Raw genomic sequence first — 57671 nt, 5'->3', positions numbered from 1 at the left:
CCCGGTGAAAATGACCGTGGAATTAGGCCGCACCAAAATGACGATCAAAGAGTTATTGCGATTAAGCCCAGGCTCCATTGTTTCTCTGGATGGCCTCGCGGGCGAGCCGCTTGATATTTTGATCAATGGTTATTTAATCGCGCAGGGCGAGGTCGTGGTGGTTTCCGATAAATTCGGCATCCGTATTACCGACATTATTACCCCGTCTGAGCGCATGCATCGTTTGAGCAGATAATGAATACGTCGTCGCTTAATGCTGTTCAGCCCGTCTCCGCAGCGCCAGCAATGGCGCCTGTTGGCACCGGCAATATTATCGGCGCACTGGCGCTGGTGATCCTGTTAATGGCGGCTATCGCCTGGATCGCCCGCCGCAGTGGCGTCGCTACGCGAATGGTAAAGGGACATAACATTCTTTGTGTGAAACACACCCAGTCAATCGGTGCGCGCGAGCGCCTGGTGGTGGTCGAAGTGGACGACAAATGGCTGCTGCTGGGCGTGACGCAGGACAATATCACTAACCTGATGACCATGGAGAAACGGGCAGACGTAGAAGACGTTAAAGCAGCGTCGTTCCTGCCGACTTTCCAGAGCGCGTTAGTGAACTGCATTGCCCGGCGCAAAGGTGAGAGCAAATAAGATGAAACGTAACGCTCGCCTGCTGATGCCCCTCTGCGGCCTTGGCCTGGCGCTCGCCGGATGGCTGCTCCCGGCCCAGATGGCGCTGGCGGCCAACAATGACATTCTGCTCTCGCACTCCGCGAACGGCGAGAGCTGGTCGCTGCCGGTTCAGACCCTGGTGCTGCTGACATCGCTCACCTTTTTGCCCGCCATCCTGCTGATGATGACCGGCTTTACCCGCATCGTGATTGTGCTGGGGCTGCTGCGCAGCGCGCTCGGTACCGCAAGCACGCCGCCCAACCAGGTGCTGCTCGGGCTGGCGCTCTTTTTGACCTTCTTCGTGATGTCGCCGGTGCTGAACCGGGTCTATGACGACGCCTGGGTACCGCTGTCGCAGGACAAGATCTCTATGGAAGTCGCCATAGAGAAGGGCTCGCAGCCGCTGCGCGCCTTCATGCTGAAGCAGACCCGTGAAGGGGATCTGGCGCTCTTCTCCCGCATTGCGAACGCTGGCGACTTCGCTAACGCCGACGCGGTGCCGATGAGCATCCTGGTGCCTGCGTTTGTCACCAGTGAGCTGAAAACCGGCTTCCAGATAGGCTTCACGCTGTTTATTCCGTTTCTCATCATTGACCTTGTGGTCGCCAGCATTCTGATGGCGCTGGGGATGATGATGGTGCCGCCGGCGACGATTTCGCTGCCCTTTAAGCTGATGCTGTTTGTGCTGGTCGATGGCTGGCAGCTGATTATTGGTTCCCTCGCGCAGAGCTTCTTTTAGCAAGAGAGTAAAAAATGACACCTGAAAGTGTAATGTCGCTGGGGTTCCAGGCCACCAAAGTGGGGCTGATGATCGCCACCCCGCTGCTGTTAGCCGCACTGGCGGCCGGCCTGCTGGTCAGCATTCTGCAGGCTTCAACACAGATCAACGAAATGACCCTGTCGTTTATTCCCAAGATCCTGACGCTGGTGGTGGTACTTATCGCCTGCGGCCCGTGGATGTTAACCACGCTGGTTGACTACATGCGCGGGCTCTTTACCAGCTTGCCGTACCTTATTCGCTAACTATGTTTACGCTCTCGCTGGTTCACCTCTATGACAACGTAAACCAGTACTTCTGGCCCTGCCTGCGCATGCTGGCGCTGTTCGGCGCCGCGCCGATTTTCAGCGAGAAGCCGCTCAGCGCCCGCTTCAAAGTAGCGCTGGGGCTGTTAACCGCTTTTCTTATTGCGCCGCAGCTGCCCGCCAGCAACATTGCCATCGCCTCGCTGGATGGCTTCTGGGCCTGCTGCCAGCAGCTGATTATCGGCATCGCCATTGGCCTTTCCGTGCAGCTGATTTTTGTCGCCGTGCGCCACGCGGGCGAGATTATCGGTATGCAGATGGGGCTCTCCTTTGCCATGGTTTACGATCCTGCCGGCGGCCCGAGTATGCCGGTGGTCGCGCGCCTGTTAAACCTTTTTGTCACGCTGCTGTTTCTCACTTTTGATGGCCATCTCTATATGCTGGAAGTGCTGGCCAGCAGTTTCACCGCGTTTCCGATCAACGCCGCACCGTTGGGTGCAAACGGCTTTATGGCGATGGTCAGCGCCGGGGAGATGATCTTCCGTTACGGCATGATGCTCGGCCTGCCGGTTATCACTCTGCTGCTGTGTCTCAACCTGACCATGGGGCTGCTCAACCGCCTCTCGCCGCAGCTCTCCATCTTCGTCATTGGTTTTCCGATTTCGTTAACCGTCGGCATGGTCGCCATGTCGCTGGTGATGTTCACGCTGGCTCCCTTCTTCGAAAATATGATGGGCGGCATTTTTGACCGCCTGTTCGTGATCCTTACGGGGTTCAGATAGCCATGAAGGGATGCTGCTATTTACCGTGCTGTTATTCACTTTTCGTCACCGGAGGTGACGTTTGCCAGGGAAGGGGTTATGAGCCTGAAATCCTCCGTCAGTAACGCTAATGTTTTGATTTACAGCGAAGATCACTTTTCCGCGATGGGGCTGATCACGCTGATAAAGCTCTATCGCCCCAATTTACGCGTCAGCTATATCAGCAGCCTTGAGGAGGCGAGCCGGGCGACCGGGAGTAAGCTGCGTATTCTGGTGGCGGTGGCCACTCAGGCCACTAATTTGATGTCGTTGATGCAGACCACCCACCATTTGCGGGAGCTGAAAGAGGAGTTGCCCTGCCTGTTGCTGTGCGAGGATTTCGATCCCGTGCTGCCCGCGCTGCTGCCGGATATGCTGCGGCTCAGCCTTAATGCGCCGATCCGCACGGTATTTGAGTCGATTACCGGCCTGATGTCGAAAAAGCGCGCGAAACCGCAGGAACTTTCGGTTCTGCCGCTGCTGACTCACCGCCAGCGCGAAGTGTTATGCCTGCTGGCGTCCGGCTCCAGCGCGCAGGAGGTCTCCTCTACGCTCGGCATCAGCCTGAAAACCGCCTACGTTCACCGGCGCGATATTCTCACGCGTCTTAACATCGGCCCGAGCTACTACCGCGGCGTCTTTACCGGCCGCCTGGCCTGATGTCGTCGGTTCAGAAACATAAAAGCCCCGGCGGGCCGCACTATGGCTGACCCGTCGGGGCTTTCATTGATAACCCGCTGTAACGCCTGTTATTGCAGGGTTGTCATGGTGCCGGCAGCGAAATCGAGCTGCGGGCTTCTTTTCATCGCCCGTGAAGGCGGTACACAGAGACTACAGGTAAAACCGTTAAACATATGCTCTGGTGTGCTGACAAAATTGCCGCCGCAGCAGTCGCACTGGGTCTGCTTCAGCATGCCGCCCTCCATAAAACGCAACAGCGTCCACGCGCGGGTCAGCCCCAGTACCGGCTCCTCGTCCGCCTGCGCCAGGCCGTGTTCCAGATAGATACGGTAGGCTTTAATCATCAGCTCTACAGAGCGACCTTTTTCCGCTCTCTGCAAATAGCGGTAAATATTGTAGAAAATTGATGAGTGAATATTCTGCTCCCACGACATATACCAGTCAGCGGAGAACGGCAGCATACCTTTCGGCGGCGAATCGCCTTTCAACTCTTTATAGAGTTTTAACAGACGACGGCGGCTTAAATTAGTTTCACTCTCCAGAACCTGCATCCTCGCGCCGAAATTAATTAACTCCATCGCGATTTGCGCGTCTTTAATTTCAGACATGATGCTTTTTTCGTGCAGCATTATCTCGCTCATTACGCTGCCTCGTCGCCGTTATTATCAACCGTGTTGAGCAGGTTGCTCGACAGAATAATCCCGGTGTGCAGACGTTGCAGTGCATCGATACGGGACTCTTTTGTCAGGCAGTTAATCACCACATCATCATCGATACGCAGGCGGCTGATCAGCTGCCCGGTAGAGGCGAGTTTAATCAGTTGCGGCAGCGATAAGTGGCTTAGCGTCTCCAGCGTGGCATCGTTCAGGCCAAGGCGGAAACCGGCGGCAATCTTATCTTCACGGATCAAACGCTGCGCCAGTAATAAATAGGAGAGGTTCAGATCCTGAATAGACTGCATTTGTTCTTCAAAATTGTGTTCGTTCATAAGTTGCTCCCGTAACACCACACCAGATGCGGAATTACTATTATTTAACAATAAATATGCGAGCAACCACTTTATTTCGATAAGAATAAACTAACTAATAAATGAAACTTAACACTCTTATTGTGCAGGCGATGTTTTTTATTCCTGCATCTGTTTGTCTTTAAGTTGTTCCCTAAGACGGAAATAAGATTACACATTTGACTTAATTCAAACAATCGCCTAAATGCGGAAAAAAGCGGATCATTGCATTTCCACTTTTATTGTTTCTGATTGATGCCTTTATTTTCAATATGTTGCCTTCACATTGCCTGTTCGTTTACTTTAATTACATAATCGAAGCCGTTGAAATGAAAAAGATTCTCTTTTTCAGAAAGTTGTTATCTTATTGAATTATCTGATCTACAGAAAATATATTATGTAACGGCACCGTCATTCACGAAGAGCGAAAAAGTATGGTGGTAACGCATTAAATAAACACCTTTGTTGGGGTTTTTACCGGTGCAGACAACGTTTTTCCCGGTAAAGCGAGGATACTCTCTCACCCGGCGGTAATGACAATTCACGTTTGTAAACCAGGAGCGTCAGGAATGCGTGCAGCGATCGCGTTAGCCATGTTGTTGTCAGGCGCTTTGCCCGCCTGGGCAGATAATTCCCCTGCGGCGGAAAACCAACAGATTGCGGGCCTGATCCGCACGCCGCTGATGCTGCCGGTGACGCTTGCGAACGGCCAGCCTGCGCTGCTGGAGGCGTTTGTCACCCGCCCGGCGAACAACGACCCTGCGCCAGTTGCACTTATTACCAACGGCACGGCGGACACCGCCAGCTTTGACCGCTTTGTGATGAACCCCAACCGCTATGCCTCGACGGCAATTGCTTTCGCCCGCCACGGCTATGCGGCGGTGGTTGTGCTGCGACAGGGGTATGGGCAGTCCAGCGGGGCGGCGGAGTATGCAGGCGGATCGTGCGCGCAGCCGCATCATCAACTGGCGGGTGAGCGCGACCGCGACACTTTGCTGGCAGCGCTGAAGGCGATTCGTCAGCAGCCGTGGGCGTCGCCAAAGCAGGCAGTGCTGGTGGGGATGTCCTCCGGCGGTTTCGCCATGCTGGCGACCGGCGCGGCCAACCCGCCCGGCGTGCAGGCAATAATTAACTTTGACGGCGGGCGCGGCGCGCTGGATGGCAAATCCTTCTGCGACCAGCCCGGTTTGCTGAAGGCGCTTAGTGATTACGGTAAGAGAACCACGATTCCGTCGCTGTGGCTCTACGCCGCCAACGACCGTGCCTTTCCCCCGGTGGCGGCGAAAGCGATGTTCAGCGCATACCAGAAAGACGGTGCGCCCGCGACGTTCGTCGCGATGCCGGCATTTGGGGAGAATGGCCATACCTTTATGGACTCGGCTCCCGAGGCGTTCTGGTGGAAGCCGGTCGCAAACTTCTTACAGCAGCAGACGCTGCCTTATCAACCCATTGCCGAACTGCCGCAGACGCAACTTCCTTTGCCGTCGGTACTGAATGACGAAGGGCGCAAGGCGTTTCAGGAATATGCTGCATCACAACGTTATGAAAAGGCGTTCGCCATCGACGCGCAGGGGGACTGGGGTGTTTCTTACTGGGCGAGAACGCGCGACGAGGCGGCGGAAAGCGCGCTCGGCTACTGCGCAAAGCAGCAGGAAGCTGGCAAGGCGGGATGCCACCTCTACACTATTAATAATGAGGTTGTACCTGAACAGACCGTGCAACGTTAGTGAAAATCAGGAGGAACGATGAGACCACCGATGACCGATGACGAAATCACGTTACTGAAAGCGGACCTCGATAAGCTGGGGGAGAGCCAGTTGGTGGGGATTGAGGCCTATGAGGCGCTGCATCTTTTGGAGATCCGCAGGATGACGGCGAAGCTCGAGCACATTAAGCGGCTGCTGGGGAGCGAAGAGAACGAAGTGTAACGCCGGGCGGGTTCCCTGAAGTTTTGCGAGAAGGGTTCCAGTTTCGAAACGACGCGCTACTATAGAGCGGTTTTCCCTTGCCGATTGTAGGGTTTTCTTTTTATTGTTTTGGCGCCCCTGCCACAGCAGGCGTCGGGATTGACCTCCTGAAAACCCTCATCGGCAACAGAGCTGTTCTGTTGTGCGTTCGGTTACCTCTCAATGGTGGGCCGGGCGGGGGCGTCGCGAGACGCGCCGGTATCCGATGGGCCGGTAAGGTCAACCCCGTTCAGCCCGCCTCCCATGAGTTTGACCTCTCTGGTGGCGGAGATCATGACTGCCATTGGAGAATGTCTTATGACGAAAACCCTTACCAAAACCCAGCGCCACTGTATTGTCGGCTACCGCCCGAACCGCGGCGACACCAGCACACCCGCCCTGCAACTGAAAGGCAAATGGCTGCGCGAAGCAGGCTTTGAAACCGGCGTGCATGTCACAGTGCAGATATCTAAAGGCTGCATTGTGCTGATTCCCGATAATGACACCGTGCATGAACTGCGTGTGCAACTGGAACAGGCCAGGGCAGTGATTGATTGCGTCAGGGAAGGGGTGAGGGGGGTTTAGAGTTGGGGTTATTCTGTTTAATGGTTTTGAAGGCTTAATTGACGGTAGCCTGGTGATTCGAACCATTCAAAAGGGGCGGTAAGCGCCCCTGAGTAGATTCTGATTTATACGCTAACAGATGGTATGAGATTAATTGCGCAGGCTCTCATCATATACATCGATTTTGCTGTAATTAGGATCTTTGCGGTAATAGATGATGGGGACTTCTTTAGCAACTTGATCTTTAATTAGATCCAGGGTGTTAATAGTTAAGCTTTGCTTTTCCTTGGTATAAATTTTGCTTCCGGCCATAAAAGAATAAGTTATTGCAATATCTACTTTTCCCATATCATTAGGTTTTCCGGGAACGTAGCTAACAATTTTAGCTTTAGTATAGACCGGATCTTTTTTGATCGTACTGTGCAAAATACAACCTTTTATGATGAATAAAATAATAAAGCCGAATATAACGCAAGGCCCTATCATTGCGATGATTCCTGAGAAACTGGACATTGATGCCTCATATATAAATGTCTTTAAAACGGAAGGTTTTTTCTGATTTTATCACGGTTTTTTCATTGAATCAGCTGCTTTTAATCAGGGGGTATTTCTGAGTGCATTTTTATTGCATTCAGTCTCATGGTTTATCCTTATCAAGGAAATGCTTAATCTCTTAATGTCTATAAACTGTTAGAACGTGGAGTATTAGATCTGACGCACTGCAAAAGATCTACGAATTTGGGGGATGAGTTTGGAAAAGATTAGCCAATCCCTAGCCTTTCATCTTGAAAAGCTGTTATAACCTTGCCTTATGTATAATTACTTTCACCTAATAAAGTGCAAAAGGATTCAAGTTGAAATCAGATAAACCCTCTCTCGCTAAATTTTTTAAATTTAAAGGGATTCAGTCTGCCAGTCTGGTTGAAGAAGTAGCAACCTGCCTTTTTTTTTGCTGCTTTTGGTAGCCTGTTTATTTTGATGGCTGGCTGAAAATGGCTAGGTTTGTATGGTTCTTTATCCTCGCCTATCTGATCTCATGGTTGATGGATGTTATGACAGGCAAAGCATAAAAGCATCAAGATCTCAGGGTGATACAGTGTTAACAAGGGTAGTTTCAGATGTAATATTTTCTGCTGACTAATTGGACATAAAGTGATAATGGGTAACAAAGCTGGTGGGGTCTGGATTTTTCAATAAGCAGCTGAATTTGATTTATTTCGATAAATTCAACTTTCAGGTGTCCACCTAAGTTCTATCAACCGCTACGTTTAAATGCCCACTCTTTGATGCAGTGGCTCGCGGAGTAGCTTTATTATCTCCTTCTTTTTCTTGAACGTGTATTGGCTTTTTTGGATTCTTTTATTTGTGTTTTTGAGTAAAAAACTTCAATTGGCAAGGTTTTTACTATTGTTGCTTTGAAAATTTCAGCAACGGAGTATCCTGCTCTTGCTACACAAATAACGCTAAGCAAAGTAATGGTTAATGTGAAAATTTCAAGATTATTTGCTGACCATTCTGCAAATGGTAATTTGATTTGTTGCGGGGTGTTAGAATACTCTAGAACTATATACATACTATAGAGAAATGTTGCGGCTGTTTCTATATTCCATAGAGAATTGAGAATGTTTTTATAAATCTCAAATTTACCCATTCTTATAAGTAATGCACCCTGGATTATAGAGAGTGTAAGAATGGTGCATATGTAACTTATTAAATCTTTAGTATCTGTTGAGTCTGCGTTCATCCAAATATAAGTGGCAACTAATAGAAGAGCCAAGATGGAAATGTAAATCCCCCAAGGTAGATTTAAGCCGAATTTAAATTTCATTGAACCTCTCTTTTTTAATTGTGTGATCTACTAAACAGCGATCTAAACATGCCCGATTTTTCTTAAGCTGGCAAATTAAAAAGATGAATGCGCAACTTACCAAAACCATGCACCTTATCACTAACCTGATCTGCATAGACACAGTTACCGAAGTGGGCAGCGAAAAATGGCTGACACTTCGAGCCGGGGGCAGCCTACCTGCCTGACCAGCATACCAGCGGCGCTCTCTGATAGGTACCGTCATCTATACAGGCGAAGTAATCACGATTTATCTGTACATCAACGAAACTATTATTTGTGGTGCTGCCGCTTAAGAGAGTTGAGTAGACAATGTTATTAACACTATGAGAATAAACCCATGAGCGTAAAGTCTTATACCCTGATGACGGAAATTGGTGCTGCGAAACTGGGAAGCGCGGCAGCGCTTGGTTCCCGTTGAAAATCACTTACATGGTTGTTGGCGATGGCGCTCTGATTGCCGTCGGTAACTGCCCTGAGAGTTATAAGCCGTTGCTCACAGAGAATGAGCGCTTTTTTATACTCTCGCGCCAGACGCAACACAACGCGCTTGAGTGCATGGCGCATCATCTCGCCGTTACGCAACCCCATTAAACGATCACGCCAGCACCGTTACGCTGGCGCAGCCACACGCTGGCAAAATAAATGTGTCGTAGACAAAAACAGCACTACACCGCACCCGCCTGCGTTTTTGGATCGATAAAAATTTTTCAGTTTTTTTTCAACAAACCGTACCGCCAGGGGGCATAAGTGCTGGCGAGTTGCGGGATAGCAAGAACTGAAAAGTTTAGAAAGAGATTCAGCGTCTTTCAGTTTTCAGGAGCTGAAAAGGAATGCTCCTAATTATTAATACTATGTTTTAAATAGGTTTCCTGTTTTTTGTCGGTGTGCATGAAACTTACGTGAAAGGGAAAGAGGAACAGTCAGCAAACTTCCATATCAGAAAAGTCAAAGCTTGTGGCAGAGTTAACAAATTTTGTAGATCTGAAAAATTCTCATTGGAAAATAGAGTATAGATTGATTACTCTTTGTCCAACAAATCGTTAATGGTGTGTTCCCGCTAGTGTTTCTAGGCACGTGGACATAAGCTGAACACCCACTGCGATCGCCGAAAGATATATTATTCCTTCGGCTTAGGTTCGGCTTAGACCTAATACGGCAATTTTACTGTGTTAGAATTCGATAAAAGAAACATAGCATAATGATGGTTTGAGCAATGCGGGATAGATCAGTGCGGTTTGATGTTCTAAAATATTGAATACTATACGCATTAGAGGCGTGAAGTATAATCAATTGTCACGATTAAATTATTAGGGCGATTTCATGGCTGAAACAAAAAATATCGATACAATGGCCGCGATCATTTCTGATGATATATTTAACGAAATGAAGTGGGTTTTGCACGAAAAAAGAGATGTAAATTGGGAGTGCCGTATACCAGAACATAAAAAAGCTACACATCCAACGGATGTTGTTTTTTCATACAAAGACCCTTATACCGCAAGAAGTATATATATCCAGACAGATCTTAAATCTTATAATAAAAATTCATTAGCATTGACAAAGAAAATAAATGAGGCAATTGAAAGTCTCGCTCTTCAGGTGGAATGTGCTCGTTCGAATAAAGAATGGAGTACGCTTTTTAAATGTGTTATGCATAATGCCGATTTAAACGGTATGTTGTTTTTGTATAATAATGATGATGAGTATGATAAAGATTTATTATCTAATTTAGGAAATACAGCGTCAAAAGAATTTTCAATACAATCGTCGAGTAAACTCTTCATCTTTTCACCCAAGATAATAAAGTTTCTTATGTCATGTGTAGAGAATATCAATGAGCGAAGAACAATTAACTCATCTTCATCTACTGAAAAAGTATGGGAAAAAATTCCGATAAGAGAGCAATGTGGTTTCTTCTATCCTGACAAACAAAATAAAATCGCAGATCAGGAACCTGATCATCCAGCAACTCTGGAAATGATTACCTCTGGGATGTTACTCTTTAGTTATAAGCATCCAGATTATGAGGCAAAAGTTCTTAATATTTTTTGGGATGAAGTGCCATCCTCAATTGAAACGTTTATATATTTATTTGAGTTCATGTTTAATTATCAAATGTTAAGCAATTTTGAGAAAATATACTTGGTTCTTCCTTTTAGAGATAATAAAACATATGATCTTTTTGAGTTGGCCAGAACAACGTATGTGAGTAATTATGCAGCAAATGAGGGACAAAAAGAGAAATTAAACAAAATTAATCTGGTCCTTCCTAAGAGATTTGTGACACAAATATATCTTAATGAAGTTGCCGATGGAAGACATATACAATGAAACAATATACTGGTAACATTTTTGCTGATGAAAATGACATTTATATGGCGCTTCATTCGAATAAAAATAAAATAACTGATCTTACTCTAAGGAAAATAGCTTTCGAAAGAGGAATAATTTATTCATCAAGTTTAAATAGAAACGAACTCATTGAGCAAATTTCACAATTGCCATTCGGTTATTCGCAGGTGAAAAAACTAACCGATAAACTCGTTCCGAAAATAAATAGAGACCAATATTCAATAAAAAGAATAAGCAAGAACTTTGATTTAAGAAGTCTAGATAATATTGTTGATGCTGTAGTAGAAAATCGGCCTCAAGGTATTGGTAATGAGGTGATCGTAGGCGAACGAAGTGTCGGTACATACTATGTTGAAATCGACTATGTTGACTTCGACTTTACCAAGGGAAGGTTTCAACAAAAAAAAAGTCACTCCGGATACATTGCTTTCATAGAGTCAACGGGACACATTTCTGTCCATTATACTTATACTGAAAAAATAGATGAAATATTAGGTTCTATTATTGAAATGTATAGAGAGCGAGTCAGTAATACTATTGATGTTCAGGAAATTGATCTTTCATTTATTGCTAGTTCAAGAGAACGCTCTCTGTTTATTGAAAGGGTCATAAAAAATAATGACTCTATTTTTCTGGGTTCAGAAAAAATTCGAGTAAGTAAAACGCTGACAGGTCTAAGTTTACAAAATAACGAAGATGATTCAGACTCGGAACTTGATGATTTAGATTGTGAATTAAATGATCCAGATGAGATTGAGCCCGAGCTAATAAATGAGACTAAGTTATTAAAAGTCATTAATAACGCCTCTTTTGATGGACATAATTTAGATGATATTGATGATATTAATAAATTTTATAACGCTGGCTATTTCCCCTCACGTGTTAAATGGCGGCATAAATCCAAGAGGCTTAAAAACTCTCCAATCGTAATTATTGAATTGGCTTTTAACGAGCGACATCTTGGTAAGGATTTGAAGTTTAGAATACTAGGTAAACATGCAGTTGATGATAAGGGTCAAGAAGGGGCAAGGATGTCTATTAATGGAGCCGAATTCGATGACACTATGTTTTACATGGAAAAAATCCTTTTCGATTCCTACGAAATGATTGACAAAACGGCACCAGCCGAAATTACTCGCCCTATTGAGTCTGATCGTGGAGATGCATAAAATGGTAAGGATAAAATTGTTCACCCTTGATAAAAAGCTTAGTGTACATGATATCTTAAGATGTATAGAAAAATGGAATTCAAGAAATGAATCCAAAGTAATTAATATCGATGATGTTAATGATAATCTTATAATTGAATATAAAGAAAGAGTAGTAAAATCTGAAGAGTATGAGCTTGTTGATGGTTCTATTCAAACTATTGAGTTAGTTAGTTATTTTAATTTTCAAGTTGGTTTTCCCCTTGGAAATGGTAGGGTTGCATATCTAGTTAACCCTCCAAGAGAATCACGATACACCTATGAATTATTAAGGTCTATGCTTTCTGATTATACAAAAATTAGCCCTGCTGCATTTAATCTCAATGCCTTTTTAAGCAAAAAAACAAATTCATCGAAAGTTCTTGGAGTCACTATCTCAAACATTCAATATTCAAATGAAATTCTTGCGAAAACTACATTGCTTAGTAAAACTGATCTGGTTGAATATTATGATACTTGGATTGTGAGATATCCACACAGTGTTGATGTCTTAAAATTATCTATTGATGGTAAAGTTTTTGATATTAATCGTCTCGGAGGAATAAAAGCTAAGGATGCAGATCTTCATAAAATAATTCCTATTATATACAACAACTTTGAATTCATCGCTTAAAAATATAAGTAATCAGGGTAGTTGATTACCCTGATCATTCCATCTATCACTATGTAGAGGTGCTGACCAAAGCGGTCTAGTTCCGTTAACAAAGCTTCTAGTGGTAGACGTAAAGTGAACATGGAAAAAAAGGGGCTACGCTTTTACGTAACCCCTTGTTTTAATTGGTGGAGCTGGCGGGAGTTGAACCCGCGTCCGAAATTCCTACATCCTCGGTACTACATGCTTAGTCCGTCTTTACATTCGCCGGCCAGCTGCGGAAGGACACGCCACTGACAGACTAGCCTGATTAGTTTTAGCACTTCAACCCCAGGCAGGGCATCCGCGCGATCTCTTTTGGGTTTGACCTCTCTTGATCCCCGTCCTAAGAGCGGAGGCTAGGGAGAGAGGGCTCTAAGCAGGTTATTAAGCTGCTAAAGCGTAGTTTTCGTCGTTTGCGACTATTTTTTTGCGGCTTTTTACGAGGCCAACCGCCCCTCGGCATGCACCTTGGGTTTCGCGAATCCCGTCGAATCCAGAATCAGCCCCAAAAGTGTGAAAAGGAGTATAGCAAACTTTCACCGTGACATGCCAGTCCATATCCTCAACGTTTTTACATTCAACCATTTGCCTGTTTTCTAACCAGTTGCTTAAGCAGGATCGTTATATAGAAAAGCAATTATTTCAGACGTAAATAAATATAAATAGAGACCAAAGGTAATATAAATTAGTTTTTTCTAATATATTATACATTGTAAATTTCTTTGCATTTCTCGCGTAATTAATTCAGTTTCTATTAATCCATTTATGCACAAAAGTAAGCGGCGCTTAATTTCAGATATATCTATTAAAATATATTCTGTATCGAAGATAATTGTTATCAATTTGTGATTCAAAACGTTGCCTAAATACAGAAGCTTGTTTATATCTTTCTTAATGTAAAAATTTATTAAATGATGATGGATTAACATAATAAATGAAAAACAACGACTTAGGTATTTTTCATCGCGTATGTCCCACATCTGCTTCCTGTCAATCCTGGTGAACTGGTAAACCGTAATCCTGCGCAAAAACAGATGCTCGCAGGCGCTCTAATATTGCTTTCGCATCCGAGGTGAAAATATGGCCCCGCAAAATAGTCTTCCTGGTTCCGTCGATGTAATAAACCAAAAAACTGGCGATGTTGTTGCGCAATATGCGAAAGGCAGCGACAGGGTAGTAAATTTAACTGACACGAGTATTGTGCGCGTTAATGCGTCGCAGGAGTCAGTAAATTTCTTCGAGCGTGAAGGGAACGACCTGATCGTCCATATGAAAGATGGCTCCACGGTGCGTTACAACAGCTTCTTCACCGTGGATGGCGAGGGCCTGCACAGCGAAATGATTTTTGAAGATGAGCTGGGCACACATCAGGCCGCCTTCCCGTATGCGGCAGCCGCGGGGCCAGCCGCTGCGGAAACCATCGTTCCGGCGTTCAGCGACGTGTCTCTGGGGTCGCTGGTGGGGGCGGGAGCCAGCGGCTTCTCGGCTCTGGCAGCGCTTGGCGGCCTGGCCGCCGTTGGTGGCATTGTCGGTGTGGCTGCTGCGGCAAATAACAGCGGCGGCGGCGGTAGCAATAACAACAATGGCGGCGGCGATAACGGCAATGGCGGTGGCGACAACGGTGGAGGTAATAACGGCGGTGGAGACAATGGCGGCGGTGAAACGCCTGTTACGCCCACCCTCAGGATTAACGCCATTGCCTCCGATAACATCATTAACCTCGCCGAATCTAACGAACCTCAGCTGCTGAGCGGCGTGACGGAAGCGGTGAATGCTGGCAGTACCGTTACCATCAGCGCCAACGGACAGACCTGGACCACCACAGTCCAGGAGGATGGCAGCTGGAACGTCTTACTCATGCCTGAAGATATCAGCGCCTTTGGGCAGGGCTTCCATGTTCTGAGATTTGCTCTGTTCTCGTTCTCGGGTGCCGTTGCCACGGCAGATTCACAAATCATGATCAGTACCACGCCGCCGGTGCTTGAGCTTACCCAGTTCACGCCAGGTGACATTCTCGATCAGGATCAGCACGTGGCGGATAAAATCGTCCGCGGCTATGTCGGTGCAGAGGATGCCGGCAGCACCATTTTTGTCACGCTCAACGATCGCACCTACACGGCGATTGCCAACGCTGAAGGGCAGTGGGAGCTGGTTATTCCCGCTGCGGATATGGCGCTGCTGGAAGACCGGCAGAGTTACACCCTGCTTTATCGCGCGGTCGATATTGCCGGTAACGTCTCCGAAGAGACGCGCGACTTCAGCACCAACTTCAACACCCCGGATATCACCATCAATCCGGTTGCCACCGATAACATTATCAACAGCGCCGAAATCCTCATCACGCAGGTGCTCTCTGGCCAGACCTACAACATCCCGCCGGGCCAGCTGGTGACCATTACTCTCAACGGCAAAACCTACTATGCCGAAGTGATGGGGGACGGCAGCTGGAAAACCTCGATACCGTCGGGCGATCTCGGTTTATTGCCGCAAGGCGATAGTGCACTGACCGTCAGCGTTAACGATGCAGATGGCAATGCGATCGTCAGGACAGTTCCGGTTAACGTCGATACCTCTCTCACCGGTGTCGCCATTGCCATCCTCTCTACCGATGACTATCTCAACGCCAGCGAAGCGGAAAACCCGCTTGAGGTGCGTGGCGTTACCACCGTCTTTGGTGAAGGCGTGACAATTTATGTCACCGTCAACGGTATCAACTACACGGTGACCAGCATTGATGCCTCCGGGCGCTGGAGCGTGACCATTCCGTCGGAAGACTTACTGCGCCTTGAAGATGGGGCAAATGTCATCACCGCTACGGTGGTACTTGACGATCAGAGCGCGCAAGACTCGCGCACGCTCAATGTGCAAGTTCACCGCTTGCCTGATCCGGTCATGGATGCGCCATTTGGCGATGGTTATCTCAATGCGGCCGAGAAAGGGGTGGATCAGGTCCTGAGCGGCAACACCGGCGTAACCAGCATCGGACAGCGCGTCACCGTGCAGGTGGCGGGCAAAACCTACCAGGCAACGGTCGATAACGACGGCACCTGGAAAGTGACCATTCCCGCTGGCGATCTGCAAACTATCCCGGATGGCCTCGTCACCGTAACGGTTAACGCCAGCGATGCGGCTGGGAATACGACGCCGCTCACCGAGACGGCGATTGTCGATACGCAATTCCCGGCGTTGAGCCTGCTGCCGCTGACCAACGACGGCAAACTGAACGGTGCAGAGCTGGGCCAGGATCAGATTTTAAGGGGCGTAAGCGGGGTCAGTGAGCAGGGGCAAACGGTAGAGGTGACGCTGAATGGCAAAACCTACACTACGGTCGTGGGCAGCGACGGTAACTGGCAGCTTCCGCTGCCTGCTGCAGATTTGAGTGCGCTGCAAACCGGTAGCTATCCGTTAAACGTCACGCTGACCGATGCCGCCGGCAACCGCACCACCGTTACGCAGCCAATCAGTGTCAAAACCAGCGGCGTGGAGATCGGCGTGCAGGCGCTGACGGACGGCAACTCTCTTGACGCGGCTGAAATCAAAGTCGACCAGATCCTGCGCGGCACCTCCAATGCGGAGGAGGGAAGTGTGGTTACCGTGATCCTGAACGGCGTGCGCTATGAAGGCGTGACGGATGTTCAGGGTAACTGGCAGGTAACGCTCCCGGCCGTTGAACTGCAAAAGCTGGGCGATGGTGGGCAGACCCTGACCGTCAGCGTGACGGATGGCTTTGGGCAGAGCACCACCATTGAGTCGGGCTTTGGTGTCGATACCACCAGCGATGCGGTGGCGATCAACATTATTGCCAGCGATGACTACCTCAACGCCAGTGAAGCGGCGGATGGTTTAACCATCCGGGGTAACAGCGCAGGCCTGCCTGCGGGCACTATCGTTACCGTCACGCTGAACGGGGTGAACTATGCGGCGACGATCCAGACCGATGGTAGCTGGCAAACGACGGTCGATCCGGCGGCGTTGCAGGCACTGGCGGATGGTACCCAGACCGTGACGGCAACGGTCGCCACCAGCGGCGGCACGCTGCTTGATAGCCATGACTTCACGGTGGCGATCAATACGCTGCCGAACGTCACGGTCGATCCGGCATTTGGCGATAACGTGGTGAACATAGCGGAAGCGGCCCAGAACCAGACGCTGACCGGGAGCACCAATATTAGCGGCGCAGGTCAGACGGTGGTCGCAACCCTCAATGGTCAACGCTTCAGCGGCGTGGTGAACCTCGACGGCAGCTGGTCACTGACTCTGCCGCAGGGTGCGATGGATCTTTTAGCTGAAGGGCCGGGCAGCCTGACGGTGGTCGCCACCGACGTGGCGGGCAACAGCGCCAGCAGCATCGTCAACTTCACGGTCGATAAAACCCCGCCGAGCTTAAGCGTAACGCCGATTAATGGCACCGATGTGCTCAACGGCAGCAATATCGCCAATGGTGTAACGCTCTCCGGCACCACCTCTGGCGATGCGGCTTCGGTGGTTATCACCCTTAACGGTAAAAGCTACCCGGCAACCATCACCAATGGCAGCTGGAGCGTCAATCTTGATAACGCTGCGCTGGGCGGTCTGGCGAACGGTGCAAGCTCGTGGATCGTTACCGCCACTGATAATGCTGGTAACGTCACTACCGCGATCCGCACGGTCAGTGTCGATACCGTCGCACCTAACGTGGTGATGGATCCGGTTGCCCGCGACAACATTATTGATTTGGCGGAGCAGAACGCTGGCTTTAGCCTGACCGGACGCACGGTTCCGGCCGAGCCAGGTGCCACGGTCTCCGTCACGCTGAACGGGCAAACCCTGACCGGCGTGGTCGGTGGGGATGGTTTGTGGACAATCCCGGTCGCCCCTTCGGTCATCAACAGCCTGACCAACGGCACGTACCCCATTTCAGTGACGGTGACGGACAGCGCGGGCAACCCATCACAGCCCGTCTCCAGCACCTTCACCGTCGATACCACCGCCAGTGCGATTGCCATTAACCCGGTCGATGGCGACAACCGTATCAGCGCGGCCGACATTGCCGATGGCCTGACCATCAGCGGCACGTCGGTGCGTATCCCGGAAGGGAATACCGTTACCGTGACCCTGAACGGCGTGCAGTATACCGCCACCGTAACGGCGGGCGGCTCCTGGCAGTTGACGGTACCGAATGCGGATGCCGCTGCGATTGCCGACGGCACCGTTACGCTGACGGTCACCGGGGTGGATGAGAACAACGCGGTTGTCTCTAACGAACTGCCGTTTACCCTGATCACCCATGTGCTGCCGCAGCCGGTGGTAAATGCGCCATTCGGCGATGGCGTGGTTAATGCCCAGGAAGCGGCCGCAGGCGGTAACCTGGCGGGTAACACCGGTGTGGTTGGCGCCGGTCAGAGCGTGACCATCACCCTTGATAACGGCACGCCGCTCACCGCCCAGGTGGATGCGAACGGCAACTGGACGCTGCCGTTAACGCCTGCACAACTCGGTGCTCTCTCCGAGGGGCCCCATACTGTGACGGTAACCGCGACCGATGCGGCAGGTAACACCGTCAGCAGCAGTGCGCCGATGACCGTCGATACGGTTTTACCGACCTTCGCTATCAATGACGTCACCGCCGATAACATTATTAACAGCGCTGAAGCCGCTGGCGCAGTCACCATTAGCGGCACCGGCGACTACGATGCGCAGTCGGCGCAAACCGTTATCTTGCTGGTCAACGGGCAGAACTATGACGCCATCATCCTGCCGGATGGCACCTGGAGCGTGGTACTCCCTGCCGGTGCGCTGGCAGGCGTGCCGGATGGTCCGGTCGCGGTGCGCGTCACCGTTACCGACGCCGCGGGTAACAGCAGCACGCAAACCGAAACCTTTACGCTCGACGCCTCTCCCGCTAACGCGCCACAGGTGCAGATCGATAAAGTCGCCGGGGATGATTTTGTTAACCGTGCGGAAGCGAACGGGCAGAGCGGGGTAACGATCTCCGGCTCTTCACAGAATGTCGAAGCAGGCCAGACGCTGACGGTAACCTTAAACGGCAAAAATTATACGGCGACGGTTAACGCCGAGGGGCGCTGGTCGGTAACGGTACCGCCGGCCGATCTGGCGCAGGTGCCGGATGGTCGTCAGGCCATCTCGGTTACGGTGAACGATGTGGCGGGCAACAGCACTATTTCCAGCCATAACGTCACTTTCGCCGCACAGCCCGCGTCGCAGCCGACCATCACCCTTAATCCGGTGGCGCAGGATGATGTGATTAACGCCCTCGAGCATGGTCAGCCGCTGAACATCAGTGGGTCATCAACGTCGCTGGCAGCAGGGACGGTGATCTCCGTTGTGTTTAACGATAAAACCTACACCGGCAGCGTGAACAGCAGCGGTAACTGGACCATTACCGTGCCGCAGGCCGATATGCAGGCGCTGCAAGAGACAACAAACGGTACGCCATATCCCATCTCGGCGTCGGCGGTCGATGCCGCGCTGAACCCGGCGAGCGCCAGCAGCAGTGTGACGGTCGATCTCAGTGCGCCGACGCTGGCGGTGGATGTTGCAGACTCGTTCCTTGGCGATGGCTACATCAGCATTGCCGAAGCGGCTGTCGATCAGGAGATTGGCGGCACCGGCACCCCTGGTGAGACGGTAACGCTTACCCTTAACGGCACTACGCTCTCGGCACTGGTCAATGAGCAGGGCGAGTGGAGCATGGTGATCCCGGCGGGGAGCTTGCAGGCATTGCCGCAGGGCACATCGCAAATCACCTTCGTCACCACCGATGCCGCAGGCAATAGCAACCCGCAGCCGGTCAACATCAATGTCAAAACCGTCGATGGCCCGACGATGACCCTTGACCCTATGTTCGGCAATAACATTGTCAGCATCAGTGAAGCCGCCAGCGACAGCACGCTCAGCGGGAGTGTGAGCGGTCTTGCCAACGGCACACAGGTTGTGGTGACCATCGATGGCGAAGAGTATACCGGTGAGGTCAACGATGGTGCCTGGTCGGTGGTGATCCCGAGCGGGTCGCTGGACACCAGCGGTCAATACACCGTGACGGTCACCGGGGTGGATGCGTTTGGTAACCCGGCGACGGTCAATGGCAATCTTGATGTGGTGCTGACACGGCCAACGGCCACGATCACCGAACCGCTGTTTGGTGATGACAATATTCTCGGCCAGGCGGAAGCTAACGCCGGTGTGCAGCTGACGGGTTCCACTGGCCAGGCCGGTCCTGGGCAGTCAGTAAGCATCATCCTTGATAACGGTCAGGAGTTTACCGGTGCCGTTGATAACAACGGCAACTGGATCGTCTCCCTGACACCGGCGCAGCTGATTGCCATCACCGACGGGACGCACGATGTGCAGATCTCGGTCACCGATCGCGCGGGTAACACGGCGGTTTCTGACCCGGTAAGCGTTGAAATCCGCACCGATCCGCTGCCTGAGCCGCAATTAGCGCCGCTCTTTACCGACGGCATTCTCAGCGCCACCGAGGCCGCGGGCACACAAACCCTGAGCGGGCAGCTTAACCTCGATCCGTTGCGCGTTGCCTCGGTTACCGTCAGCATTAATAACGGCGCGCCGCTGGCGGCAACCATCAATGCGGATGGCACCTGGACTCTGAATGTCGACAGCGCCACGTTGCAGGCGCTGCCGGACGGCGTGCTGCCGGTCACTGTCACGGTCACCGATACGGCGGGTAACCAGGCGACCGGGCAGGGCAGCTTTGAAGCGATTATCAATGCGCTGCCGCAGGCCAACTATGTGACGCCGTTCGGTGATTTCACCATTAACAGCGCTGAAACCAAGAGCGATCAGCTGATCACCGGTAACACCGGGGTGCCTGGCACCGGGCAAACTGTGTCGGTAGTGCTGGGGACGAAAACCTACACGGGCACGGTCAATGAGAATGGCGACTGGACGGTGACGGTTCCGCAGGCAGATTTAGCGGCGCTGAGCGATAACGACTCGCTGCCGTTTAGTGTCACGGTATCCGATCGCGCGGGCAACACAGCCACCACCGATGCGCAGCAAACTCCGGACGTCACGGTGCACACTGCGCTGCCTGCACCGACAGTCACCGATCCGTTCGGCGATGGCATTGTCAATATTAGCGAAGCGGCAGGTGAGGTAACGCTGGCGGGTCTCACCGGTGCCACCGGGCCGAACCAGTATGTGACGGTGAAGATCGACGTCGATGGTGTGACCTATACCGCTAACGTCGATGCCAGCGGCAACTGGTCGGTGGTGCTCCCGGCCGGGACGCTGCAATCTCTCGCCCCGGGCGAGCATGAGATTTCAATCTATGCCGAAGATCAGTATGGCAACAGCAACACCAGCACCGTTGATTACCAGGTGGCGTTGACGCCGCCGTCGGTCACCATCACCGCGCCGGTCTTCGCTGATGGCTATGTCAGCGCAGCGGAAGCGGCTGCCGGGACAACGCTGAGCGGTACCTTCTCAACCTCTTACCCGGCTAACGCGCAGGTTAAAGTGACCATCGGCGATCGAACCTTTGATGCCACGGTGAACGGCACCCAGTGGACGTTGACGATGGATGCTGATGACTGGAGCACCATTACGGCGCGCGGTCAGCAAAGCGTCACCGTCAGCGTGACGGACGGCGCGCAAAACGTCGGAACAGCCAGCATCACCACCACGCTGCTGCTCGACCCGCCGACGGTAAGCGTAACTGCGCCGTTTGCTGGCGATAACCTGCTCGATTTTGCTGAAAGCCAGACCAGCCAGGCGATTGGCGGCACCTCAACCGGCTTAGCCACCGGCGATACGGTGCGTGTCACCTTTGCAGGTGGAAACGTCTTCGAGACCACCGTACAGGCGGACGGCAGCTGGGAGCTGGTGTTAACGCCAGGCGATCTTGCACAGCTTCAGGCCGGTGCCATTACCGTGGAAGGGATTGATAAAGCGGGCAACGTCGGTACGGCGTCTAACGGCGGCACACTGAGTATTAATCTCACGCCGCCAACCTACTCAGTGAATATGGATCTGGTCGCTGGCGACAACTATGTCAACGCCACCGAGTTCAGTAGCGGAACGCTGCGACTCTCCGGTCAGGCTTTTAATCTTAACGGCACCACGTTGACCATCCTGAATGGGCAAACGACGCTCGGCACGGCGACGGTCAACGCGGATGGCAGCTGGACGCTGGATGTGCCGCGCACTGCGCTGCCGGACGGTAACTACACCCTGACGGTGCAGAGCGATACGCAGGCCAGCGCCACAGCCTCGCAAACGGTGGTGGTTGATACCGTCGCGCCAACGCTGGCGATGACGCAATTCACCAGCGATGACGTGATCAACAGCAGTGAAAAAGCGGTGGCGCAGACCATCAGCGGCACCTCGGATGCCAACGGCAGCCTGGTCACCGTCACGCTGAATGACAAAACCTACACTGCGCTGGTGGCTAACGGCACATGGTCGGTCGACGTGCCGCCATCAGATATGGCGGCGCTGGAGGATGGCAGCTACACCATTACTGCGACTCTGAGCGATGCGGCGGGCAACGCGACGAACGCCACACAGGAGTTCACCGTTGATGCCTCTTCGCCGTTGCTGGAGGTGGATGCGCTCGGCGTTCCGGCGGTGCTGAACAGCGTTAACGCCGTCTCCGGCGTGGTGTTGCAGGGGCAGGGCGAGCCGGGCAACAGCGTGACGATTCAGCTTGGGCCATTGAGCTGGACCGGCACGGTCGATCAACAGGGTAACTGGAGCCACACCTTCCCGCAGCTCGATCTCACTACCCTGACCGACGGGCCGCAGGTGGTCACCATCTCCTCAACGGATGCGGCGGGCAACACCTCCAGCAATAATCTGTCGCTCAACGTTGCGCTGAATAAAGGTCTCGGTGTGGCCATCGACCAGGTGTTTAACGACGGGATCCTTAACGTTGCTGAATCGCTGGTCACACAGCTGCTCACCGGTAAGGTGAGTGGCGATTATCGCGGTGCGAAAGTGTCGCTCACGGTAATCGGCACGGACTTCACCATTAACGATCTGGCGGTAGCGCCGGATGGCTCCTACAGCTTCTCACTGCCGCCTTCTCTCTGGCAGGGATTGATTACCGATACCTTGCAACTGCAAGTTAGTGTCGTTGATGCCAATGGCAATACCCGGTATGAAACGGTGGATGTCGGGCTGGCGCTGACCGACCTGCCGGTGGTTAACGATGTGGTGATCGCGGGCGATAACGTGATTAACCTTGTTGAAAGCACAGTGGCGCAGACCCTTTCCGGCACGGTGAGCAATGTTGCCAATGTCACAAGCGTGGTAGTGAACTTCGGTGGTCGGACGATTAACGCTGCCGTGGATGCGCTGGGTAACTGGAGCGCCGCGCTTCCCGCTGAACTGCTGAGCACACTGCCGGACGGCACGGCAACTGCCAACGTGACGGTGACCGATAAGTTTGGCAACGTTATCAAGAGCGATGCCAGCTTTAATGTCGTCAGCCATAACCTGCCGGCTATCTCTCTCGATCCGCTGTTTGGCGATGGCGTGCTGAGCATTCCTGAACTCGCCAGCGGCCTGCTGAGCGGTACGGCGACCAACCTTGCCGGGCGCGCACTGACCATCAAGATTGGCGATGCCACCGCCTTCACCACCAATGTCGATAATAGCGGGCGCTGGTCGGTGAACCTGCCGGATGCGGTGAAAGCCGCGCTGCAAGGGCTGGGCAGCGGTACGCAAACCGTGACCATTACCGCCACCGATCAGTATGGTAACCAGGCGTCGCAGAGTGCGGGGCTGAAGGTCAACCTGGTAGCGCCGGTACTCAACAATGTGACGCTGTTCGGTGATGGGTTGCTGAACGTGGCCGATTCTCTGGTCAACCAGACCATTAGCGGTGTCGCCAGCAGTGCGCCGATTGGCAGCACCGTTCAGGTGGCGATTGGTGCGAAAGTGTTTAGTGGCGTCGTGAATGCCGACGGCACCTTCGCTATTGCCCTGACGCCGACGGATCTTGCCGGGCTGGCGGATGGCACCTTTACGCCGTCTATTACGCTGCTCACGCCGGACGGTAACAGTTCAACCACGGCCGGGAGCCAGGTGATTATCGGCGTGAAAAATGTGCCGACGGTGGCAATCACCTCCCTGTTTGGCAACGATGGTTTCCTCAACCAGAGCGAAGCGCTGGCGGCGCAGACTATCTCCGGTACTGTTACCGGGCTGACCTCCGGGCAGGTGACGGTGAATGTCGGCGGCACGGCGTATCAGGTGCCGGTCACCGATGGGCGTTGGTCGCTGGCACTCTCTGCCGGTGCGCTGGCTTCAATCGCCGATGGCACTCTGAGCGTGACGGCAACGGTAACCGATGCGGTGGGTAACACCGCGACCGGCAGCCAGCTGGTGAACGCCATTGTGCAGGCGGTGCCGTCGATCGGTATCAACACGCTGTTTGGCAACGGGACGCTGGATCTTAACGATCTGCTCTCCAACCCGATCCTCTCCGGCACCAGCAGCAACCTGGCAGCGGGCACCCAGATCACCGTGAAGGTCGGTCTGCTCTCCTACACCACCACCGTGGGTGCCAATGGCCAGTGGCAGTTGGCGATCCCGGCGGTGTCGCTGCAAAACCTGCAGGATGGCAACAATGCTCTGCAAGTTTCTGCCAGCGCGACGGATGCGGCGGGCAATATCGCCAATGTGGTGCAGAGCGCCAGCGTGGCGATCCAGGCCCTGCCGACGGTGGCGATCACCTCGCTGTTTGGTGATGGCGCCCTGAGCCTTGCGGATATCACTACCGCGCAGGTCATTTCCGGCACCAGCCAGAACGCTGTCGGTTCGCAGCTGACGGTGACGGTTGGCGGTAAAAACTACCTCACCACCGTGGCGTCGAACGGCAGCTGGAGCGTGACGGTACCGAAAGTCGATCTCAGTGCACTGGCTGACGGCACCCAGGCGGTGAGCGTCGCGGTGACCAATGCCGCCGGTAAAGTGGCGAACATTACCAGCCCGCTGGATGTGATTACCCATAATCTGCCGACGATTTCTCTCTCCTCGCTCTTCGGTAATGATGGCTATCTGAACATCAGTGAAGCGGCGAACGGTCAGGTAATCGGCGGCAAAATTGGCGGGGTGGTCAGCGGCTCGAAAGTGGTGGTGACCGTTGGCGGCACGGCAATCAACGCCACCGTCGATGCGAACGGCAACTGGACGGCGACGGTGAATAAAACCCTGTTGCAGGGGCTGAGCAGCGGCGCGGCGAAAGTGGGCATTTCGGTGACCGACCGGGTGGGCAACACCACCGCGACGGAAGCCGATGTGCAGGTGAAACTGACCCAGCCGACGCTCAGCACTAACCCGATTACCAACCTGACCAGTATCCTCGGCAACGTCCTGCTAGGGTTGGTAGGGTCGGCAAAACTGACGATCAGCGGTGCGTCAACTAATCTCAATCAAGGGGCGATTGTTCACGTTAATTTACTCAACGCCGCCATGGCGACGGCGATTGTTGGCGCGGACGGCAAGTGGTCGACGCAGCTTGATGTCGGCCTCGATCTGGCGAAAATCCTCTCGCTCAATACGGTGGTGAACCTCTACACCGCGGATATGGCGGGTAACCTGGCCTATCTCAACGTCGGCCTTAACGGCAGCAACCCGACCACCACACCACCGGCGGGCACCAGTGCTTCGCTGATGGCCGAGGCCAACACCTTCTCACTGCTGGCCGCGAGCGCGAGCGAAGAGTCGGACTCCACCAGCAGTGACAGCCTGAATGCGCAGCATACGGCCACGGTGGAAACGACGCGTCAGCCAGAGACGGAAACGGCGGCTGCTGCCCCGGCAAGCGACGAGAGCTACACCATTGGCGGGCTGAGTATCGATCTTGCCGATGGCACCAGTGAGAGCGGCGAAAGTGTCGAGGGGAGCAGTGGCAACGACACCATTCATCTCTCTTCACTTGGCTTTGTGCAGATCGACGGCGGCGCGGGGACGGATACGCTGGTGCTTGATGGTGCCAACCTGCTGCTGAACCTGATCGAACTGGGGAGCAAAGTCAGCAATATCGAGATAATTGATCTCGGTAAATCGGGCAGCAACAGCGTCACGCTGGATGTCAACGAAGCGCTGAGCATCACCGATAAACCGGAAGATGATCTGCTGATCAAAGGCAGCATCGGGGATGAGATCAACCTCAAGCATGGTGTCAGCGATACCTGGGCTATCAGCGGGCAGCGCGACGTAGATGGCATTCAGTTCGACGTTTATCACAACAGTTCGCAGGCTAATACCCTCAGCGATGTGCTGATCCAGCATGGCCTGCACGTCAATATGGTCTGACGGTCTGCCGCCTCAGGGATGAGGCGCATTAAGGAAGAGGTCATTACGGGCGCACCAGGGGTGGATGAATGAAAAGAGCGGTAGGGTTGTTGTTGTTGGTTATGCCCGTTACGAGTTTATTAGCAGCACCCGGCGAAGAGCAGGATTTTCGCTGGCAGAGGGCGCCGAGCGAACAGCGCGCGGCGCAGCTTACGATCAAAGACGCGATTTTGCGCGCCTTTGCCCGTAATCCAAAAATCGCCCAGGCGGCCGCACAGATCCGCGTGGGCAACGCCAATTTAACCGAAGCGGAGAGCGCCTGGTTCCCGCAGCTCTCTTTGCAGGGCAACCTTGGGCGCTCGCACCGCACCGACTCGTCGGGGTCATTAAATAACAACGGTTCCGGCGGCGTCACCTTACGCCAGTTGCTCTACGATTTTGGCAAAACCGGCGGCAGCATCGATGAGCAGCACAATCTCTCTGATGCGTGGCGCTACGATCTCTACAGCACGCTCAATGAGGTAGGGATGCAGACCCTGCAAGCCTATTTGCAGGTCAAGCGCTACCAAGCGCTGGCTGACGCGGCACGCAACAATATCCACTCGCTGGAGAGCGTGCTGGAGATGGCGACGCTGCGCTCCGAAGCAGGATTAAGCTCGGCTTCCGATGGCCTGCAGGCGCAGTCGCGCATCGCCGGGATGAACGCTACGCTGGCGCAATATGAGGCGCAGATGCGCTCCGCCCAGGCGGCGCTCAGCGTGCTGACCGGCGTGGTTGCCGATAATCTGCCCGACCTGCCTGAAGATCTCCTCAAACAAAATATCACCCTCGATGCGCTGCCCTATGAGCGCAACAACAGCGTGCGCAGCGCGCAGGCAAAACAGCAGGCGGCAGAGCAGCGTATTCGCCAGGCGCAGGCGCAGCACTGGCCGACGCTCTCAGTGCAGGCGGGGCGCACGCGTTATCAAAACGATCAAAGCAGTTACTGGGATGACCAGGTACAACTGGTGGTTGATGCCCCGCTCTATCAGGGCGGGGCGGTGAGCGCCCGCGTCGATGCCGCGCAGGGCGATCGCGCCAATGCGCAGGCGGCGGTGGAGGCCAGCAAGTTGGATGTTAACCAGCGGGCGGCCACGGCGTGGGCCGATTTGACCGGCGCGCAGCTGCGCCAGCAGGCGGGCGAGGCGCAGGCCAACAGCGCCGGGCGCGCGCGCGGCGTCTACCGCGATGAGTACCGGCTGAGCAAGCGCAGCCTGAACGACCTGCTCAGTATTGAACAGGATGTCTTCCAGGCAGATACCGCGTCGATTACCGCGCGCTATGACGCCTGGGATGCCGCCGTGCGCTATGCCGCTGCGGCAGACAACCTGCTCGATATGCTGGGGGTTGAACGTAGTCGTACCGTGGGCGATGACCTGCCCGCGCTGTAAGCGCACAACACAGGAGTGGTAATGCAAGAGCCGGATACCGAAAGCTGGATTAATGTGATGGTGCGCGCGGCAGGGCGCTTTGGCCTGCCCGCCGATGCGCCCGCGGTGCGCCAACAGATGCGCTGGTTTGAAGCGCTGCCGCTTAGCGCAAAGCTGGAACGCCTGAGCGGATTAATGGGGTTGCAGGTGCGCAGTGTGCCACTCGCCCGCATGCGATGGAATGGGCAAAACCTGCCGGTGATTGTGCAACTGGAGAGCGGGGAATTGCTGCTGCTTGAGTCGCTGGATGCCGACGGGCTGGCGACCTACTGGCTCGATAACGGCGGCGATCTGGTGCGCGAAGAGCCGCTGGAAACGCTGCTCACCCGCGTGAAGCCTGAGGTGGTGATGCTGGGCATCGCCGCGCGAGGGCGCGATTCGCGTATCGATGATTTTACCCGCCCGTGGGAGGCGCACTGGTTCTGGAAGCACTTTCGCCATAGCGGACGCAAGCTTACGGAAATTGCCCTCGCCTCGGTGGTCGGCAACGTGCTGGCGCTGGCTGGCATTCTTTTCTCAATGCAGGTTTACGACCGGGTGATCCCGGCCCAGTCCTTACCCACGCTGTGGGTGCTGTTTTTCGGCGTCCTGCTGGCGGCGGCGCTGGAGTTCTTTATCCGCCTCGCGCGTACCCACGTCTCTGACATTATGGGCAAACATATCGACCTCAATGTCTCGTCGCTCTTTTTCGCCCGCGCGATGGCGATCAAAAACGATGCGCGGCCCAAATCGACCGGATCGTTTATCTCCCAGCTACGCGAGCTTGATCAGGTACGCGAACTGCTTACCTCCACCACCGTCGGCGCGGCGATGGATATCCCGTTTGTGCTGCTGTTTCTTGGCATTATGGCGCTGGTCGGCGGCCCGCTGGTGATCATCCCGCTAGTTGCCATTCCGCTGATTATCATCCCCGGGCTGCTGGTGCAGTGGCCGATGGCCAAGCTGGCGAAAGCCGGGATGCGTGAGAGTGCGATCCGCAACGCGGTGCTGGTGGAGTCCATTGAAGGGGTGGAGGACATCAAAGCATTACAGGCGGAGCCCTACTTCCAGCGGCAGTGGGAAAACACACACGCCGTGGGAGCCAATGTTGGCATGAAGCAGCGCGTATGGGGCGCACGGCTGAGCGGCTGGGCCTCGACGGTGCAGCAGATCACCTATGCCGGGATGCTGGTGTTTGGCTGTTTTCTGGTGATAGATGGCGACATTACTACCGGGACGCTGGTGGCCTGTAGCTTGCTCTCGTCACGCACCATTGCGCCGCTGATGCAGCTCACCATGGTCTTCTCCCGCTGGCAGCATGCCAAATCGGCGATGAGCGGCCTCAACGATCTGCTGAAAAAGCCCCTCGATAAAGAGGCAGACAAGAAGATGGCGCACTGCCCGGTGCTGGCTGGCCACTTTCAGTTGCAGCAGATGCAGTACAGCTATGACGAAGAGAAGGGCGATGTGGCGATCAATATTAATGAACTGGAGATCAAACCGGGCGAGCGGGTGGCGATCCTCGGCAAAACCGGCGCCGGAAAATCAACGCTGTTAAAACTGCTCTCCGGCCAGGCGCAGGCCAGCAAAGGGAAAGTGATTATTGATGGCGTCGATATGGCGCATATCGATCCAACCGACGTGCGTCGCCAGGTGGGTTATCTGTCGCAGGATTCGCGCCTCTTCTTCGGTACGCTGCGCCAGAACCTGATGCTTGGGCATCCGCATGCTACCGAGGCGGAGCTTATTCAGGCGCTGCGCATCAGCGGAGCGATCAACCTTGTCCAGCAGGATGCCGCCAGCCTCGATCGGCTGATTAATGAGGGTGGGCGCGGCCTTTCCGGCGGGCAGCGGCAGATGGTGCTACTGAGCCGTTTGATTGTGCGCAATCCGCAAATTGTGCTGCTGGATGAACCAACGGCCTCTATGGATGAGCAACTGGAAGCGTGGGTGATCCGCCAGCTGCAGCAGTGGCTTACCGGGCGCACGCTGGTGCTGGTAACCCATCGCCCGGCGCTGCTCAACTTAGTGGATCGGATTGTGGTGATGGAGAACGGCAAAGTGGTGGCCGATGGGCCGCGCGATACGCTGCTGAAACAGGCGGCGCGCAACAGTAACGTGGCGTCCATCGTCTGAGGAGCGGGAAATGAGTCAACTCTCAATGCAGGATGAGCTGGCGCGTCAGGGGCGCTTCTACTCGTCGGTGATCTGGCTGACGCTGCTTGGCCTGGTGGTGTTTATCGCCTGGGCGACGTTTGCCATTCTTGATGAGGTAACGGTCGGCACCGGCAAAATCACCCCCTCAACTCATGCGCAGGTGATCGAAAGCCTTGATGGCGGGATTGTCAGCGCCCTGATGGTGAAAGAGGGCGATATTGTGGAGCGCGGGCAGATGCTGGCGCGGCTCGATCCGACCCGTTTTCAGTCTAATTATGGCGAAGCGGCGGCGCGGGTGCGGGCACTGCGCGCCTCCAGCGAGCGTCTGCGCTCGGAGCTGACCGGCGAGCCGCTGCGTTTTAGCGCCGAGTCGATGCGCGAACCGGATCTGGTCGCCCGCGAGCGGCAGTTGTATGAGTCGCGGCGGCGCAACCTCAACGAGACGGTGGCGAATCTGCAAAAAACGCATCAGCTGGTAATGTCGGAGCTGCGCATGACGCAGCCGCTGGTGGCAAAGGGCGCAGCGAGCGATGTCGAGGTGATCCGCCTGCAACGCCAGGCGACGGAGCTGAAGGGAAAAATCGACGAGGCGCGTAACCAGTTTGCGGTGCGCGCCCGCGAAGAGCAGGTGAAAAATAATGCCGATCTCGATGCGCAGCTACAGGTGATGGCGGGTAAAGCGGATCAGCTGGATCGCGCGGTGCTTAACTCACCGGTGCGCGGGATTGTTAAAGATGTGCAGATCAACACCGTGGGCGGGGTGGTGCAGCCGGGCGGCAAGCTGATGGAGATTGTACCGCTGGAGGATCAACTGCTGGTGGAGACGCGCATCAACCCGCGCGATATCGCCTATATTCGTCCCGGCTTACCGGCGACGGTGAAGGTGACGGCCTATGACTCTTCCATCTATGGCGATTTGAAAGGGACAGTAGAGGTGGTGTCGCCGGATACGTTGCAGGATGAGGTGCGGCGCGATCAGTTTTACTACCGCGTTTATGTCCGCACGCAGAGCGCGGAGCTGAAGAACCGCAGCGGCAAAAGTTTCCCTATCCTGCCGGGGATGATCGCCAACGTGGAGATTAAAACCGGGCAAAAATCGGTGATGGATTATCTGATTAAACCGTTGAATAAACTTAATGAGGCGCTGCGCGAGCGGTAGGGCGGGGAGTTGGTGCCCTCTCCCGGGGTGAGAGGGCAGCGCGGGCGAGCACTTAGCGGCCCGCGTTTTTCATGATGCGTGCTTTATCGAGCTGCCATTCGCGCTCTTTCACATCGGTACGTTTGTCGTGCTGTTTCTTACCTTTCGCCACGCCGATCTTCACTTTACACCAGGCGTTCTTCCAGTAGAGGGAGAGTGCAACCACGGTGTAACCTTCTCGGTTGATGCGGCCGTAGAGTGAATCCAGCTCGCGCTGGTTCAGCAACAGTTTGCGCGTGCGCGTCGGGTCGCAAACATAGTGGCTGGAGGCGACGGTCAGCGGTGTGAAGTTAGCGCCGAAGAGATAGGCTTCGCCATCTTTAAGGATCACGTAGCTATCACCAATATTGGCTTTACCGGCACGTAAGGATTTTACTTCCCAGCCCTGCAGTGAAAGCCCGGCCTCAAACTCCTCTTCAATGAAGTATTCATGGCGGGCGCGCTTGTTCAGCGCAATGGTGGCTGAACCTGGTTTATATGCTTTTTTCTTCGTCATAGTATCGTGGAGCCATCCGGTAATCTGATATCTGAAACTGACCTCATTGCGTCCTGTGAGGCTGAACGGGTTATCTTAGCATGAGTTAGGGCAACGCGTTTTCCTTTCAACCGGGGGAGATGTTATTATTTAACGATTGTGTGAACGCGGAAAACCTTATGCCTCAGATTAGCCGTACTGCGCTGGTGCCCTATAGCGCTGAGCAGATGTATCAGTTAGTGAACGATGTGGACGCCTACCCGCAGTTTCTGCCGGGGTGTACCGGCAGCCGAATTCTCGACTCCAGCCCGACGGAGATGACGGCGGCCGTGGACGTGTCGAAAGCGGGGATCAGCAAGACCTTTACCACGCGCAACACGCTGGAAGCTAACAAAAGCATTTTGATGCACCTGGTGGATGGCCCGTTTAAGTCGCTGAGCGGCGGCTGGACCTTTTCCCCGCTCAGCTCGAATGCCTGCCGTGTGGAATTTCAGCTCAATTTCGAGTTTACCAATAAGCTGATTGAGCTGGCTTTCGGCCGCATCTTTAAAGAGCTGGCCGCGAACATGGTGCAGGCGTTTACCCATCGCGCGAAAGAGGTTTACCGTGCCGGGTAAAATCGCCGTTGAGGTGGCCTATGCATTGCCGGAGAAGCAGTATCTGCTGCGGGTGAAGCTGGAGGTGGGCGCGACCGTCGAAGAGGCGATTCGCGCGTCCGGGCTGCTGGAGCTGCGCGAAGATATCGACCTAAAGGTGAACAAGGTTGGTATCTACAGCCGGACGGTGAAGCTGCACGACAACGTCAATGACGGCGATCGCGTGGAGATCTACCGCCCGCTGATTGCCGATCCGAAAGAGCTGCGTCGCCAGCGCGCTGAAAAAGCGGCGAACGAGAAAGCGGCAAGCAAGTCATAACTGCTTAGCCTGGTGCGAGATACAAAAAAGGTGCTCACTGAGCACCTTTTTCTTTTACAGGCGGTTAAACCAGCTATTGTTTAACCGCTTTTTACAAACTTAGCGCTGGTTGGTCAGTGCCGGTTTGTTGTCGATATTGGTTAACACGCCGTTGCTGTTGAAGGTCAGAGTCAGCGTCTGCTGAGTCACATCTTCATGGCCTGGCTGCTGACGGAAGATATAGAACCAGGTGTTGGTGCCAAACGGATCGCTCATCATCGGGGTTCCCAGTGCATACGCAACCTGCTGTTGCGTCATACCCACACGGATTTTGGCAACGTCGGTGGGGGTCAGGTAGTTCCCCTGGTTGATATCCGGACGGTAAACCACGCGTTCCAGAGTGGAGCAACCAGCGGTCAACATCAGAAGAACCGCTGCGGCAGCAGTCAGCATTTTACAGCGCATAGTGATTTGATTCCTTTTCGGGCCCGAACAGTACGTGGCTCATATGTAATATGCCGATAATAATAGACCTTTCGCCAGTTTAAAACCTTTGTGGCCGGGTCTGTTGTCGTTTTGTCGAGAAGTCAGACCGTCATATTACCGAAAAGTTTACGCTGCCAGCAGCTCTTTGGCATTCGCCAGCGCGTTACGCGTCACTTCGCTGCCGCCCAGCAGACGGGCCAGCTCCTGCAGACGCGCACGTTTATCCAGCGGCTGCATATGGGTTTCCGTCATTGCGCCATCGGTCTCTTTGCTGACATAGAAGTGGTGATGCCCGCAACCCGCCACCTGCGGCAGGTGCGTCACGCACATAACCTGCGTTGATTCGCCCAGCTGGCGCAGCATCTTACCGACAACGGCGGCAGTCGGGCCGCTGATACCCACGTCCACTTCATCGAAGATCAGCGCCGGGGTTTCCATCTTACGGGCGGTAATCACCTGAATCGCCAGCGCAATACGCGACAGCTCACCGCCGGATGCGACTTTGGCAATCGCCTGCAGCGGCTGTCCTGGGTTGGTGGTGACACGAAACTCAATGCGATCCGCGCCGTCCGCCGTCAGGGTATGGTCATTGAACGCCACATCGATCTCAAACACGCCGTGCGGCATGGAGAGTAAGTGCATACTTTCGGTGATCAGCTGGCTGAGCTCCTGTGCATACTTCACGCGCTGAGCATGCAGCTGCTGAGCGCTCTCCAGCGCCAGCTGGTGATGATGGCTAACGGCCAGCGCCAGCGTCTCCTGCGAATCCGCCTGATCTTCAAGCAGCTGCTGCTCATCCAGCAGAGACTGGTGGAACTGCGGCAGCTCTTCCGGCGCGATATGGTGCTTGCGCGCCAGCGAGATCTGGCGGGAGATACGCTGCTCCAGTTCGTAAAGGCGGTTGGGATCGAGATCTAAACGGTCGCAGTAGTGGCGCAGCTCGTCGCTGGCTTCGCTGATCTGAATCGCGGCCTCTTCCAGCATCTCCAGCACGCTGGAGAGACGTGTATCCATTCCGGTCAGCTCTGTAAGTAGCTGGCGGGCGCTGTAGAGCTGGCTCTGCAGGTTAACGTCTTCGCCATCGGCAAGCACGTTCAGCGCATGCTGGCTGGTGGAGAGCAGCTGTCCGCTGTTAGCGAGACGCTTGTACTCTTCATCGATCTGTTCAAATTCGCCCGGCTGCGGGCTGAACTCGTTAAGCTCTTTCAACTGATAGTGCAGCAGTTCGGCGCGCGCGGCGCGCTCCTGGCTCTGCTGCTGGTGCTGTGCCAGCTCACGACAGCTTTGATGCCAGGCGCGGTAGCGCTCCGCCATTTGCTGAGTGAGCGCATACTCACCGGCATAGCCATCGAGCAGGGTTTTTTGGTGTTCGGATTTAATCAGCAACTGATGCGCATGCTGACCGTGGATCTGGATAAGCAGCTGACCCAGTTCGCGCAACTGGGAAAGGGGAACGGCAGTGCCGTTGATAAAGCCGCGGGAGCGGCCGTCGCTACTGATGACGCGGCGAAGTAAACACTCACGTCCATCTTCAAGCTGATTCTCTTCGAGCCAGCGCTGCGCGGCAGGGGTATCTTTCAGGGCAAAGCGAGCGCAGAGATCGGCGCGCTGTGCGCCGGCGCGTACCATGTCAGCTTCAGCGCGACCGCCAAGGCAGAGCCCGAGCGCGTCAATCGCGATGGATTTACCTGCGCCGGTTTCGCCGGTAATAGCCGTCATCCCGCTATTAAAATCGATCTCAAGCTCACGAACGATAGCAAAATTACTGATGGTGAGTTGTGCCAACATGGTTGCTTTCCTGTATGAAAAACCATAACTGTGTTTTCGTACAGTATAAACTGGAATTATATACAGTAAAGCCCCGCAGCCGCTTTTCAGAACAATTTTTTCGACCAGCCAAGCTTGGAGCTTAACGTGTTGAAATAGCTGTAATCTTTAGGGTGAATGAGATTCAGATGATAGTCACAGCGGCGGATGAGCACATCTTCGCCCTCCTGAATCGGCAGCGCGATCTGGCTGTCACAGCTCACTTCAAGGTCGCTACGGCGGTGGGAAAAACGCAGGCGAATGGTGCTGCTGCTGTTAATCACCAGCGGGCGCGCCGAGAGGGTATGCGGAAACATCGGTACCAGCGTAATAGCGTCCAGCGAAGGGGTGAGGATCGGGCCGCCTGCTGAGAGCGAGTAGGCCGTGGAGCCGGTTGGCGTGGAGATAATCAGGCCATCCGAGCGCTGGGAGAAGGCAAACACTTCATCTATATAGACTTCAAACTCAATCATGTGCGCCACTTTGCCAGGGTGCAGCACCACTTCATTAATGGCAGTGCTGATGCGTTTCTGGCAATCCTGCTGGCACACCTGTACTTCCAGCAAAAACCGTTTCTCGGCGATGTAGTGTCCCTCAAGCACATCGGCCAGCTGCTGCTGCGCATTATCGGGATCGAGATCGGTCAGAAAGCCCAGATTGCCGCGGTTGATGCCAATCACTTTGATGTCGTAACGCGCCAGCGTGCGCGCTGCGCCAAGCATATTGCCATCGCCGCCGACCACCACCGCCAGATCCGCCTGCTGCCCAATGTCCGCCAGCGTACCGGTCCTCACATTCGAGAGTTTCAGCTCATGGGCAATGCGCTGTTCAACCATCACGTCATAGCCTTTGGCATGCAGCCAGCGGTAGAGCATTTCATGTGTGGTGAGCGCGGTAGGGTGGCGCGGGTGCCCGACAATACCAATACACTTGAAATGTTGGGTCATTTTCTGCGGGTCCTTGTGGCGAATGAATGATGACAATCTGACTTGTTCCCTTGAATCCAGGAAACGGATCCCCATAATAATGCAGGTTAGCGAGATGATTGCAAAAAAACGCGGAGAAATTCATGAGTAGTGAAGAACAGAAAACGCCTGACGGGCAGTCCCCGGAAGAAATTATCAAGGAACAGCACGACGACGTTGAGGCGGTAGTTGAGCCTGACGACGCGGCTGAGCAGGTGGATCCGCGCGATGAGAAAATTGCGAATCTGGAAGCGCAGTTAGCAGCAGCGGAAACCCGCGAGCGCGAGACGGTGTTGCGTATCAAAGCGGAGATGGAAAACCTGCGTCGCCGTACCGAACTGGATATCGAGAAAGCGCACAAATTTGCGCTGGAGAAGTTCATCAATGAACTCCTGCCGGTCATCGATAGTCTGGATCGCGCGCTGGAAGTGGCTGACAAAGAGAACGCCGAGATGGCGCCGATGGTCGAAGGTATCGAACTGACCCTGAAAAACATGCTGGATGTGGTGAAGAAATTTGGTGTTGAGGTGATTGCCGACACCAACGTTCCGCTGGATCCAAATGTGCATCAGGCGATTGCGATGGTCGAGTCGGAAGAGGTCAACGCCGGCAACGTGCTGGGTGTGATGCAGAAAGGGTTCACCCTGAATGGTCGCACTATTCGCGCCGCGATGGTTACCGTCGCTAAAGCGAAAGCGTAAAACGAAAGCCCTCTCATCATGAGAGGGTTTTTTTTACTCTGTTACGCTCTCCCGCAGCGCTTTAACCGGGATCACTTTTACCTGCTTAATCATGTTCTCCTGCACATCGAGAATATCGATATCATACTGCTCAATGCGCACGCGCGTTCCTGCCGCCGGAATCTCTTCCAACTCTTCAAGCACCATGCCGTTAATGGTCCGCGCTTCATCTTCCGGTAGTCGCCAGTTAAAGGCTTTGTTCAGCTCGCGCACGCTGGCGCTGCCGTCAATAATCACCGAACCGTCATTCTGCGGCGTCGCTTCATCCGCCAGCGCAGGCGACATAGACGTGGTGAAATCCCCGACAATCTCTTCAAGAATATCTTCGACCGTCACCAGCCCCTGAATGTCGCCATACTCATCTACCACCAGGCCGACTTTCTTCTTATTACGCTGAAACTTCACCAGCTGAACGCTAAGCGGCGTGCCTTCCGGCACATAGTAAATTTCATCGGCGGCGCGCAGCATCACCTCTTTGGTGAACTCCTTTTTCTCGGTCATCAGGCGATAGGCTTCACGCACGCGGAGCATGCTGATGGTGTCATCCAGCGAGTCGCGATAGAGCACAATGCGGCCGTGCGGCGAGTGGGTCAGCTGGCGCACAATCGATTTCCAGTCATCATTGATATCGATACCGACGATCTCATTGCGCGGCACCATGATGTCATCAACGTTGACCTTCTCCAGATCGAGAATCGACAGCAGCATATCCTGATTGCGGCGGGAAATTTTCGAGCGCGACTCGTGAACGATGGTGCGCAGCTCCTCTTTACTGAGCGCGCCGCTGACCACCACATCGGCTTTAATGCCAATCATACGCATCAAAATACGCGTCACGCCGTTCAGCAGCCACACCAGCGGCAGCATGATAATTTGCAGCGGGCCAAGCAGCAGGCTGCTGGGAAAAGCGACCTTTTCCGGATAAAGGGCAGCGATGGTTTTTGGCAGCACTTCAGAAAAGACCAGCACCACGAAGGTCAGCACACCGGTGGCGATGGCAACCCCGGCGTTGCCGTACAGGCGCATACCGACAATCGTCGCCAGCGACGAGGCGAGAATGTTGACCAGGTTGTTGCCGATTAGCACCAGGCTAATCAGGCGATCGGGCTTACGCAGCAGCTTTTCGACGCGTTTGGCCGCACGGTTGCCCTGTTTGGCCATATGGCGCAGGCGATAGCGGTTGAGGGTCATCATGCCGGTTTCTGAACCGGAGAAATAGGCTGAAACCACGACCATGATGATAAGCGTAATAATCAGCGTCGTGGTGGAGATGTGTTCCAGGGGGAACTCCTTTGCTTTAACTTACGAAATGTTGCAGGACGCGGCTGCCGAAATAGGCGAGCGTTAAAATACCGGCTCCTGCGACGTTGAACCAGACGACGCGGCGACCGCGCCAGCCTTCATGATAGTGGCCCCAGAGCAGGACAATATAGACAAACCAGGCGATGATCGAGAGCACCGCTTTGTCGATATTTTCCATGCTGAACAGGTTTTGCATGTAGAACAGGCCGGTGCAGAGCGTCAGCGTCAGCAGCACCACGCCGACCTGGGTGATATGAAACATCTTGCGTTCAATCACCAGCAGCGGCGGCATTTCATTGCTGAAAGCCAGCTTTTTGTTCTTCAGCTGATAATCGATCCACGCCAGCTGGAGCGCATACATGGCCGCGATAATTAAGGTGGCGTAGGCGAACAGCGACAGACCGATATGCACCATCATACCGGGCGTGGTTTCCAGATGCGTGATGAACTCATTCGGCATGAAAATGGCGAAAGCGAGATTGATTAACGCGAACGTATAAACAATCGGCAGCAGCAGCCAGCCGCGGTTTTTCGAGGCGACAATGGTCATCACCGTACAGATCATCAGGCTGACCAGGGAGCCGACGTTCAGCAGGCTGAGATTTTGACCGCCATCGTCAGGAAAGATGCGCTCTTTCAGCGCGAAGCCGTGGAACATAAGCGCAAGCACCGCTGAAAAGATGGCCATTTTGCGCCAGCCGCTGTTTTTTTGTAACAGGCTGGGAACAATCAGCGCGATGCTGGTTGAGTAGGCAACAAGAGCGATCAGGGCAAAAACGGGCATAGGCGTGTCGACAGTTGACTAAGAGAGAAAGAGAAGCAGTATAACGTTACGTGACCCAGCCTCCAACAGTTCCATCACATACAGCCGCGATGTCTTCATGCTATACTGCGGCGAATTTCTGTTATGCGTCGCGCTGGCGGCCAATCGTATCACCTCAGGCGAGAGACAATGTTTGATAATTTAACCGATCGTTTGTCGCGCTCACTGCGCAATATCAGTGGCCGTGGACGCCTCACTGAAGACAACATCAAAGAGACCCTGCGCGAAGTGCGCATGGCGCTGCTGGAAGCTGACGTTGCGCTGCCGGTAGTGCGTGACTTTATCAACCGCGTGAAAGAGAAAGCGGTAGGACACGAAGTCAACAAGAGTCTGACCCCGGGCCAGGAGTTCGTCAAAATTGTGCGCAACGAACTGGTTGCCGCGATGGGCGAAGAGAACCAGAGCCTCAACCTGGCGGCGCAGCCACCGGCAGTAGTGCTGATGGCGGGCCTGCAGGGTGCGGGTAAAACCACCAGCGTTGGTAAGCTCGGTAAGTTCCTGCGCGAGAAGCACAAGAAGAAAGTGATGGTCGTCTCCGCGGACGTTTACCGCCCGGCGGCGATTAAACAGCTGGAGACGCTGGCGCAGCAGGTCGAGGTCGATTTCTTCCCCTCTGACGTCGCGCAAAAGCCGGTCGACATCGTTAACGCGGCGCTGAAAGAGGCGAAGCTGAAGTTTTATGACGTGCTGCTGGTAGATACCGCCGGTCGTCTGCACGTTGATGAAGCGATGATGGAGGAGATCAAACAGGTTCACGCGGCGATTAAGCCCGTTGAGACGCTGTTTGTTGTCGACGCCATGACCGGTCAGGATGCCGCCAACACGGCAAAAGCCTTTAATGAAGCGCTGCCGCTGACCGGTGTCGTGCTGACCAAAGTGGATGGTGATGCCCGCGGCGGTGCGGCGCTCTCTATCCGCCATATCACCGGTAAGCCGATCAAATTCCTCGGCGTCGGTGAGAAAACCGAAGCGCTTGAGCCGTTCCACCCGGATCGTATCGCGTCGCGTATTCTCGGCATGGGCGACGTGCTGTCGCTGATCGAAGATATCGAAAGCAAAGTTGACCGCGCGCAGGCTGAGAAGCTGGCGAACAAGCTGAAAAAAGGCGACGGCTTCGATCTGACCGACTTCCTTGAGCAGCTGCGCCAGATGAAAAACATGGGCGGTATGGCAAGCCTGATGGGCAAGCTGCCAGGCATGGGCCAGATCCCCGATAACGTAAAAGCGCAGATGGATGACAAAGTGCTGGTGCGTATGGAAGCGATCATCAACTCGATGACCTTCAAAGAGCGCGCCAACCCGGACATCATCAAAGGCTCGCGCAAACGCCGCATCGCTGCAGGCTGCGGTATGCAGGTGCAGGATGTAAACCGTCTTCTTAAACAGTTCGACGACATGCAGCGCATGATGAAGAAGATGAAGAAGGGCGGTATGGCGAAGATGATGCGTGGGATGAAAGGGATGATGCCGCCTGGTTTCCCTGGCCGCTGATTCCGGCCTGGCTTATTTGTCATTTTGATACCGGGGTGTGCTCGAAATGCTCACGTACTACGTGTACGCTCCGCTTTCTGCGCGCACGCCGGCACCAAACTGACGGCAACGCCGACGGCCTCGACTCTCACTGAACCGCACGTTCCGATTGCTTTTTAGCAAAAAATGAGTAAAATTTTCGGGCTTTTAATATGACACCAGGCTCCGTTCCTCGATGGGGCCGGGTGTTTTATTCACACAAGAGGATGTTATGGTAACTATTCGTTTAGCTCGTCACGGCGCTAAAAAGCGTCCGTTCTACCAGGTTGTTGTTACTGACAGCCGTAATGCACGCAACGGTCGCTTCATTGAGCGCGTTGGTTTCTTCAACCCGATCGCGTCTGATAAAGAAGAAGGCACTCGCCTGGATCTGGATCGTATCGCACATTGGGTTGGCCAGGGCGCTACCGTTTCCGATCGCGTTTCCGCGCTGATCAAAGAAGCAAAGAAAGCAGCTTAATCTGTCACGGTGGTCATGATGAGCAAGCAACAAACCGCATCGGCCCCTGCTGAGCCAATTATTGTTGGCAAACTGGGATCTTCTTACGGAATTCGTGGTTGGCTCAGAGTGTTTTCCTCCACCGAAGACGCCGAAAGCATTTTTGACTATCAGCCCTGGTTTATCCAGAAGGCGGGTCAGTGGCAGAGCATCGAGCTGGAAAGCTGGCGCTACCACAATCAGGATATCGTCATCAAGCTGAAAGGCGTTGACGATCGCGATGCCGCGAATCTTCTGACGAATTGCGAAATTCTCGTTGATTCCGCGCAGTTGCCGCAACTGGAAGAGGGTGACTACTACTGGAAAGACCTTATGGGCTGCCAGGTAGTGACTACTGAAGGTTACAGCCTCGGTAAAGTCATCGATATGATGGAAACCGGGTCGAATGACGTTCTCGTCATCAAGGCAAACCTGAAAGATGCATTTGGTATCAAGGAGCGGTTGGTTCCGTTCCTCGATGGGCAGGTTATCAAGAAAGTCGATCTCGCTACTCAAACCATTGAAGTAGATTGGGATCCTGGTTTTTAAACCTCCGGATATACGGTAAAAGACGGCGCTATGTGGATTGGCATAATTAGCCTGTTTCCTGAAATGTTCCGCGCGATTACCGACTACGGGGTAACTGGCCGGGCAGTAAAAAAAGGCCTGCTGAGCATTGAGAGCTGGAGTCCACGTGACTTCGCTCATGACCGGCACCGTACCGTGGACGAACGTCCTTACGGCGGCGGACCGGGAATGCTAATGATGGTGAACCCTTTACGGGACGCCATTCACGCAGCGAAAGCCGCGGCGGGCGAAGGCGCGAAGGTGATTTATCTTTCGCCTCAGGGACGCAAGCTTGATCAAGCGGGCGTGAGCGAACTGGCTACCAATCAGAAACTGATTCTGGTGTGCGGTCGCTACGAAGGGATAGATGAGCGGGTAATCCAGACCGAGATTGATGAAGAGTGGTCTATTGGTGATTACGTGCTCAGCGGCGGTGAGCTGCCAGCAATGACGCTGATTGACTCGGTTTCCCGGTTTATTCCGGGGGTACTGGGCCACGAAGCTTCAGCAACGGAAGACTCCTTTGCTGATGGATTGCTGGACTGCCCGCACTATACTCGTCCTGAAGTGTTAGAAGGGATGGAAGTACCGGCGGTTTTACTGTCGGGAAATCATGCCGAGATACGTCGCTGGCGTCTGAAGCAGTCGCTGGGCCGAACCTGGCTTAGAAGACCTGAACTTCTGGAAAACCTGGCTCTGACTGAAGAGCAAGCAAGGTTGCTGGCGGAGTTCAAAAGCGAACACGCACAACAGCAGCAACAGAAACATGATGGGATGGCTTAAGCCCTCCAAATATCAGTTTACCCAGGATAAGAGATTAAATTATGAGCAACATCATTAAGCAAATTGAACAAGAGCAGATGAAGCAGGACGTACCTTCCTTCCGTCCGGGTGATACCGTGGAAGTGAAAGTATGGGTTGTTGAAGGTTCCAAAAAACGTCTGCAGGCATTCGAGGGCGTGGTTATCGCTATTCGTAACCGCGGTCTGCACTCTGCATTCACTGTTCGCAAAATCTCCAACGGCGAAGGCGTTGAGCGTGTCTTCCAGACTCACTCTCCGGTAGTTGACAGCATTGCTGTTAAACGTCGTGGTGCTGTACGTAAAGCTAAACTGTACTACCTGCGTGAGCGCACCGGTAAGTCTGCTCGTATTAAAGAGCGTCTTAACTAAGATTGCGCACGCGCTACATCCAAAGCGTGTTATAGAACAAGGGGTTAGCGTAATGCTAACCCCTTTTTTATTGCCGGTGTCCACCAATTGCCCACGCAGTGCTTTTTTCCGTGGACAATCTATAGATCCACAAATAAAAAAACCTGCCGAAGCAGGTTCAAAACCACAGTTGTTGCTGATGTTTTTGTGTGGGATGCGGAGGGGCGGGGTCAACCTTGCCCGGTGTCATGATGAAACGTGCAAGCGTTTCATGCGTAACGAATGTGCACCCGCAATTAATGTTTTGACACTGATGATAGCGCTCTTTGGTTTCTTTGCTGAGATAGCGACTCGTACGAGCGTGAGCCGCTTCCATACAAATTGGGCAATGCATCATGATTTTTTATCCCGCCTCGCTTGCTGATATGAGCGCGATAATAAACCTCAATCTTACATTTGCAAGATTAATCTTAAAAAATTAGTGTTTGGCTTGTCGGGATTCGATTTATTCATCTTCGCTTGCCTCATAATCTATGTCTGCAAGCTTAACCTCCAGTTCTAACGAGGTGGTGTAACCATTGCTGTTAAGCGCATGGGTTACTTTAGTAATTATCCACGCCTGCTCATCAATGATGCTTTTAAATCCTGATACCGCAACCGGTGTCTCGGGATAAAGATCGGCACGGCCAAGCGCCAGCGTGATGGAAAACTCCGCCACACCGCGCTGTAGCTTGTCCCACTTCGCCTGTGCCGCGCGCATCGCCTGCGCTTTCGTCGAAAAAACGGTTGTCAGGGCAAGGACGTTATCCGCTTCCCCGGCCATATATTCGCCCTGGCGTGCTTCAGGCTCTTTCTCTTCCTTCTTTTTTGCGTTCGGATGCTTTGGGGTGCCCGCCTGCTGCGCCTTTGGCTTGCGCTTCACCTTCACTTTTTTTGGCTTCGGCTCTTTGGTGTGCAGCCACTGCGCTGTTACGCCGGTGTAAGCGCCCCGGTCAGCGATGGAAAACTGATGCCGGTCGCCATCACTGCGGGCGATGGTGACCTGCGGAATGGGTTTCCCGCTCGCGGTGAGCGCCTTTCCGGCCTGGAGGAATAACAGTTTCCCGGATTTTACCGATACCTCGCCGCCGTTCCGGTCAGCGAGCCGCGTCAGAAATTTGATATCCGACTCCTGCGACTGGTCGATATGCGGGATCACAATCCGGGCAAGCTCCGGTGCGACAGCCGCCTCCAGTTTGTTACGCGCCGCGATGGCGCCGACAATCATGCCGAGGGTTTTATCATGCCATGACTGCTCACGCCGCGAATTGAGCGAGCCCCGAAAATCCGCGCTGCGGGCGCGGATGGTCACCGTATCAGGTGCGCCCCGGTGCTCGACCTCATCCACGGTAAACCGGCCTTTCTCAATGAGCGCCGACCCTTTCCACCCGAGCCAGAGTGACAACACTGCACCGCGCACCGGCAGCACGACGCGCCCGTCAGCGTCGTTGAGCTCAAGGTCGAGCTGGTCAGCTTCAAAGCCCCGGTTGTCGGTCATGGTCAGGCTTATCAGGCGATCGCTGATGTTGCCGGTAATATCCCTGCTCTCGATTTTCAGCATATAAGCCGGGGTGAGCGTGCTCCCCGGCGAGCTGTAAAGGGCATCAGTCATCAGAACCCCAGCGATGCGGTGATTTTAGTAGCGGCGTCTCTGGCCTTGCCGGCCAGTTCACCGGCCTGTTTATTCAGGTCGCCATAGATGGCCGCGAGCGACTCATCAACACGCGTGAGCGCCAGATTAAACGTGATTTTTCGCGGCGAGCCATCCGTGAAAAACTCCGCGCCGGTCTCGCTGACGCTGTTGATAACGTACATCCCGTAAATCATCCCGTTACCCGACAGAAGCGGCCACGCCCGCCCCTCTTCAGCCATCAGCCTGACCGCCGTCAGGGTCAGTTTGCCGCCGGTGATCTCCGGGTAAAGCTCACCGCTGAGGGTGATTTTCTCCTCCCCGACGCCGAGAAACTGAAAGGCGTCACGCTTGCCGATGCGGCTGTTTGACGGCCAGCGATATTCCGCGTCCCGCTGCATGCTCTGAAAGGGCAGCGTCTGGCGCATGAATACGAAAAACCCGAGTGCGAGCATCATGTTATTTGTCCTCCTTATCCGTCGTGTCGCATGCTGGAGCGGTCACGGGCGCGCTTGTCCCGGTCGGCTTTCTCGATGGCGTCCTGCAACTGTCGACCGAGATCGCCACCCGGCGCGCCGCCGTTATTCATCGTGATGGTGTAATTGCTCTGACGGTTGTCGACGTATGATTTCCCGCCCGGTGCGGTCACCGGCTGATAAGCCTGATACCCGCCATAGTTCGCGGTCGCCGGTACATAGGCGCTTCCCGTGTTCACTGCACCGGCGGTTTCCCCGGCGCGGGCAGCGCTGACTTTTCCGGCGGTCTGGTCAATCGTGTCCGACTCCTTGTTAATCACACCGAGCTTTTCAAGCACCCAGTCTATGCCCGCTTTCAGCTTGTTAAATGCCCTGAGCGGCAGCATCAGCGAATCCGCCAGCGCCTGCCCGAACCGCACGCCCGCATCCCGGCAGGAGTTGAGCTGCTCCTGCGAGGACTTCACCGGCTCAAGCAGGTTTTTAAACCAGTCCCACGCGGCCTTAAGCTTTTCGCCCAGCCAGTCAAACATCGGTTTAAGGGGGGAAAACAGCTCCCCGACCGGGGCGAATGCAGCCTTAAGCCCCTCCATCACTCCCCCGAAAAAGGCAGAAATAGGCTCCCAGTATTTGCGGATGAGCAGCGCCCCGGCGACGATGGCAACCCCAATGGCGACAATCGGCCAGGTGAGCGCGCCGAGTACCGTCATGATCGCGCCGCCGACCACACTGAACACTGTACCCAGCACGCCCGCTGTGGCAACGATGGCATTGATGCCGGTAATCACCGGCCAGACGACGAGACCGATACCACCGAGCACCGCTATCACACCGGCAACCGCGCCGGTCAGCATGACGATTTTTGTCACCAGTTCGGGGTTTTTGCCTACCCAGGCATTTAATTTTCCCAGCCATCCGGTGACGGTCTGCGTCAGTTTGCGGACACTCTTGTCCATTTCGGCGAACACCTGAAAACGCAGGTGAGCAAATTCGCCCTGGAGTTTCGCCACATCGCCCGACAGGTTGTCGCGCAGGGTGCCGCCCATTCTTTCAGCGGCACCGCTGACCTCCCCGAGCTCGTTGCGTGTCCCGGCCAGTGCCGAAAGAAACTTCGGTATCTGGTCAACGGACAAATCTTCTATCGGCGTGCCAAAAAGCATGATGGCGGTGTTTGCCCGTTCTGCCGGGTCTTTTATTTTTAACAACCCCTTCGCCGTCTTCTGCATCGCCTGACGCGCTTTTTCTCCGCCGCTGGCGATGGCTGTCGACATTTTTGCCGCATTCAGGCCGATTTTCTTGTAAGCCTCGACGCTGTTTTTTGACATATCCGATCCGCGAATACTGAACTCTTTAATCGCATCACCGGTTTTATCCAGGGCAAATTTACCCTGACGGGACATATCAACAAGCAGTGATATCGCCTCCGCGCCGGTAAAGCCCATGCTGCGGAAATGGGTCGAATATTCGTGAAGGATTTCCGGCAGTTCGCCGCGCATCTGCGCAGAGACTTTCTGCATGCCCGAGACAAGCAAATCCATCGCCTCATCACTGTTTGCAGCGAGACCATTTTTCATCATGATCGCCGCTATCTGGATGCTCTCCGGCACGTCATTACCGAAAGTCGTCTGCATATCCAGTGCCTTACGGGTGATGCGGCTGAGCTCTGCCTCACCGGTTGCGCCGAACGTGCCGAGAGTGCTGCGTACTGCGGACAGCGCCTCGGTGATTTGCTCAATGTTATCGCTGACACCCGAGCCGTTAATGTCCTGAATAATGTGGGTGTACTGTTTCCCCTGTTCGGCGCTTTCTCCCTGCCGCGCGGCTATCAGTGTGCCGCTTTTCTGTGTTTCCACCACCGGTGCCATCATGCGACTGCCCGCGTACAGGCTTGCCGTTCCGATACCGAATGCCGCTGCGCCGGTGTTTCTCACGCCCGCCGCGATCGCTTTGCCGCGCTCGTACCGCTTACTTACGGCGTTGAGTTTCTCCTGCTGACGGCTGACCCGGATAAGCTCCGCGCGCTGTTGCTCCATCGTCGCAGTGGTGCGGGCGATATCGTTGCGCAGGCTTCGCTCGGCACCGGATAAATTACGCGTATCAATACCGGCATCCCTCAGCGCGGTTCGCTGGCGGTGTGCGGATTCTTTGAGGCTGTCATATTTAGTTTTTAATGCGGCGGCGCTGCGTCTGGCCTCCTCAAACGCCTTAACCTGTGCGCGTGTCGGGCTGGCTGTGCTGCGCATCTCTGCGGCCAGTCTGGCGACATTCTCCTGCGCTTTTTTCATGGCGTGACCGGTGACAGCCAGCTGACCGCTGGTCTTACGAAAGCCCTCAATGCGGCCAGCCTGCGCATTCAGCTCCCGTAACTCACCCTGTGAGGTGCGGATATTTCCCGCCAGCGTGCGGCTGGCGTCCTGTACGGCTTTAAACGGGCGGGTCGCCTGGTCAACGGCCTTGAGCAATACCTGAAGTTTTACATCACTCATTGGTGTTTCCGCTTCGCTGGAGCGCTTTTTCGCGCCATGTAGTGAGCTCGGTCAGGCTCATGGGATAGAGCTCTGATGGCGGCCAGTGGAAAATCACCGCGATATCCGCCATCAGGTCATCAACCGATAAATCTTTCGGGAAATCTACTGCACCGAACTCGGCGACAAAAAACCGATCACCTTACCGGCCAGCGCCACAAGGTCAGGCAGCTCCAGCGCCGCGACCTCATGCTCGGTCAGCGACGGTGACGTCACACGCGGCAGCACCTTAATCAGTGCATCGACGTCAGAGTTTGCCACCGAGGCCAGACTGACACCGCGCAGCGTTCCGGCGGTGGGTTTAATCAGGGTGACGTGCTCGATAATCTGCTCGCCGCGTTTAACCGGCTTTTCCAGGGTGATTACGTTGTCGTTTGTCATGGTGTTCTCGTCTTAATCAGGTTTCAGGGTTAACCGGCCAGCGGCGCTGACCGGGTGAGCATTACAGGCCGATATTCCGGCGGTGCTGTTCGAGGCGGTCGGTGCCGTTCACCTTCTCGACCATGTTGAGGGTGTCGATTTCGATGAGCTCTTTACCGTCCATCGTCAGGCGGAAATAGGTGCAGATAACCGAGATTTTCGACTCGGTGTCTTCGCCCTGTTTGCCCTCGCCGGTGTCGATTTCCTTCTGACGCCCCCGCATGACCACCTCAACGGCCACGGTTTCGCCGGTGTCGTCACGCTGGTAGGAGCCTGCAAAACGGATCGGCACGGCATCAACGCCGGTTGCACCGTAGAGCTCCCAGATAGCGGAATCGGGGAAGCCACCGAGCGACCACTCCATCGAGAGGGCATCATCATCGAGCCCCATATCAACCGGCGCGACGCCGTTCATCCCCGCGCCGCGATAGTTTTCCAGCTTGCGGGTGAGCTTCGGCAGGGTGATGGATTTGGCGATCCCCTGATAGCTGAAGCCATTCAGAAACACATTCATGTATTTGAGCTTGCGCGGCATGGCCATTTAATCAGGCTCCTTATTTGCTGTTGACGGCCGAGACCAGCGTCGCCAGATATTTATCGGTGATGCGCTGGCGCAGGGTCAGATTTTCGAGTGGGGGAACCGGCGTATAGTCATAGTCGATATACAGTTTTCCGGCCTTGAGGGTCTCCTTGTCGTTGGCTTCCTCGTCAAACCAGCAGGTCGCATCGATGATGTAACCGTTAGTTTTTAGCTCGCGGAATTTGGCATTGATGCCATCAACGATGTCGCGGATGAGCGTCGCGGTGATCGGCTTGTCGACTGCCCACATATGCGCCGCCGCCATCGTGTCAGCGATAACCTGTGCGGTGCGGGTGTAATTCTCAAACAGGAATAACGGATCGTCCGAGCAGGTGCGGTTACCCCAGAAGCGGAAACCATCCTTGCGGACAAGCGTGGTGATACCCGCCTCGTTGAGCAGGTCGGCATCGGTGCCGGGCTCCTGTAAATCCCAGAACACGCTCGCGCTGATGCCGGTGACGCCGTTCACGCCAACGTTAGAGAGGGTTTTATGCCAGCCGACAGACTGGTCGATGGCGGCTCGCAGGCCGAGCGCGCGGGCGGTGGCGTAAGCCGTGGCGGTGGTGCTGGTCACGGTGTCCCAGGCGAGAAAATCCGGCCAGATGACCATCAGCTCGCGCTGGCTGAAATTGTCACGATAACCGATGGCCTCTGATACCGTTTTGCAGCCCCACGCGCTGATGTAGCCAAACGCGCGCAGCTTCTGGCAGACAGGCGCAAGGGCGCTCGCCACCTCGTGTGTGTCGTAACCCGGCACGCCAAGAATGCGCGGTTTGACGCCGGTCACGGCTTCGGCGGTAAGCAGCGCTTTAATGCCGGTGTATTTGCCGTTTTCATCCGTGGTGCCGATGATGTTGGAAATCGTCTGTGCGAATGCGGCCTCCTTATCGGTGCCGGTGCCCTCGGCAACGCGAACAACGACAATCACCGGTTTTGACTGGTCGGCGATGGCCTGTAGCGAGGCGGCAAGGGTGCCTTTTTTCCCGGCCTTTACGATGGCGCTCTGGACGCTGGTAATCAGTACCGGCTCATTGAGGGGGAATGTTGCCGGGTCGGCATCGCTGGCCGTGCAGACCATGCCGACAATGGCCGTTGAGACGGTGGAAATAACGCGCGTGCCGTCGTTGATTTCGACAACCTGCACGCCGTGATGATAATCACTCATCCGTTTAACTCCGTGGTGTTGGGGTGAGTGCTATTTTCCAGGGTGTGCGGGGGCGGGGCTATTTATCCGGGATGGGTGCCGTGCTGGACAACAACGGACAAGAAAAAGGCGGCTTTATTCACCTGTTATGTGGAGGTTTTCAGGGTATTAGCGTTTCGCTGTGATTGAGTGATTTTAGCTTTTTTACTTATGCAGATAGCAATTAAATTGAACTCAACTAATATGTGTCCATCCTTGTATAAATTGGCCTCCTGATTACCCTTTCGAATGGCTGGATTTCACGTCGAAAGGGATCTTTTTAACCTTCTGCTTTCCCGACATAACCGCGCAATACAACCCGCAAATCCCCGGCAACGTCTGCACTGATAAATTTTCGATTTTTTTACCGCTTACGCTTGCTCACAGCAAAATCCAGGCCATGCTTATAACGTTTTCGTAAGCGTATATTCCCGACTCAGGGGAAAAGACTACATAAGCAATATCCTGATAATAACAAACCATGCAAGCGAGGATTGCCCTCATTTTGAGGGCTTTTTTTGGACCTCAGACGGGTTTTTCAGGCCAGACAATTTCCGCATCCCCGGTATCTATTCTGTTGAGAAGCACCCGGTATTTTTTCCACGCAGCGAGCTGCGCCTGCTCGTCACCGGTGGCAATCTCCAGCTCGACGGCATCCTGTAGCGGCGCAATGGCTTCGCTTGCCTGCGTCATCAGCACGCTTTTCATTTCCGACACTTTCGCCATTGTCGCGGCGCGTTCTGCCTCAGGGTCATCAACCCATTGCCTGCCGTCCCATTTCTGGTAACTGCCGGTGGGTGAAAGCAGGGTGACATTTTCAGGCAGTGCGCCCGGTGCAGTAATATGGATCTGCTCCCCGGTGACAGTATCAAACACCGTCTCGCCCCGGTGATCGTCCATGACATTCCAGCTCGCGGTTTCAGCGTCAAACACCGCCACTTTACCGGCAGACGTCTGCGGGGGAAGGACGTCGGTGCAGTGTGCGGGCAGACCTGTCTGCGGCGGAATATACGCATTTCCTTTCCCGATAAATTCCCCGGTTTCCGCGCTCAGGTTATACACGGTGATTGTCCTCGGTTGGTCGGACATTCTGAACATTATGCAAGCCTCACGATGTAGTTAAATGCGATGTTTTTAACGGTGTTTTCCCGGTTGCCCACCCCGGAGACCGTTGCGGTATGACTGTGCGCACCAATCTCGACGGTATGCGCGTGCGCGCCGAGGGCGACGGCGTGGTTATGTGCGCCAATGGCAACGCTGTGTGCGTGATACCCTGCGGAGGCGGTAATTGCCGATGTGGCGGCACTGCGGCTACCCGCCGTGTAATTCCCTGCGGAGGCAGCCACCACCCCGTAAAGGGCGACATCTGGCGGCGTCCTCACCCCCGATACGTGCGTATGTTCGCCCGTCGCATCTGTGGATTTTGTACCGTAATCAAACGTGCTCGTTTCGCGGGTGCCGTAGTCAAAAGCGCTGGTTGCCCTCGTTCCCAGGTCAGTTGCGGAAACGCTGACGGGGTGGTCGTGAAACAGGATGCCGTCCAGCTCCTGAGATAACACGGCGCGCCCTCCTGCCGGTTTGCCTTTCACCGTCCAGCCGCGCATGTCGGGGATCACACCTGACGGATAGGCCGCCGCAAGATACGGATACGCGCTGGTATTAAACGCCTGCCCCGCCATCAGGGCGTAACCTTCGGGGATTTTATCGGACGGCCACGGGATCGGGGTGCCTGGCGGGCACGTGTTGTAGCCGTCATGGTGGATCATTTTCCACGGGCGAAATTCACCGTCGCAGACAGCGGCAAAGCCGATCAGATTGCCCATGAAATCAATCCCGATAGTGGCGTTAAAACCGACACTGTTGTTATGTGCAGAATTGATGTAATGCTTCCAGCCGTGCCCGCCGGGCATCCCGTTTAACGCGGAGGGGGAGTTAAAAAAACCTGAACGCTGGCGCAAATCAACAGCAACATCACGCATAAGCTCAGCGTAAGTATTCAGCCCCGCCCCTTTCGGCACACGTCCCTCGGCATTCTCATTCGCTCTGGTTGCGGCATCAAATGCCGCTTTCACGGCGTTAGGTGTCGCGGCGAGGGTCTCCGATGTGCTATTGGTCGCGCTGCTGAGCTGTACAATTCCTTTGCCCACCGTGGTGGCGTTCTGCGCGGTGTATTTGGCGCTGGCAAGGTCATACGCCGCCTTAACGGCTTTCGGGGTTGCTGCGAGCGTCTCGGCAGTGCTGTCGGTCGCGCTGCTCAGTTGCACAATCCCTTTACCCGCCGTGGTGGCGTCCTGCGCGGTGTATTTAGCGCTGGCAAGGTCATACACCGCCTTAACGGCTTTCGGGGTTGCTGCGAACGTCTCGGCAGTGCTGTCGGTGGCGCTGCTCAGTTGCACGATGCCTTTGCCCGCCGTGGTGGCGTCCTGCGCGGTGTATTTGGCGCTGGCAAGGTCATACACCGCCTTAACAGCTTTCGGTGTGGCGGCGAGCGTCTCCGACGGGCTGTCGGTCGCGCTGCTGAGCTGGGTAAACCCTTTTGCACTGAGCGTCGCGTCAGGGTGGCGGCGCGACTGCTCATGCTCAAGGAGCTTACTGTCAACGTAATCCTGCGAGGCCATCACGGTTGTGGCGTCGATACTCAGCTCAACGGACGCCAGATCCGACAGAACGATAACCATGCGCAGGGTCTGCGCCCGCCCGGAACCCTCTTCGAGTTTTGGCTTATAACTTTCGGCCATATTGCTGACGGCAACCAGCGTGCCGGTGTCGTCATAGAGCCCCATTTCACGCAGCCAGAACCCGCCTGTTTCCGGCGGGATAACCAGCTCGGCCACGATGTAATTTTTGTTTTTATTGTCCTGGCTGATTTTATTCAGCTTATTGCGCCAGACTTCATTAATCAGTTGTGTCTGGCCTGCGTCGGGCTGGGGAAGTTTACCGCCGCCGTCGCCGACGGCCATCGCGGTAATGTTCACTTTCTTACCGCCCGGTGTGAGCGCGGCGGCAAATTTTGCCGCGCCTGCGGTGGTGACCACCGTTCTGTATTTTGCAGTCATGCTTTTCTCACTTAACCCGGATAAACCGTAATAATGTCGCCGTCGTAACCCGCCCCACCGGCGAAGAGATATCCCGCAACATCCTGAATAATATTGAGCCCGATAAGATGGCGGCTGGCCGGTTTCGCATCGGCAATAAGCCGCTCCATCTCCTGATACATTTCCTCCGAAATGCCGGTTTCGAGGACGCCAATATCAAGCCGGAATGTGCCTGGCGGCTCGTTGTTTTCCCACCACTCGATAATGTTGATGACATAGCCGAGCGGCTCAACGACACGACGAACCGCGCCGATGGTGCCCTTGTGGCAGTGGATGAAATACGCGCTGCGGATCACATCGCGCTTCGTTTCCTCCGGCCACTTCTCATCCCACCGGTCGACCGAAAACGCCCAGGCCAGCCACGGCAGGAGCTGCACCGGGCAGGTGTCCGGATTCCACAGTCTGCGCAGCGGTATCGGGGTGTTTTCGATATCGGCACAGGCACGCGCCGCCGCCACCTCAAGCGGGGACGAGCCCACCGGCAACAGGCGCGACTCATTCATCAGAGCCCCCGATCACAATCTGATAATCCGTGCAGTAAGAGGCCTGGGTGCTGTCGAGCACAATGTCAGCGACCGGCGCGGCGAGCTCGACCCGCTGCACCCCCTCAACGTGCAGGGCGGCATAAATGGCGGATTTGCGGATATCGCGCCCGAGCCGGTGCTGCGCGGTGATGTATGCGCCGAGCTTTGCTTCGGCGGCGCTGCGCACCGGCTCACTTTCGGGGCCAGGGTAGAGATAAAGGGTGGCGTTAATCCGGTAATCGACAATGCTGGCCGACTGTACCGTCACGCGGTCAGCCACCGGCCTGACGTCCTCGTCGTTGAGTGCATTACGCACCACGGCAAGGAGTTCCTCAGAGGCCGCGCCGTTGCCCTCGCGGGATAGCACTGAGACCGTGACACAGGCCGGTTGCGGGCTGGTCACAGAGATATCAGCGACCCGCCCGTCAGCGCTGCGCCCGTGAAACTCATACGCGCCGACAGACCCGGCCACGCTAAGCCCTTCGAGCGCCTGCTGGATGCGCAGACGAAAATCGCTGTCGGATTCCAGCACCGCCGCCACGGGCGGGAATGCCTCTTCATCTGCCGGGGTGATCACCAGACGCGAGACGTTGTAATTCGCCCCGATCACATCAAGGTCGTTACCGGCAGCGAAGGCGAGCATGGTTGCGCGCGCGGCCTCGTTAACACGCTGACGCCAGATAACTTCCCGGTAAGCATTTTCCTCAAGAAATTTGGTCAATGGCTCTGACTCCAGCGCCAGCGTGCGCGCGATCGCCTCCTGCTGCTCTGCCGGAAACAGAGAAACCAGCGTCGCCTTACGCTCAGAGAGAATGTTTTCGTAATCGAGCTCCTCGACCACATCCGGGGCGGGGAGCTGGCTTAAATCAACAATCGGCATGGGTTAGCTCACAGGGACAGTTAACGAAAGGTTTTCGCCGGTGTTGGCAATCATGCCGGTCAGGCTGACCACCATACGGCCATCAAACAAACGCTCGGTCGTCACCGCGCTTAGCGTGATACGCGGCTCCCACTTCAGCACGGCGAAATAACAGGCCACTTTGATTTGCAGCTCAAGCGCCGGGGTCTGAGGCTGGTCAATCAGGGAAGACAACAGCGAGCCGTAATCACGGCGCATCACCCGCGATCCGACGGGCGTGCGCAGGATATCGCTGAGGCTCTGGCGTATATGCTCCGCGTCCGTCAGCGCCCTGCCGGTGCTGCGGCTCATACCGGTATAACGTGCGGTCATAGTGGCGCTCCGGTTGTTCCGCCGCTGTCGCCGGGGTGTTTATGGGTGTGCAGTACCTTGCCGTTAGAGGAGAGCGCGCCGCCGGTGTGCTCGATGTTGCCGCGCAGGGTGCCGCCCAGCTGCACTTCCAGCGAGCCGGTGATCAGCTTCCTGGTGCAGACCACTTCCGGCGTATCGAGCGTGATGCGCGAGGACGCTTTAACGGTCACCACAGGCACCGTCGCGGTCAGGGATTCAGAGGCGGTTACCGTGGCGGTTTTGATGCCGCTGACGGTCAGGGCGCTGGTTTTGGGTTCGTACTCAATTACCGCGCCATCGGGGAACGCAACATGCCACGCATCTGCTGAGGCTGACGGGGCGGGGTTGCCGTCGGAAAAAATGCCCGGCAGCACAAAGGCGGTATCGAGCTCGCCGCCCACGGCCAGAATCAGCACCTGCTCGCCGATGGAGGGTGCCCACCATGTGCGGGCGAGACCGGCGCGCTGCGTCAGCCACTGGAGCCAGTCGGTAACAATGCCGCCGGTCTGCACACGGCAGCGCCCGGTAATGAGATCGGTTTCGACCACAATGCCGGTGCGTACCATGTTGCGGAGTGCGCGGGCAAGTTCATTGATGTTTGCTGGTATGTTCATACGACAGAGAATGCCGCCGGGGTAAACCGGCGGCAATCAGAGGCAGTTAGCTCAGGAATGGCACAGCTCAGAGGGCTAGATGCTCAATAATGATGTTCTCGACGAGTGTGGTGTCTTCATCAGAAAAGCCCAGCAACGGGCGCGCCGGATACTGAACCTCGGCACTGTTGCGCTCTGGTTTATCTTTTAGCCCTAACTGGTGAACTCTGGCAATGCGCTTCACTTTGCCGGTGAATTCAACCACGGCAGATTTATCGTCGCCGCTGGCTTTCAGGTAACGGGCATTGCGGAGTTTCGCAAACATCGCGCGTTTAACCCGACCTTTCTTGTCCCTGATTCGCTGGGGTTTGCGCGGAGCATATGCGGTGCCGTCGGGCGCTTTCTGCGATTTAATGCGCTGCTGCTGACTCTGGCGCAGCCTCTTCGCAATATCCACAGCCAGACGGCGACGAGCGGCGGGTGACATCGCATCGAGCAGGCCTTTCAGCTTCTCCTCGAACGGCTTAAATTCACTCATCCCACTTACTCACCAGCTCGCCGTGCACATAAAGCTCGACCGGGCGCGTCACCGGCTCCGGTGGCGGCGGTTCGGGGATGTTCTCCACATGCAGCGCCGCGCCCACCTCCCTGACCAGCGTGCGCTCGGTCATTAAGAGGCTGATGCTGATATCGAAACTGCTGTCATTGTTGATATCCGCCTCAAAGGTAAAGCCCTTTTTCTGCCCGGTGTCGGTGCTGAGAATATCCGGCTGATGCTCGCGCAGCCATGCCAGCACCGGCACGAGGATCAGGTCAAAATCGCCGGTAAAATCGGTGACCACCACATTCAGGCTGTACTGCTTTTCAAAGGATAACGAGCTCGCCAGCGTGGCGGCGATATTACCGCCATCCACATACAGGCGCAGCATTTCCGGGTTTGTTGCCAGCACCGGCACGGCATCAGCCAGGGCTTTTCGCAGGCTCTCGGGTTTCAGCATCAATATCGTCCTGACAGTGTTTGATGGTTTCGACCTGGAGCGCGCAGTTTTCCAGCGCGCGCTCAAGGTTGCGTATGTCAGCGCTTAAGTCGCCGTTGGTCTGCGGATCACTTCCCGGCATCGGGCAGAGGCTGACTTTCGGGCAGGCGTTGTAAACAGTCACCGGCACTGGCGCAGGCGGCGCGGTGGTGCAACCGGCGCACAGCATCAGGCAGGTCAGCGCTGTACCAGCGGCGAAAGGCATCATTTTCATTGAGTAACCTCGTTATGGTCTGCTCGCGGCGGGCTTCCCGTACGCTGGCAGCGTCAAGTTTCTGGCGCAAATCCACCTGCGCACGTTCGTTTTTGTCCGCCCGGTCACGGGCGACACTGAGCTGAATTTTCAACATCCCGATCGTGTTTTTTTGCTCACCGGCAACCCGGTTTGCGCGCTCGAACGACCCGCGCAGCGTGTTGTTTTCCTGGCGCATCCACAGCAACCCGGTCACAGCCAGAACCAGCAAAATAATCAGTGTTTTCATTGCGCCCCCTTCAGGCAGTATTCGCGCTCGCGCTGTCGCCGGTTTTCGAGCCCGGTGATTTTCACGCCCCTGACATAGACCCAGCGCGGGAGCTGGTCACATGCCTGTTTCCATTTTTTCTCGTTTAGGAAATACACCAGTGTTGACCGGCACGCCGCGCCGGTGCCGACGTTAAAGGCAAAGCTGACCACGGCGTCATAAACGTGCTGAGGCATCTCAACCGGCGCACAGACCGCGAGACGGCGCTCGGTGCCGAGCACATCCGCGACAAGGTTTGTCGCCGCCTCCCGTTCGGTAATGTCACGCGCAGGCGTGACCCCGGCAGTGTGTCCGATGCCTGACGTCCACACCCCGGCGCTGCACTGGTAGGGACGCAGGCGACACCCCTCAAGGTCAGCCAGCAGGGCGAGACCGTCCTGCGAGGTGTGAAGCAGACGAAAATCCGGCACCAGTACCGCCAGTAACAGCACGGCGGCCACACTGCAACGCTTAACGACTGATGACATTACCGATCTCCTTACCGCTGAGGGGGCGTTGTCCGAGCTGAGCCAGAAGGGCATAACTTTTCCGGCGGTAATACCAGTTGACGCCCACCGTCAGCGCCACGCCGATCACACCGGCGTAAGCCGCGAAATCCTGCGGGGTGACCGCGCCAAACGCCGCCAGTGCGGCACTCAGCCAGTAGGCGATAAAGGAGGTAAAGCGTTCCATAGTCAGTCCCACAGGTTGACGGCCTCCGCGACAGGTGAAGTGTGAATGTCCGGCAACTCGACGGGTGTGCCGTGCGGCAGCACCGCCCCGAGTTCTGCCAGACCCGGATTAACCGCGAGGACGGTTTCGACGATGCCCGCCGTGCGCCCGTAATACCGGGCGCAGATAACATCGAGCGTGTCGCCCTGGTGCGCGATAGCTTTCATCAGATCTGCCCCACGATGCAGCGGGGTTTGTCCTGGATGCGTGCCACTGACCAGCGCATGTCCCGCCACAGCTCATCAACCGTGGTGTCGATGCTGTCGGCTTTCTTGTCACCACGGGCGCTCGCATCCACACCGCGATAACGCTCGTACAGCGTGGCGGTTGCCATCGCACACACGGCGCGCTCGTAATGGAAAACACGCACGCTTTCACCGTCTAGCGAGTCCGACGGCACATCCGCGAGGCGGGCAAACCCGGCCTTAATCTGGTTTTCACGCCAGTCGTAAAGCTCCGCGTTGGTCTCGGCGATGCCGGTTTTGATGGCGTTGCGCAGCCGTGCCGGGGCAATGGTCTGCTCAAGGCGCATCAGTTCGCGCACGCGCTTCGGGTCGATGGCGGGAAAGAAAAAGGTGTTTTCAATCACCGGCTCGCTGTCCGCGTTCGGCGGGATAACAACCGTCCTGCCCGGCTGCGGTACATCGTTTTTAATAATCAGCGTCGTCATGACTACCTCAGAAAGGGTGGGCGGTGGACGCCGGTCGCAGAAAGGGAAAATCCCTCATTGACCGGCGTGCCGCCCTGGCGCGGGGCGCATTCTTTTAACCGGTGACCTTGCGCGGGCGACCCCGCCCACGCTTCACCGGCGTCGTTGTTTTTTTTGCTTGTGCAGCTTTCGCGGGCGCTTTCGGCGCGGGCTTTGCGGCGGCGGGCTTCGGATTCAGTTCCCGCGTGAGGCGCTCAATGTCTTTCCTCACTCCGGCATTGCGGTCGAGCTGTACGGCACGCTGCAAATGGGTCATCGCGTCATTAAGCTGACCCGCATCACGCAGCGTCAGGCCGGTGACTTTATGCAGGCGCGCACGCACCTCATCAGGCATATCCGACTGCGCCGTCAGACTGAGGGTCTCAAGCAGGATCGCCGC

The 57671-nt window shown here is 55.1% G+C and carries 57 protein-coding genes, 1 other RNA gene and 1 pseudogene (2 of these 59 cut by a window edge); 25 read left to right on the top strand and 34 right to left on the bottom strand.

What is annotated here, in order from left to right:
- From fliN to IAE50_RS15280, 6 genes are all read left to right on the top strand, one after another.
- On the top strand, positions 1-235 hold the 3' portion of the coding sequence (gene fliN / locus IAE50_RS15305; protein WP_042712440.1) for a flagellar motor switch protein FliN. The gene continues 167 nt to the left of window position 1, outside the view; only the last 235 of its 402 coding nucleotides appear in the window; its start codon lies off the left edge, out of view; the stop codon is at positions 233-235.
- Positions 235-636, top strand: coding sequence for a flagellar biosynthetic protein FliO (gene fliO, locus IAE50_RS15300; RefSeq protein ID WP_200580638.1), 402 nt, complete (start codon positions 235-237; stop codon positions 634-636). The genes fliN and fliO overlap by 1 nt, the downstream gene beginning before the upstream one ends.
- 1 nt (position 637) lies before the next feature.
- Complete coding sequence (gene fliP, locus IAE50_RS15295; RefSeq protein WP_083699326.1) at positions 638-1396, top strand: flagellar type III secretion system pore protein FliP; 759 nt, start codon at positions 638-640, stop codon at positions 1394-1396.
- A 14-nt stretch (positions 1397-1410) separates the two neighbouring features.
- Complete coding sequence (fliQ, locus tag IAE50_RS15290; protein WP_042712437.1) at positions 1411-1680, top strand: flagellar biosynthesis protein FliQ; 270 nt, start codon at positions 1411-1413, stop codon at positions 1678-1680.
- 2 nt (positions 1681-1682) lie between these two features.
- On the top strand, positions 1683-2462 hold the full coding sequence (fliR, locus tag IAE50_RS15285) for a flagellar biosynthetic protein FliR (RefSeq protein WP_042712436.1): 780 nt from the start codon (positions 1683-1685) through the stop codon (positions 2460-2462).
- A 78-nt stretch (positions 2463-2540) separates the two neighbouring features.
- A complete protein-coding gene (locus tag IAE50_RS15280) occupies positions 2541-3140 on the top strand; it encodes a LuxR C-terminal-related transcriptional regulator (protein ID WP_200580637.1) in 600 nt (199 codons plus the stop codon).
- Between the two features lie 89 nt (positions 3141-3229).
- Here the strand turns inward: IAE50_RS15280 and flhC are convergent, their stop codons facing one another.
- Together flhC and flhD are read right to left on the bottom strand one after the other, a co-directional pair.
- Positions 3230-3790, bottom strand: coding sequence for a flagellar transcriptional regulator FlhC (flhC, locus tag IAE50_RS15275; protein WP_042712517.1), 561 nt, complete (start codon positions 3788-3790; stop codon positions 3230-3232).
- Between the two features lie 11 nt (positions 3791-3801).
- Positions 3802-4149, bottom strand: a complete 348-nt coding sequence (flhD, locus tag IAE50_RS15270) for a flagellar transcriptional regulator FlhD (RefSeq protein ID WP_042712433.1) — start codon at positions 4147-4149, stop codon at positions 3802-3804.
- Positions 4150-4760: 611 nt separating this feature from the next.
- Here flhD and IAE50_RS15265 point away from each other — a divergent pair.
- The 3 genes from IAE50_RS15265 (at position 4761) to IAE50_RS15255 (ending at position 6698) form a co-directional block, all read left to right on the top strand.
- Positions 4761-5894, top strand: coding sequence for a dienelactone hydrolase family protein (locus tag IAE50_RS15265; RefSeq protein ID WP_234467203.1), 1134 nt, complete (start codon positions 4761-4763; stop codon positions 5892-5894).
- An 18-nt stretch (positions 5895-5912) separates the two neighbouring features.
- Entirely contained in the window at positions 5913-6095 is a 183-nt protein-coding gene (locus IAE50_RS15260) for a hypothetical protein (protein ID WP_042712430.1), read from the top strand.
- A gap of 336 nt (positions 6096-6431) precedes the next feature.
- Positions 6432-6698, top strand: coding sequence for a SymE family type I addiction module toxin (locus IAE50_RS15255; RefSeq protein WP_200580635.1), 267 nt, complete (start codon positions 6432-6434; stop codon positions 6696-6698).
- A 129-nt stretch (positions 6699-6827) separates the two neighbouring features.
- Here IAE50_RS15255 and IAE50_RS15250 read toward each other — a convergent pair whose 3' ends face one another.
- Together IAE50_RS15250 and IAE50_RS15245 are read right to left on the bottom strand one after the other, a co-directional pair.
- Positions 6828-7190 (bottom strand): hypothetical protein, encoded by a 363-nt coding sequence (locus IAE50_RS15250; protein WP_234467198.1) that lies wholly within the window; start codon positions 7188-7190, stop codon positions 6828-6830.
- Positions 7191-7989: 799 nt separating this feature from the next.
- Entirely contained in the window at positions 7990-8505 is a 516-nt protein-coding gene (locus tag IAE50_RS15245) for a hypothetical protein (RefSeq protein ID WP_200580634.1), read from the bottom strand.
- Positions 8506-8863: 358 nt separating this feature from the next.
- On the opposite strand from IAE50_RS15245, the pseudogene IAE50_RS15240 reads away from it, so the two are divergent.
- The 4 genes and pseudogenes from IAE50_RS15240 to IAE50_RS15225 form a co-directional block, all read left to right on the top strand.
- Positions 8864-9027, top strand: a pseudogene (locus IAE50_RS15240) (phage tail protein); the annotation flags it as partial.
- Positions 9028-9846: 819 nt separating this feature from the next.
- The gene (locus tag IAE50_RS15235; protein WP_200580633.1) at positions 9847-10857 is read left to right on the top strand and encodes a hypothetical protein; all 1011 of its coding nucleotides are present in this window, start codon (positions 9847-9849) and stop codon (positions 10855-10857) included.
- Positions 10854-12047, top strand: coding sequence for a hypothetical protein (locus tag IAE50_RS15230; RefSeq protein ID WP_200580632.1), 1194 nt, complete (start codon positions 10854-10856; stop codon positions 12045-12047). Before IAE50_RS15235 ends, IAE50_RS15230 begins: the two co-directional genes overlap by 4 nt.
- A gap of 16 nt (positions 12048-12063) precedes the next feature.
- The gene (locus tag IAE50_RS15225) at positions 12064-12699 is read left to right on the top strand and encodes a hypothetical protein (RefSeq protein ID WP_200580631.1); all 636 of its coding nucleotides are present in this window, start codon (positions 12064-12066) and stop codon (positions 12697-12699) included.
- Positions 12700-12864: 165 nt separating this feature from the next.
- Here the strand turns inward: IAE50_RS15225 and ssrA are convergent.
- Positions 12865-13227, bottom strand: a transfer-messenger RNA (tmRNA) gene (gene ssrA / locus IAE50_RS15220).
- Between the two features lie 573 nt (positions 13228-13800).
- On the opposite strand from ssrA, the gene IAE50_RS15215 reads away from it, so the two are divergent.
- The 4 genes from IAE50_RS15215 to IAE50_RS15200 all read left to right on the top strand — a co-directional run bounded on the left by IAE50_RS15215 (position 13801) and on the right by IAE50_RS15200 (position 30747).
- Entirely contained in the window at positions 13801-26004 is a 12204-nt protein-coding gene (locus tag IAE50_RS15215) for an Ig-like domain-containing protein (protein ID WP_200580630.1), read from the top strand.
- A 101-nt stretch (positions 26005-26105) separates the two neighbouring features.
- Entirely contained in the window at positions 26106-27413 is a 1308-nt protein-coding gene (locus IAE50_RS15210; protein WP_225975778.1) for a TolC family outer membrane protein, read from the top strand.
- A 21-nt stretch (positions 27414-27434) separates the two neighbouring features.
- Positions 27435-29567 carry a type I secretion system permease/ATPase gene (locus IAE50_RS15205; protein ID WP_042712416.1) on the top strand — a complete coding sequence of 711 codons (2133 nt, stop codon included), beginning with the start codon at positions 27435-27437 and terminating at the stop codon, positions 29565-29567.
- A 10-nt stretch (positions 29568-29577) separates the two neighbouring features.
- A complete protein-coding gene (locus tag IAE50_RS15200) occupies positions 29578-30747 on the top strand; it encodes an HlyD family efflux transporter periplasmic adaptor subunit (RefSeq protein ID WP_042712414.1) in 1170 nt (389 codons plus the stop codon).
- 52 nt (positions 30748-30799) lie between these two features.
- Here IAE50_RS15200 and smpB read toward each other — a convergent pair whose 3' ends face one another.
- Positions 30800-31282, bottom strand: a complete 483-nt coding sequence (gene smpB / locus IAE50_RS15195) for an SsrA-binding protein SmpB (RefSeq protein ID WP_023480573.1) — start codon at positions 31280-31282, stop codon at positions 30800-30802.
- 158 nt (positions 31283-31440) lie between these two features.
- Between smpB and IAE50_RS15190 the strand changes: the two genes are divergently transcribed.
- Together IAE50_RS15190 and IAE50_RS15185 are read left to right on the top strand one after the other, a co-directional pair.
- Complete coding sequence (locus tag IAE50_RS15190) at positions 31441-31878, top strand: type II toxin-antitoxin system RatA family toxin (RefSeq protein ID WP_200134630.1); 438 nt, start codon at positions 31441-31443, stop codon at positions 31876-31878.
- Positions 31868-32176, top strand: coding sequence for an RnfH family protein (locus tag IAE50_RS15185; protein ID WP_054804244.1), 309 nt, complete (start codon positions 31868-31870; stop codon positions 32174-32176). The genes IAE50_RS15190 and IAE50_RS15185 overlap by 11 nt, the downstream gene beginning before the upstream one ends.
- Before the next feature lie 99 nt (positions 32177-32275).
- Here the strand turns inward: IAE50_RS15185 and bamE are convergent, their stop codons facing one another.
- The 3 genes from bamE to nadK all read right to left on the bottom strand — a co-directional run bounded on the left by bamE (position 32276) and on the right by nadK (position 35394).
- Complete coding sequence (gene bamE / locus IAE50_RS15180; protein ID WP_023480683.1) at positions 32276-32620, bottom strand: outer membrane protein assembly factor BamE; 345 nt, start codon at positions 32618-32620, stop codon at positions 32276-32278.
- A 147-nt stretch (positions 32621-32767) separates the two neighbouring features.
- Positions 32768-34429 carry a DNA repair protein RecN gene (gene recN, locus IAE50_RS15175; RefSeq protein ID WP_139568126.1) on the bottom strand — a complete coding sequence of 554 codons (1662 nt, stop codon included), beginning with the start codon at positions 34427-34429 and terminating at the stop codon, positions 32768-32770.
- Positions 34430-34515: 86 nt separating this feature from the next.
- Positions 34516-35394, bottom strand: a complete 879-nt coding sequence (nadK, locus tag IAE50_RS15170) for an NAD(+) kinase (RefSeq protein ID WP_042712406.1) — start codon at positions 35392-35394, stop codon at positions 34516-34518.
- Positions 35395-35516: 122 nt separating this feature from the next.
- Between nadK and grpE the strand changes: the two genes are divergently transcribed.
- On the top strand, positions 35517-36113 hold the full coding sequence (grpE, locus tag IAE50_RS15165; protein ID WP_200580629.1) for a nucleotide exchange factor GrpE: 597 nt from the start codon (positions 35517-35519) through the stop codon (positions 36111-36113).
- Between the two features lie 33 nt (positions 36114-36146).
- On the opposite strand, the gene IAE50_RS15160 is transcribed toward grpE, so the two are convergent.
- Both IAE50_RS15160 and IAE50_RS15155 read right to left on the bottom strand, forming a co-directional pair.
- Positions 36147-37433, bottom strand: a complete 1287-nt coding sequence (locus IAE50_RS15160) for an HlyC/CorC family transporter (RefSeq protein WP_094421679.1) — start codon at positions 37431-37433, stop codon at positions 36147-36149.
- A gap of 16 nt (positions 37434-37449) precedes the next feature.
- Positions 37450-38238: an inner membrane protein YpjD gene (locus tag IAE50_RS15155; RefSeq protein ID WP_139966966.1), complete on the bottom strand. Its 789-nt coding sequence runs from the start codon at positions 38236-38238 to the stop codon at positions 37450-37452.
- 168 nt (positions 38239-38406) lie between these two features.
- Between IAE50_RS15155 and ffh the strand changes: the two genes are divergently transcribed.
- The 5 genes from ffh (at position 38407) to rplS (ending at position 42024) form a co-directional block, all read left to right on the top strand.
- Positions 38407-39768, top strand: coding sequence for a signal recognition particle protein (gene ffh, locus IAE50_RS15150; RefSeq protein ID WP_023480583.1), 1362 nt, complete (start codon positions 38407-38409; stop codon positions 39766-39768).
- A gap of 250 nt (positions 39769-40018) precedes the next feature.
- Positions 40019-40267 carry a 30S ribosomal protein S16 gene (gene rpsP / locus IAE50_RS15145; protein WP_023480584.1) on the top strand — a complete coding sequence of 83 codons (249 nt, stop codon included), beginning with the start codon at positions 40019-40021 and terminating at the stop codon, positions 40265-40267.
- Between the two features lie 18 nt (positions 40268-40285).
- Entirely contained in the window at positions 40286-40834 is a 549-nt protein-coding gene (gene rimM, locus IAE50_RS15140; RefSeq protein ID WP_023480523.1) for a ribosome maturation factor RimM, read from the top strand.
- Positions 40835-40864: 30 nt separating this feature from the next.
- Positions 40865-41635: a tRNA (guanosine(37)-N1)-methyltransferase TrmD gene (gene trmD, locus IAE50_RS15135; protein ID WP_023480607.1), complete on the top strand. Its 771-nt coding sequence runs from the start codon at positions 40865-40867 to the stop codon at positions 41633-41635.
- Positions 41636-41676: 41 nt separating this feature from the next.
- Positions 41677-42024 (top strand): 50S ribosomal protein L19, encoded by a 348-nt coding sequence (rplS, locus tag IAE50_RS15130; RefSeq protein WP_006178051.1) that lies wholly within the window; start codon positions 41677-41679, stop codon positions 42022-42024.
- A 157-nt stretch (positions 42025-42181) separates the two neighbouring features.
- Here rplS and IAE50_RS15125 read toward each other — a convergent pair whose 3' ends face one another.
- The 23 genes from IAE50_RS15125 to IAE50_RS15020 all read right to left on the bottom strand — a co-directional run.
- Positions 42182-42400 (bottom strand): DNA-binding transcriptional regulator, encoded by a 219-nt coding sequence (locus IAE50_RS15125; RefSeq protein ID WP_133294993.1) that lies wholly within the window; start codon positions 42398-42400, stop codon positions 42182-42184.
- A gap of 108 nt (positions 42401-42508) precedes the next feature.
- Complete coding sequence (locus tag IAE50_RS15120) at positions 42509-43654, bottom strand: phage late control D family protein (protein ID WP_200580628.1); 1146 nt, start codon at positions 43652-43654, stop codon at positions 42509-42511.
- On the bottom strand, positions 43654-44130 hold the full coding sequence (locus IAE50_RS15115) for a phage tail protein (RefSeq protein ID WP_200580627.1): 477 nt from the start codon (positions 44128-44130) through the stop codon (positions 43654-43656). The genes IAE50_RS15120 and IAE50_RS15115 overlap by 1 nt, the downstream gene beginning before the upstream one ends.
- Before the next feature lie 14 nt (positions 44131-44144).
- Positions 44145-46631, bottom strand: coding sequence for a phage tail tape measure protein (locus IAE50_RS15110; RefSeq protein WP_200580626.1), 2487 nt, complete (start codon positions 46629-46631; stop codon positions 44145-44147).
- Entirely contained in the window at positions 46624-46743 is a 120-nt protein-coding gene (locus IAE50_RS15105; protein ID WP_014343413.1) for a GpE family phage tail protein, read from the bottom strand. The genes IAE50_RS15110 and IAE50_RS15105 overlap by 8 nt, the downstream gene beginning before the upstream one ends.
- 32 nt (positions 46744-46775) lie before the next feature.
- Positions 46776-47051, bottom strand: coding sequence for a phage tail assembly protein (locus IAE50_RS15100; RefSeq protein ID WP_200580625.1), 276 nt, complete (start codon positions 47049-47051; stop codon positions 46776-46778).
- A 61-nt stretch (positions 47052-47112) separates the two neighbouring features.
- Entirely contained in the window at positions 47113-47631 is a 519-nt protein-coding gene (locus IAE50_RS15095) for a phage major tail tube protein (protein ID WP_042715557.1), read from the bottom strand.
- A gap of 13 nt (positions 47632-47644) precedes the next feature.
- The gene (locus IAE50_RS15090) at positions 47645-48835 is read right to left on the bottom strand and encodes a phage tail sheath protein (protein ID WP_200580624.1); all 1191 of its coding nucleotides are present in this window, start codon (positions 48833-48835) and stop codon (positions 47645-47647) included.
- A gap of 543 nt (positions 48836-49378) precedes the next feature.
- On the bottom strand, positions 49379-49954 hold the full coding sequence (locus IAE50_RS15085) for a tail fiber assembly protein (protein ID WP_200580649.1): 576 nt from the start codon (positions 49952-49954) through the stop codon (positions 49379-49381).
- On the bottom strand, positions 49951-51909 hold the full coding sequence (locus IAE50_RS15080; protein WP_200580623.1) for a phage tail protein: 1959 nt from the start codon (positions 51907-51909) through the stop codon (positions 49951-49953). The genes IAE50_RS15085 and IAE50_RS15080 overlap by 4 nt, the downstream gene beginning before the upstream one ends.
- Before the next feature lie 11 nt (positions 51910-51920).
- A complete protein-coding gene (locus IAE50_RS15075) occupies positions 51921-52451 on the bottom strand; it encodes a phage tail protein I (protein WP_042715552.1) in 531 nt (176 codons plus the stop codon).
- Positions 52444-53352 (bottom strand): baseplate assembly protein, encoded by a 909-nt coding sequence (locus tag IAE50_RS15070; RefSeq protein WP_200580622.1) that lies wholly within the window; start codon positions 53350-53352, stop codon positions 52444-52446. Before IAE50_RS15070 ends, IAE50_RS15075 begins: the two co-directional genes overlap by 8 nt.
- A 3-nt stretch (positions 53353-53355) precedes the next feature.
- Positions 53356-53703 carry a GPW/gp25 family protein gene (locus IAE50_RS15065; protein WP_133294983.1) on the bottom strand — a complete coding sequence of 116 codons (348 nt, stop codon included), beginning with the start codon at positions 53701-53703 and terminating at the stop codon, positions 53356-53358.
- Positions 53700-54335 carry a phage baseplate assembly protein V gene (locus IAE50_RS15060; protein ID WP_200580621.1) on the bottom strand — a complete coding sequence of 212 codons (636 nt, stop codon included), beginning with the start codon at positions 54333-54335 and terminating at the stop codon, positions 53700-53702. The genes IAE50_RS15065 and IAE50_RS15060 overlap by 4 nt, the downstream gene beginning before the upstream one ends.
- A gap of 67 nt (positions 54336-54402) precedes the next feature.
- Complete coding sequence (locus IAE50_RS15055) at positions 54403-54852, bottom strand: phage virion morphogenesis protein (protein WP_200580620.1); 450 nt, start codon at positions 54850-54852, stop codon at positions 54403-54405.
- Positions 54845-55312, bottom strand: coding sequence for a phage tail protein (locus tag IAE50_RS15050; protein ID WP_042715542.1), 468 nt, complete (start codon positions 55310-55312; stop codon positions 54845-54847). Before IAE50_RS15050 ends, IAE50_RS15055 begins: the two co-directional genes overlap by 8 nt.
- Positions 55275-55520 (bottom strand): Rz1-like lysis system protein LysC, encoded by a 246-nt coding sequence (gene lysC, locus IAE50_RS26035; protein WP_234467196.1) that lies wholly within the window; start codon positions 55518-55520, stop codon positions 55275-55277. Before lysC ends, IAE50_RS15050 begins: the two co-directional genes overlap by 38 nt.
- Entirely contained in the window at positions 55420-55833 is a 414-nt protein-coding gene (gene lysB, locus IAE50_RS15045) for an Rz-like lysis system protein LysB (protein ID WP_200580619.1), read from the bottom strand. The genes lysC and lysB overlap by 101 nt, the downstream gene beginning before the upstream one ends.
- Entirely contained in the window at positions 55830-56339 is a 510-nt protein-coding gene (locus IAE50_RS15040) for a lysozyme (RefSeq protein WP_200580618.1), read from the bottom strand. The genes lysB and IAE50_RS15040 overlap by 4 nt, the downstream gene beginning before the upstream one ends.
- Positions 56323-56544 carry an HP1 family phage holin gene (locus IAE50_RS15035; protein ID WP_234467195.1) on the bottom strand — a complete coding sequence of 74 codons (222 nt, stop codon included), beginning with the start codon at positions 56542-56544 and terminating at the stop codon, positions 56323-56325. The genes IAE50_RS15040 and IAE50_RS15035 overlap by 17 nt, the downstream gene beginning before the upstream one ends.
- Before the next feature lie 2 nt (positions 56545-56546).
- Entirely contained in the window at positions 56547-56750 is a 204-nt protein-coding gene (locus IAE50_RS15030; protein WP_042715534.1) for a tail protein X, read from the bottom strand.
- Positions 56750-57253 (bottom strand): head completion/stabilization protein, encoded by a 504-nt coding sequence (locus tag IAE50_RS15025; protein ID WP_200580616.1) that lies wholly within the window; start codon positions 57251-57253, stop codon positions 56750-56752. Before IAE50_RS15025 ends, IAE50_RS15030 begins: the two co-directional genes overlap by 1 nt.
- A 94-nt stretch (positions 57254-57347) precedes the next feature.
- Positions 57348-57671, bottom strand: the final stretch of a protein-coding gene (locus IAE50_RS15020; protein WP_200580615.1) for a terminase endonuclease subunit. The gene runs 435 nt beyond the window's last position; 324 of the gene's 759 nt are visible here — the last part of the coding sequence; its start codon lies beyond the right edge, outside the window; its stop codon occupies positions 57348-57350.

This window comes from Kosakonia sp. S42, from assembly GCF_016624785.1.
GTDB lineage: Bacteria > Pseudomonadota > Gammaproteobacteria > Enterobacterales > Enterobacteriaceae > Kosakonia > Kosakonia cowanii.
This window is presented reverse-complemented; position numbering and strand designations above follow the sequence as displayed.

Coding starts and splice junctions, on each gene's coding strand:
- fliO (WP_200580638.1), top strand. CDS start 235: ATGAATACGTCGTCGCTTAATGCTGTTCAGCCCGTCTCCGCAGCGCCA.
- fliP (WP_083699326.1), top strand. CDS start 638: ATGAAACGTAACGCTCGCCTGCTGATGCCCCTCTGCGGCCTTGGCCTG.
- fliQ (WP_042712437.1), top strand. CDS start 1,411: ATGACACCTGAAAGTGTAATGTCGCTGGGGTTCCAGGCCACCAAAGTG.
- fliR (WP_042712436.1), top strand. CDS start 1,683: ATGTTTACGCTCTCGCTGGTTCACCTCTATGACAACGTAAACCAGTAC.
- IAE50_RS15280 (WP_200580637.1), top strand. CDS start 2,541: ATGAGCCTGAAATCCTCCGTCAGTAACGCTAATGTTTTGATTTACAGC.
- flhC (WP_042712517.1), bottom strand. CDS start 3,790: ATGCTGCACGAAAAAAGCATCATGTCTGAAATTAAAGACGCGCAAATC.
- flhD (WP_042712433.1), bottom strand. CDS start 4,149: ATGAACGAACACAATTTTGAAGAACAAATGCAGTCTATTCAGGATCTG.
- IAE50_RS15265 (WP_234467203.1), top strand. CDS start 4,761: ATGTTGTTGTCAGGCGCTTTGCCCGCCTGGGCAGATAATTCCCCTGCG.
- IAE50_RS15260 (WP_042712430.1), top strand. CDS start 5,913: ATGAGACCACCGATGACCGATGACGAAATCACGTTACTGAAAGCGGAC.
- IAE50_RS15255 (WP_200580635.1), top strand. CDS start 6,432: ATGACGAAAACCCTTACCAAAACCCAGCGCCACTGTATTGTCGGCTAC.
- IAE50_RS15250 (WP_234467198.1), bottom strand. CDS start 7,190: ATGTCCAGTTTCTCAGGAATCATCGCAATGATAGGGCCTTGCGTTATA.
- IAE50_RS15245 (WP_200580634.1), bottom strand. CDS start 8,505: ATGAAATTTAAATTCGGCTTAAATCTACCTTGGGGGATTTACATTTCC.
- IAE50_RS15235 (WP_200580633.1), top strand. CDS start 9,847: ATGGCTGAAACAAAAAATATCGATACAATGGCCGCGATCATTTCTGAT.
- IAE50_RS15230 (WP_200580632.1), top strand. CDS start 10,854: ATGAAACAATATACTGGTAACATTTTTGCTGATGAAAATGACATTTAT.
- IAE50_RS15215 (WP_200580630.1), top strand. CDS start 13,801: ATGGCCCCGCAAAATAGTCTTCCTGGTTCCGTCGATGTAATAAACCAA.
- IAE50_RS15210 (WP_225975778.1), top strand. CDS start 26,106: ATGCCCGTTACGAGTTTATTAGCAGCACCCGGCGAAGAGCAGGATTTT.
- IAE50_RS15205 (WP_042712416.1), top strand. CDS start 27,435: ATGCAAGAGCCGGATACCGAAAGCTGGATTAATGTGATGGTGCGCGCG.
- IAE50_RS15200 (WP_042712414.1), top strand. CDS start 29,578: ATGAGTCAACTCTCAATGCAGGATGAGCTGGCGCGTCAGGGGCGCTTC.
- smpB (WP_023480573.1), bottom strand. CDS start 31,282: ATGACGAAGAAAAAAGCATATAAACCAGGTTCAGCCACCATTGCGCTG.
- IAE50_RS15190 (WP_200134630.1), top strand. CDS start 31,441: ATGCCTCAGATTAGCCGTACTGCGCTGGTGCCCTATAGCGCTGAGCAG.
- bamE (WP_023480683.1), bottom strand. CDS start 32,620: ATGCGCTGTAAAATGCTGACTGCTGCCGCAGCGGTTCTTCTGATGTTG.
- recN (WP_139568126.1), bottom strand. CDS start 34,429: ATGTTGGCACAACTCACCATCAGTAATTTTGCTATCGTTCGTGAGCTT.
- nadK (WP_042712406.1), bottom strand. CDS start 35,394: ATGACCCAACATTTCAAGTGTATTGGTATTGTCGGGCACCCGCGCCAC.
- grpE (WP_200580629.1), top strand. CDS start 35,517: ATGAGTAGTGAAGAACAGAAAACGCCTGACGGGCAGTCCCCGGAAGAA.
- IAE50_RS15155 (WP_139966966.1), bottom strand. CDS start 38,238: ATGCCCGTTTTTGCCCTGATCGCTCTTGTTGCCTACTCAACCAGCATC.
- ffh (WP_023480583.1), top strand. CDS start 38,407: ATGTTTGATAATTTAACCGATCGTTTGTCGCGCTCACTGCGCAATATC.
- rpsP (WP_023480584.1), top strand. CDS start 40,019: ATGGTAACTATTCGTTTAGCTCGTCACGGCGCTAAAAAGCGTCCGTTC.
- rimM (WP_023480523.1), top strand. CDS start 40,286: ATGAGCAAGCAACAAACCGCATCGGCCCCTGCTGAGCCAATTATTGTT.
- trmD (WP_023480607.1), top strand. CDS start 40,865: ATGTGGATTGGCATAATTAGCCTGTTTCCTGAAATGTTCCGCGCGATT.
- rplS (WP_006178051.1), top strand. CDS start 41,677: ATGAGCAACATCATTAAGCAAATTGAACAAGAGCAGATGAAGCAGGAC.
- IAE50_RS15125 (WP_133294993.1), bottom strand. CDS start 42,400: ATGATGCATTGCCCAATTTGTATGGAAGCGGCTCACGCTCGTACGAGT.
- IAE50_RS15120 (WP_200580628.1), bottom strand. CDS start 43,654: ATGACTGATGCCCTTTACAGCTCGCCGGGGAGCACGCTCACCCCGGCT.
- IAE50_RS15115 (WP_200580627.1), bottom strand. CDS start 44,130: ATGATGCTCGCACTCGGGTTTTTCGTATTCATGCGCCAGACGCTGCCC.
- IAE50_RS15110 (WP_200580626.1), bottom strand. CDS start 46,631: ATGAGTGATGTAAAACTTCAGGTATTGCTCAAGGCCGTTGACCAGGCG.
- IAE50_RS15105 (WP_014343413.1), bottom strand. CDS start 46,743: ATGGCGGATATCGCGGTGATTTTCCACTGGCCGCCATCAGAGCTCTAT.
- IAE50_RS15100 (WP_200580625.1), bottom strand. CDS start 47,051: ATGACAAACGACAACGTAATCACCCTGGAAAAGCCGGTTAAACGCGGC.
- IAE50_RS15095 (WP_042715557.1), bottom strand. CDS start 47,631: ATGGCCATGCCGCGCAAGCTCAAATACATGAATGTGTTTCTGAATGGC.
- IAE50_RS15090 (WP_200580624.1), bottom strand. CDS start 48,835: ATGAGTGATTATCATCACGGCGTGCAGGTTGTCGAAATCAACGACGGC.
- IAE50_RS15080 (WP_200580623.1), bottom strand. CDS start 51,909: ATGACTGCAAAATACAGAACGGTGGTCACCACCGCAGGCGCGGCAAAA.
- IAE50_RS15075 (WP_042715552.1), bottom strand. CDS start 52,451: ATGAATGAGTCGCGCCTGTTGCCGGTGGGCTCGTCCCCGCTTGAGGTG.
- IAE50_RS15070 (WP_200580622.1), bottom strand. CDS start 53,352: ATGCCGATTGTTGATTTAAGCCAGCTCCCCGCCCCGGATGTGGTCGAG.
- IAE50_RS15065 (WP_133294983.1), bottom strand. CDS start 53,703: ATGACCGCACGTTATACCGGTATGAGCCGCAGCACCGGCAGGGCGCTG.
- IAE50_RS15060 (WP_200580621.1), bottom strand. CDS start 54,335: ATGAACATACCAGCAAACATCAATGAACTTGCCCGCGCACTCCGCAAC.
- IAE50_RS15055 (WP_200580620.1), bottom strand. CDS start 54,852: ATGAGTGAATTTAAGCCGTTCGAGGAGAAGCTGAAAGGCCTGCTCGAT.
- IAE50_RS15050 (WP_042715542.1), bottom strand. CDS start 55,312: ATGCTGAAACCCGAGAGCCTGCGAAAAGCCCTGGCTGATGCCGTGCCG.
- lysC (WP_234467196.1), bottom strand. CDS start 55,520: ATGCTGTGCGCCGGTTGCACCACCGCGCCGCCTGCGCCAGTGCCGGTG.
- lysB (WP_200580619.1), bottom strand. CDS start 55,833: ATGAAAACACTGATTATTTTGCTGGTTCTGGCTGTGACCGGGTTGCTG.
- IAE50_RS15040 (WP_200580618.1), bottom strand. CDS start 56,339: ATGTCATCAGTCGTTAAGCGTTGCAGTGTGGCCGCCGTGCTGTTACTG.
- IAE50_RS15035 (WP_234467195.1), bottom strand. CDS start 56,544: ATGGAACGCTTTACCTCCTTTATCGCCTACTGGCTGAGTGCCGCACTG.
- IAE50_RS15030 (WP_042715534.1), bottom strand. CDS start 56,750: ATGAAAGCTATCGCGCACCAGGGCGACACGCTCGATGTTATCTGCGCC.
- IAE50_RS15025 (WP_200580616.1), bottom strand. CDS start 57,253: ATGACGACGCTGATTATTAAAAACGATGTACCGCAGCCGGGCAGGACG.